Origin of the sequence: Chelativorans sp. Marseille-P2723, from assembly GCF_902809845.1 — a bacterium.
GTDB lineage: Bacteria > Pseudomonadota > Alphaproteobacteria > Rhizobiales > Rhizobiaceae > Chelativorans.
This window is the reverse complement of sequence record NZ_CADDWI010000008.1, coordinates 734,142-791,100: the sequence shown is the minus strand read 5'-3', so window position 1 is coordinate 791,100 and position 56,959 is coordinate 734,142. Positions and strand designations below refer to the sequence as shown.

49 protein-coding genes, 1 tRNA gene and 2 pseudogenes (2 of these 52 only partly in view) are annotated in these 56,959 nt (G+C 59.9%); 27 read left to right on the top strand and 25 right to left on the bottom strand.

What is annotated here, in order from left to right; translation table 11 throughout:
• The 6 genes from kynA to HUS57_RS05505 form a co-directional block, all read left to right on the top strand.
• Nucleotides 1-306 carry the end of a tryptophan 2,3-dioxygenase gene (gene kynA / locus HUS57_RS05530; protein WP_246727746.1) on the top strand. It extends 528 nt beyond the left edge of the window, so only the last 306 of its 834 coding nucleotides appear in the window; its start codon lies off the left edge, out of view; its stop codon occupies nucleotides 304-306.
• Nucleotides 307-332: 26 nt separating this feature from the next.
• Nucleotides 333-1,466, top strand: a complete 1,134-nt coding sequence (locus HUS57_RS05525) for an ABC transporter substrate-binding protein (protein WP_173931877.1) — start codon at nucleotides 333-335, stop codon at nucleotides 1,464-1,466.
• Nucleotides 1,467-1,578: 112 nt separating this feature from the next.
• Nucleotides 1,579-2,499, top strand: coding sequence for a branched-chain amino acid ABC transporter permease (locus HUS57_RS05520; protein WP_173931876.1), 921 nt, complete (start codon nucleotides 1,579-1,581; stop codon nucleotides 2,497-2,499).
• 8 nt (nucleotides 2,500-2,507) lie between these two features.
• Nucleotides 2,508-3,479: a branched-chain amino acid ABC transporter permease gene (locus tag HUS57_RS05515; protein ID WP_246727745.1), complete on the top strand. Its 972-nt coding sequence runs from the start codon at nucleotides 2,508-2,510 to the stop codon at nucleotides 3,477-3,479.
• Nucleotides 3,472-4,221 (top strand): ABC transporter ATP-binding protein, encoded by a 750-nt coding sequence (locus HUS57_RS05510; protein ID WP_173931874.1) that lies wholly within the window; start codon nucleotides 3,472-3,474, stop codon nucleotides 4,219-4,221. Before HUS57_RS05515 ends, HUS57_RS05510 begins: the two co-directional genes overlap by 8 nt.
• Nucleotides 4,218-4,904, top strand: coding sequence for an ABC transporter ATP-binding protein (locus HUS57_RS05505; RefSeq protein WP_173931873.1), 687 nt, complete (start codon nucleotides 4,218-4,220; stop codon nucleotides 4,902-4,904). The genes HUS57_RS05510 and HUS57_RS05505 overlap by 4 nt, the downstream gene beginning before the upstream one ends.
• 7 nt (nucleotides 4,905-4,911) lie before the next feature.
• On the opposite strand, the gene kynU is transcribed toward HUS57_RS05505, so the two are convergent.
• The 9 genes from kynU to HUS57_RS05460 form a co-directional block, all read right to left on the bottom strand.
• The gene (kynU, locus tag HUS57_RS05500) at nucleotides 4,912-6,159 is read right to left on the bottom strand and encodes a kynureninase (RefSeq protein WP_173931872.1); all 1,248 of its coding nucleotides are present in this window, start codon (nucleotides 6,157-6,159) and stop codon (nucleotides 4,912-4,914) included.
• Between the two features lie 16 nt (nucleotides 6,160-6,175).
• Nucleotides 6,176-6,748, bottom strand: a complete 573-nt coding sequence (locus HUS57_RS05495) for a DNA-3-methyladenine glycosylase (RefSeq protein ID WP_173931871.1) — start codon at nucleotides 6,746-6,748, stop codon at nucleotides 6,176-6,178.
• Nucleotides 6,749-6,754: 6 nt separating this feature from the next.
• A complete protein-coding gene (locus tag HUS57_RS05490; protein ID WP_173931870.1) occupies nucleotides 6,755-7,150 on the bottom strand; it encodes a RidA family protein in 396 nt (131 codons plus the stop codon).
• A 47-nt stretch (nucleotides 7,151-7,197) separates the two neighbouring features.
• On the bottom strand, nucleotides 7,198-8,355 hold the full coding sequence (locus HUS57_RS05485) for an acyl-CoA dehydrogenase family protein (protein ID WP_173931869.1): 1,158 nt from the start codon (nucleotides 8,353-8,355) through the stop codon (nucleotides 7,198-7,200).
• On the bottom strand, nucleotides 8,355-9,158 hold the full coding sequence (locus HUS57_RS05480; protein ID WP_173932303.1) for an enoyl-CoA hydratase family protein: 804 nt from the start codon (nucleotides 9,156-9,158) through the stop codon (nucleotides 8,355-8,357). The genes HUS57_RS05485 and HUS57_RS05480 overlap by 1 nt, the downstream gene beginning before the upstream one ends.
• Nucleotides 9,159-9,169: 11 nt before the next feature.
• Nucleotides 9,170-9,646, bottom strand: coding sequence for a MarR family transcriptional regulator (locus HUS57_RS05475; RefSeq protein WP_173931868.1), 477 nt, complete (start codon nucleotides 9,644-9,646; stop codon nucleotides 9,170-9,172).
• Nucleotides 9,640-10,398, bottom strand: a complete 759-nt coding sequence (locus HUS57_RS05470) for an SDR family NAD(P)-dependent oxidoreductase (protein ID WP_173932301.1) — start codon at nucleotides 10,396-10,398, stop codon at nucleotides 9,640-9,642. Before HUS57_RS05470 ends, HUS57_RS05475 begins: the two co-directional genes overlap by 7 nt.
• A gap of 53 nt (nucleotides 10,399-10,451) precedes the next feature.
• Nucleotides 10,452-12,743 carry a bifunctional salicylyl-CoA 5-hydroxylase/oxidoreductase gene (locus HUS57_RS05465; protein ID WP_173931867.1) on the bottom strand — a complete coding sequence of 764 codons (2,292 nt, stop codon included), beginning with the start codon at nucleotides 12,741-12,743 and terminating at the stop codon, nucleotides 10,452-10,454.
• Nucleotides 12,744-13,048: 305 nt separating this feature from the next.
• Nucleotides 13,049-14,176, bottom strand: coding sequence for an S-(hydroxymethyl)glutathione dehydrogenase/class III alcohol dehydrogenase (locus HUS57_RS05460; RefSeq protein WP_173931866.1), 1,128 nt, complete (start codon nucleotides 14,174-14,176; stop codon nucleotides 13,049-13,051).
• Nucleotides 14,177-14,416: 240 nt separating this feature from the next.
• Here HUS57_RS05460 and HUS57_RS05455 point away from each other — a divergent pair, with 240 nt between their 5' ends.
• Nucleotides 14,417-16,141 carry a sensor histidine kinase gene (locus HUS57_RS05455; RefSeq protein WP_173931865.1) on the top strand — a complete coding sequence of 575 codons (1,725 nt, stop codon included), beginning with the start codon at nucleotides 14,417-14,419 and terminating at the stop codon, nucleotides 16,139-16,141.
• A gap of 29 nt (nucleotides 16,142-16,170) precedes the next feature.
• Here the strand turns inward: HUS57_RS05455 and HUS57_RS05450 are convergent, their stop codons facing one another.
• Nucleotides 16,171-16,635: a DUF6644 family protein gene (locus tag HUS57_RS05450; RefSeq protein WP_348640560.1), complete on the bottom strand. Its 465-nt coding sequence runs from the start codon at nucleotides 16,633-16,635 to the stop codon at nucleotides 16,171-16,173.
• A gap of 16 nt (nucleotides 16,636-16,651) precedes the next feature.
• The gene (locus tag HUS57_RS05445; RefSeq protein ID WP_173931863.1) at nucleotides 16,652-17,029 is read right to left on the bottom strand and encodes a DUF6152 family protein; all 378 of its coding nucleotides are present in this window, start codon (nucleotides 17,027-17,029) and stop codon (nucleotides 16,652-16,654) included.
• Nucleotides 17,030-17,322: 293 nt separating this feature from the next.
• Between HUS57_RS05445 and HUS57_RS05440 the strand changes: the two genes are divergently transcribed.
• Nucleotides 17,323-17,595, top strand: coding sequence for a DUF2934 domain-containing protein (locus HUS57_RS05440; RefSeq protein WP_173931862.1), 273 nt, complete (start codon nucleotides 17,323-17,325; stop codon nucleotides 17,593-17,595).
• Between the two features lie 12 nt (nucleotides 17,596-17,607).
• On the opposite strand, the gene treY is transcribed toward HUS57_RS05440, so the two are convergent.
• The 3 genes and pseudogenes from treY to HUS57_RS05425 all read right to left on the bottom strand — a co-directional run.
• Nucleotides 17,608-20,184 (bottom strand): malto-oligosyltrehalose synthase, encoded by a 2,577-nt coding sequence (treY, locus tag HUS57_RS05435; RefSeq protein WP_173931861.1) that lies wholly within the window; start codon nucleotides 20,182-20,184, stop codon nucleotides 17,608-17,610.
• Nucleotides 20,181-20,705, bottom strand: a complete 525-nt coding sequence (locus HUS57_RS05430) for a 4-alpha-glucanotransferase (protein WP_348640559.1) — start codon at nucleotides 20,703-20,705, stop codon at nucleotides 20,181-20,183. The genes treY and HUS57_RS05430 overlap by 4 nt, the downstream gene beginning before the upstream one ends.
• Before the next feature lie 49 nt (nucleotides 20,706-20,754).
• A pseudogene (locus HUS57_RS05425) lies at nucleotides 20,755-21,030 on the bottom strand (M48 family metalloprotease); the annotation flags it as partial.
• A 39-nt stretch (nucleotides 21,031-21,069) separates the two neighbouring features.
• Between HUS57_RS05425 and HUS57_RS05420 the strand changes: the two are divergent.
• Entirely contained in the window at nucleotides 21,070-21,303 is a 234-nt protein-coding gene (locus HUS57_RS05420; RefSeq protein ID WP_173931224.1) for a hypothetical protein, read from the top strand.
• On the opposite strand, the gene HUS57_RS05415 is transcribed toward HUS57_RS05420, so the two are convergent.
• The gene (locus tag HUS57_RS05415; protein WP_173931859.1) at nucleotides 21,300-24,074 is read right to left on the bottom strand and encodes a ribonuclease E/G; all 2,775 of its coding nucleotides are present in this window, start codon (nucleotides 24,072-24,074) and stop codon (nucleotides 21,300-21,302) included. The two genes, HUS57_RS05420 and HUS57_RS05415, sit on opposite strands and share 4 nt — an antisense overlap.
• A gap of 687 nt (nucleotides 24,075-24,761) precedes the next feature.
• Here HUS57_RS05415 and HUS57_RS05410 point away from each other — a divergent pair.
• From HUS57_RS05410 to glmS, 4 genes are all read left to right on the top strand, one after another.
• Nucleotides 24,762-25,913: an N-acetylmuramoyl-L-alanine amidase gene (locus HUS57_RS05410; RefSeq protein ID WP_173931858.1), complete on the top strand. Its 1,152-nt coding sequence runs from the start codon at nucleotides 24,762-24,764 to the stop codon at nucleotides 25,911-25,913.
• A 315-nt stretch (nucleotides 25,914-26,228) separates the two neighbouring features.
• A complete protein-coding gene (locus HUS57_RS05405; protein WP_173931857.1) occupies nucleotides 26,229-28,682 on the top strand; it encodes a penicillin-binding protein 1A in 2,454 nt (817 codons plus the stop codon).
• A 349-nt stretch (nucleotides 28,683-29,031) separates the two neighbouring features.
• Nucleotides 29,032-30,163 (top strand): peptide chain release factor 2 gene (gene prfB / locus HUS57_RS05400; RefSeq protein ID WP_173931856.1). Its coding sequence is split into 2 segments (ribosomal slippage): nucleotides 29,032-29,097 and nucleotides 29,099-30,163, totalling 1,131 coding nucleotides; the frame shifts between segments, so codons are not numbered across the junction.
• Nucleotides 30,164-30,337: 174 nt separating this feature from the next.
• A complete protein-coding gene (gene glmS / locus HUS57_RS05395; protein ID WP_173931855.1) occupies nucleotides 30,338-32,161 on the top strand; it encodes a glutamine--fructose-6-phosphate transaminase (isomerizing) in 1,824 nt (607 codons plus the stop codon).
• Between the two features lie 38 nt (nucleotides 32,162-32,199).
• Here the strand turns inward: glmS and recG are convergent, their stop codons facing one another.
• A complete protein-coding gene (gene recG, locus HUS57_RS05390; protein WP_173931854.1) occupies nucleotides 32,200-34,308 on the bottom strand; it encodes an ATP-dependent DNA helicase RecG in 2,109 nt (702 codons plus the stop codon).
• A 104-nt stretch (nucleotides 34,309-34,412) separates the two neighbouring features.
• Here recG and HUS57_RS05385 point away from each other — a divergent pair, with 104 nt between their 5' ends.
• On the top strand, nucleotides 34,413-34,700 hold the full coding sequence (locus HUS57_RS05385) for a succinate dehydrogenase assembly factor 2 (protein ID WP_173931853.1): 288 nt from the start codon (nucleotides 34,413-34,415) through the stop codon (nucleotides 34,698-34,700).
• A gap of 13 nt (nucleotides 34,701-34,713) precedes the next feature.
• Nucleotides 34,714-38,223, top strand: coding sequence for a transcription-repair coupling factor (mfd, locus tag HUS57_RS05380; RefSeq protein ID WP_173931852.1), 3,510 nt, complete (start codon nucleotides 34,714-34,716; stop codon nucleotides 38,221-38,223).
• A 47-nt stretch (nucleotides 38,224-38,270) separates the two neighbouring features.
• On the opposite strand, the gene HUS57_RS05375 is transcribed toward mfd, so the two are convergent.
• Complete coding sequence (locus tag HUS57_RS05375; RefSeq protein ID WP_173931851.1) at nucleotides 38,271-38,954, bottom strand: DsbA family oxidoreductase; 684 nt, start codon at nucleotides 38,952-38,954, stop codon at nucleotides 38,271-38,273.
• A gap of 13 nt (nucleotides 38,955-38,967) precedes the next feature.
• Nucleotides 38,968-40,704: an extracellular solute-binding protein gene (locus HUS57_RS05370; protein WP_246727779.1), complete on the bottom strand. Its 1,737-nt coding sequence runs from the start codon at nucleotides 40,702-40,704 to the stop codon at nucleotides 38,968-38,970.
• A 339-nt stretch (nucleotides 40,705-41,043) separates the two neighbouring features.
• Between HUS57_RS05370 and HUS57_RS05365 the strand changes: the two genes are divergently transcribed.
• On the top strand, nucleotides 41,044-41,682 hold the full coding sequence (locus HUS57_RS05365; protein WP_173931849.1) for an invasion associated locus B family protein: 639 nt from the start codon (nucleotides 41,044-41,046) through the stop codon (nucleotides 41,680-41,682).
• Nucleotides 41,683-41,913: 231 nt separating this feature from the next.
• Here the strand turns inward: HUS57_RS05365 and hspQ are convergent, their stop codons facing one another.
• The gene (gene hspQ / locus HUS57_RS05360) at nucleotides 41,914-42,246 is read right to left on the bottom strand and encodes a heat shock protein HspQ (protein ID WP_173931848.1); all 333 of its coding nucleotides are present in this window, start codon (nucleotides 42,244-42,246) and stop codon (nucleotides 41,914-41,916) included.
• A 132-nt stretch (nucleotides 42,247-42,378) separates the two neighbouring features.
• Nucleotides 42,379-43,599, bottom strand: a complete 1,221-nt coding sequence (locus HUS57_RS05355) for a UbiH/UbiF family hydroxylase (RefSeq protein WP_173931847.1) — start codon at nucleotides 43,597-43,599, stop codon at nucleotides 42,379-42,381.
• A 305-nt stretch (nucleotides 43,600-43,904) separates the two neighbouring features.
• Between HUS57_RS05355 and pcsA the strand changes: the two genes are divergently transcribed.
• Together pcsA and HUS57_RS05345 are read left to right on the top strand one after the other, a co-directional pair.
• Entirely contained in the window at nucleotides 43,905-44,627 is a 723-nt protein-coding gene (gene pcsA / locus HUS57_RS05350; RefSeq protein WP_173931846.1) for a phosphatidylcholine synthase, read from the top strand.
• 3 nt (nucleotides 44,628-44,630) lie between these two features.
• Nucleotides 44,631-45,605: a quinone oxidoreductase gene (locus HUS57_RS05345; RefSeq protein WP_173931845.1), complete on the top strand. Its 975-nt coding sequence runs from the start codon at nucleotides 44,631-44,633 to the stop codon at nucleotides 45,603-45,605.
• Nucleotides 45,606-45,944: 339 nt separating this feature from the next.
• On the opposite strand, the gene speE is transcribed toward HUS57_RS05345, so the two are convergent.
• Together speE and speD are read right to left on the bottom strand one after the other, a co-directional pair.
• Nucleotides 45,945-46,808 (bottom strand): polyamine aminopropyltransferase, encoded by an 864-nt coding sequence (gene speE, locus HUS57_RS05340; protein ID WP_173931844.1) that lies wholly within the window; start codon nucleotides 46,806-46,808, stop codon nucleotides 45,945-45,947.
• Nucleotides 46,805-47,278, bottom strand: a complete 474-nt coding sequence (gene speD / locus HUS57_RS05335) for an adenosylmethionine decarboxylase (protein ID WP_173931843.1) — start codon at nucleotides 47,276-47,278, stop codon at nucleotides 46,805-46,807. The genes speE and speD overlap by 4 nt, the downstream gene beginning before the upstream one ends.
• 241 nt (nucleotides 47,279-47,519) lie before the next feature.
• Here speD and HUS57_RS05330 point away from each other — a divergent pair, with 241 nt between their 5' ends.
• From HUS57_RS05330 to HUS57_RS05310, 5 genes are all read left to right on the top strand, one after another.
• Nucleotides 47,520-48,107 (top strand): acyloxyacyl hydrolase, encoded by a 588-nt coding sequence (locus HUS57_RS05330; protein WP_173931842.1) that lies wholly within the window; start codon nucleotides 47,520-47,522, stop codon nucleotides 48,105-48,107.
• 125 nt (nucleotides 48,108-48,232) lie between these two features.
• The gene (locus HUS57_RS05325; RefSeq protein ID WP_173931841.1) at nucleotides 48,233-49,216 is read left to right on the top strand and encodes a YihY/virulence factor BrkB family protein; all 984 of its coding nucleotides are present in this window, start codon (nucleotides 48,233-48,235) and stop codon (nucleotides 49,214-49,216) included.
• A gap of 498 nt (nucleotides 49,217-49,714) precedes the next feature.
• Nucleotides 49,715-49,804 (top strand) — tRNA-Ser (locus HUS57_RS05320).
• A gap of 188 nt (nucleotides 49,805-49,992) precedes the next feature.
• Nucleotides 49,993-50,991 carry a tRNA dihydrouridine(20/20a) synthase DusA gene (gene dusA, locus HUS57_RS05315; protein ID WP_173931840.1) on the top strand — a complete coding sequence of 333 codons (999 nt, stop codon included), beginning with the start codon at nucleotides 49,993-49,995 and terminating at the stop codon, nucleotides 50,989-50,991.
• Between the two features lie 82 nt (nucleotides 50,992-51,073).
• Entirely contained in the window at nucleotides 51,074-51,895 is an 822-nt protein-coding gene (locus HUS57_RS05310; protein WP_173931839.1) for a sulfite exporter TauE/SafE family protein, read from the top strand.
• Nucleotides 51,896-51,897: 2 nt separating this feature from the next.
• On the opposite strand, the gene HUS57_RS05305 is transcribed toward HUS57_RS05310, so the two are convergent.
• Both HUS57_RS05305 and HUS57_RS05300 read right to left on the bottom strand, forming a co-directional pair.
• Nucleotides 51,898-52,596, bottom strand: coding sequence for a TIGR02281 family clan AA aspartic protease (locus tag HUS57_RS05305; RefSeq protein ID WP_173931838.1), 699 nt, complete (start codon nucleotides 52,594-52,596; stop codon nucleotides 51,898-51,900).
• 3 nt (nucleotides 52,597-52,599) lie between these two features.
• The gene (locus HUS57_RS05300) at nucleotides 52,600-52,836 is read right to left on the bottom strand and encodes a DUF1289 domain-containing protein (protein ID WP_173931837.1); all 237 of its coding nucleotides are present in this window, start codon (nucleotides 52,834-52,836) and stop codon (nucleotides 52,600-52,602) included.
• 82 nt (nucleotides 52,837-52,918) lie between these two features.
• Here HUS57_RS05300 and HUS57_RS05295 point away from each other — a divergent pair, with 82 nt between their 5' ends.
• Complete coding sequence (locus HUS57_RS05295; protein ID WP_173931836.1) at nucleotides 52,919-53,908, top strand: nicotinate-nucleotide--dimethylbenzimidazole phosphoribosyltransferase; 990 nt, start codon at nucleotides 52,919-52,921, stop codon at nucleotides 53,906-53,908.
• Nucleotides 53,909-53,927: 19 nt separating this feature from the next.
• Here HUS57_RS05295 and HUS57_RS05290 read toward each other — a convergent pair whose 3' ends face one another.
• Nucleotides 53,928-55,463, bottom strand: a complete 1,536-nt coding sequence (locus tag HUS57_RS05290) for a HAMP domain-containing sensor histidine kinase (protein WP_173931835.1) — start codon at nucleotides 55,461-55,463, stop codon at nucleotides 53,928-53,930.
• 39 nt (nucleotides 55,464-55,502) lie between these two features.
• On the opposite strand from HUS57_RS05290, the gene HUS57_RS05285 reads away from it, so the two are divergent.
• From HUS57_RS05285 to HUS57_RS05275, 3 genes and pseudogenes are all read left to right on the top strand, one after another.
• Nucleotides 55,503-56,165, top strand: a complete 663-nt coding sequence (locus tag HUS57_RS05285; RefSeq protein WP_173931834.1) for a thermonuclease family protein — start codon at nucleotides 55,503-55,505, stop codon at nucleotides 56,163-56,165.
• Nucleotides 56,162-56,773 (top strand): glutathione S-transferase, encoded by a 612-nt coding sequence (locus tag HUS57_RS05280; protein ID WP_173931833.1) that lies wholly within the window; start codon nucleotides 56,162-56,164, stop codon nucleotides 56,771-56,773. Before HUS57_RS05285 ends, HUS57_RS05280 begins: the two co-directional genes overlap by 4 nt.
• Before the next feature lie 21 nt (nucleotides 56,774-56,794).
• Nucleotides 56,795-56,959 (top strand): annotated as a pseudogene (locus HUS57_RS05275) (uracil-DNA glycosylase family protein) (it continues 475 nt past the right edge of the window).

Genomic DNA, 56,959 nt, shown 5'->3' with positions numbered 1-56,959 from the left:
GACGTCGGGATGGACGCCAGCCGCACGAGCTGGCGCGAGACAAGGATGCAGAGCGAGGAAGTGCTTGCAGCATGGCAGGCAGTTTACAACGATCCCCAGCGGCATTGGATGTTCTATGAACTGGCCGAGAAGCTGGTCGATTTCGAGGATTACTTCCGCCGCTGGCGCTTCAATCATGTTACGACAGTGGAGCGGATCATCGGGCTAAAGCGTGGAACAGGCGGTACTTCCGGCGTTTCGTATCTGAAGAAGATGCTGGAGGTTGAACTGTTTCCCGAACTCTGGAAAGTACGCACAAAGCTCTGACGCAACGGCAATCGCAGGAGGGGAAAATGAAACTTATCGCAGCAGGAATATTCAGCGCGGCGCTCGCTCTGTCGAGCACCGCCCTGGCGGAGCCAGTCAAGATCGGCATCATCACCACGCTTTCGGGCGGCGGTGCCGGGCTTGGCATCGATGTGCGCGACGCCTTCGTACTGGCCGTCGAGCAGTCCGGAAACGAGGAGATCGAGCTTGTCATCGAAGATGACGGGCAGAAGCCGGAACTTGCCGTTCAGATCGCTGAAAAGATGATCCAGAGCGACCAGGTTGATCTCATGACCGGCATAATATGGTCCAACCTTGCCATGGCCGTGGTGCCGAATACGGTTGCCCAGGACATCATCTATCTTTCTCCCAACGCCGGCCCGTCGGCGCTGGCAGGGGCAAACTGCCATCCCAATTACTTCAACGTCGCCTACCAGAATGACAATTTCCACGAGGCGATGGGGCAGTACGCCGCGCAGAATTACAAGAACACCTTCATTCTTGCGCCCAACTATCCGGCGGGCAAGGATTCGCTTACGGGCTTCAAGCGCTTCTATACCGGAGAGCTTGCAGGCGAGATCTATACGCAAGTCGGCCAGACCGATTATGCGGCCGAAATCGCGCAGATCCGCGCTTCGGGCGCCGATTCGGTCTTCTTCTTCCTTCCGGGGGGCATGGGCATTGCCTTCATGAAGCAATACGCCCAGTCCGGCGTTGACATTCCTGTCATGGGGCCCGGCTTTTCCTTCAGCCAGGACGTGCTGCCGGCTGTGGGAGATGCGGCGCTCGGCGTGAAGAACTCCGCAAGCTGGTCGAAGGACCTCGACAATGAAGCGAACAAGCGGTTCGTCGAGGCATTCGAGGCCGAGTTCGGACGCCTTCCCTCGGTCTATGCGGCTCAGAGCTGGGACACGGCCAATCTCATTCTCTCGGCGCTCTCCAAGGCGAGCGTGAAGGATAAGGAAGCATTCCGCGCCGCACTCAAGGAGGCCGATTTCGAATCGGTACGCGGGGAGTTCTCCTTTAACAATAACAACCATCCGGTCCAGAACATCTATGTCCGCGAGGTCATCAAGGAGGGCGACGTGCTGACCAACCGCATCATCGGCACAGCCTTCGAAGATCATTCGGACGCCTACGCCAAGGATTGCCCCATGTAAGCGGCGCAGCCCGTTCCTCTTTCCGGGACCCGGAGTAGCCGGGTCCCGGTGTTCCGCCCGCCCTTCCGGCGGATCCCTTTCGGCTTTTCAAAATCCATCCGGATGGCAATCCTTGTCCACGGCACTTCTGATCGAGCAACTTCTCAACGGCCTTCAGCTCGGAGTCATGCTGTTCCTGATGGCCGCGGGCCTGACGCTGATTTTCGGCGTGATGGGGCTCATCAATCTGGCCCATGGATCGCTTTACATGGTGGGTGCCTTCGCCTGCGCCACCGTTGCGGCGGCAACCGGCTCCTTCTGGATCGGCCTTGCAGCGAGCCTGGCGGCGGCGGCATTGGCGGGAGCCATCGTCGAAATCCTTGTCATTCGCCGGCTTTATGAGCGGGACCACCTCGACCAGGTGCTCGCGACCTTCGCCCTCATACTGATCTTTTCCGAAGGCACGCGCTGGCTGTTCGGCTCCTTTCCGCTCTATCTCGACATTCCCCCATTGCTCCAGGGCGCGGTGCCGCTGCCGGGGGGCGGGCAATATCAGCTCTATCGCCTGGCTATAATCGGCGTCGGCGTTGTGGTGGCGGTCGGCCTCTATCTTATGATCGCGCGCACGCGGCTCGGAATGCGCATCCGCGCGGGCGAGTCGGACCGCGAGATGATCGCCGCGCTGGGCATTGATATCTCCACCCTCTACACCGTCGTCTTTGCGCTGGGCGCGGGAATGGCCGGGCTTGCCGGCGCTCTGGTAGGCGCGTTGCAGTCGGTTCAGGTCGGCATGGGTGAGCCTGTTCTCATCCTCGCCTTTGTGGTTATCGTCATCGGAGGCATCGGTTCGATCAAGGGGGCACTTTTTGGCGCGATCCTCGTCGGCGTTGTGGACACGATGGGGCGCTTTCTCCTGCCGCAGGCGCTGCTTTTCATGCTGCCGCCTTCACAGGCGGCATTGGTAGGCGGCGCGCTGGCCTCCATGCTCATCTATATCGTGATGGCGCTCATTCTTGCTTTCCGCCCGCGCGGCCTTTTTGCGGCACACTCATGAGGCCAGCCTTGTCCCGCGAAGCAACCGTCAACGCTGTCCTTGCGCTTCTTCTGCTGGCAATTCCGCTTGCCGCGAGCGCGGCTGGACAGACATTCTACGTGACATTGGCAACCCGCATCGCATTGCTTGCGCTAGCTGCCGTGGGGCTGAATATCGCCCTTGGCCTTGGCGGCCTTGTCTCCTTCGGTCACGCAGCCTTCTTCGGGCTTGGAGGCTATGCCGCAGGCATCATGGCTACCCATGCATTCAACAGCGAGCCCTTGCTCTTCGGGCTTGAAGCCAGCACCTCCATGCCCGTGATATGGCTGGTGGCTGCGCTGGCCTGCGGGGTCGCTGCCCTGCCCATCGGCGCGGTGAGCCTGCGCACGACGGGCGTCTATTTTATCATGATCACGCTGGCCTTCGCGCAGATGATCTATTATTTCGCCATTTCCTGGCCGGCCTATGGCGGCGAGGACGGCTTGCCGATCTATGTGCGCAACAGCTTCCCTGGGATCAACACCGCAACGCCCCTTTCCTATTTCCTGCTGTGCTATGGGATGCTTATCCTCGGGCTGGTGCTGTTTCGCTTCCTGCGCGACTCGCGGTTCGGCGCGGCGCTACAGGCAGCGCGGCAGAATGCGACGCGACTTTCCGCCGTCGGCATCGCGCCATTTCAAATCCGCCTCGTCGCCTTCGTCATCTCGGCAATGATCACTGGCGTGGCAGGCGCGCTCCTGGCTGACCTGAACCGGTTCGTCAGCCCTTCCATGCTTTCCTGGCACATGTCCGGCGAGCTCATCGTGCTGATCATACTTGGCGGAAAGGGAAGGCTCTTCGGCCCCGTGGCTGGAGCCATGCTCTATGTTCTTTTCGAATATGCACTCGGCAGCTACACGGAACGCTGGCAACTTTTCCTCGGACTTATCCTGCTCGGCGTCGTCTTGTTTGCGCGGGGCGGGCTTCTCGGGCTCATCGCAGGACGGGAGCGACATGGCTGATCCAGTCCTTGAAATTCGCGAGTTGCGGAAGAGTTTCGGTGCCCTGAAGGCGACGGACGGAGTAAATCTCGATCTCGTGCCAGGTGAGATCCATGCGCTTATCGGTCCGAATGGTGCGGGGAAAAGCACGCTCATACACCTGATCTCCGGTTCGCTTGCGCCCGATCACGGCACGATCCGCTTTCTGGGTAAGGACATGAACGGCCTCAACATGGCGGCGCGAGCACGGCTTGGACTTGCCCGGAGTTTCCAGACCTCCTCGCTCGCACAGGAATTCTCCGCACTGCGTAACGTGATGCTTGCCATTCAGGCGAGGCAGGGGTCCAGCCTGCGCTTCTTCCGGCCGGTCATGCGCGACCGCAGCCTCATCGAGCCTTCCATGGAAATGCTGGAGAAGGTGGATCTTGCGGATCGCGCCCATGTGCCGGCCGCCGAGCTTTCCCATGGCGAGCGAAGGCAGCTCGAAATCGCCATCGCGCTCGCCCTTGGCCCTAAGGCCTTTCTGCTTGACGAGCCCATGGCCGGAATGGGGCCGGAGGGTACTCGGAGCCTTACAGAGTTCCTGGACGGCCTACGCAAGGAGGCGCCGATCCTCCTGGTCGAACACGATATGGATGCCGTTTTCGCGCTTGCCGATCGCATCTCGGTTCTCGTCTATGGCCGTGTGATCGCCAGCGGGAAAGTGGACGAAATCCGCAACCACCCCGAAGTCCGCCGTGCCTATCTTGGAGAAAGCCAGTGAGACTCCTGGAACTGGCCGATGTCGAATCCTTCTATGGTGCCTCGCAAGCACTATACGGAGTCAGCCTTACGCTGGACGAAGGCGAGATGGTCGCTCTCATGGGCCGCAATGGCATGGGCAAGACAACGACGATCAGATCTGTTTTTGGCCTGATCCGTCCCCGCAGCGGCTCGATCCGTTTCGAAGGCGCCGAAATTGCCGGCAGGCGACCGCATCGTATCGCAAGACTTGGCCTGGGGCTGGTGCCGGAGGGCAGACGCTGCTTCCCCAACCTCACCGTTTTCGAGAATTTGACGGCAGCGGCACGGGGGGGCGAATGGACGCTGGAGAAGGTGTTCGGGCTCTTTCCCCGACTTGAAGAACGCAGCGAACAATATGCCAACACGCTTTCGGGCGGCGAGCAGCAGATGCTGGCGATTGGTCGCGCCCTCATGACAAATCCGAAGCTTCTGGTGCTGGACGAGGCCACGGAAGGATTGGCGCCCGTGATCCGGCAGGACATCTGGCGCGCCCTTTCGAAGCTGAAAGCCAGCGGCCAGACCATCCTCGTCGTCGACAAGACGCTGTCAGAACTTTTGCGGGTGGCCGACCGTTGCTACATCCTGGAGAAAGGCAAAACCGTTTTCGAAGGAACCCCGGAGGCGCTCACACCTGACCTTCAGGACCGTTATCTGGGCGTCTGATGAGCGTTCATGTCACCATGGTGCGGTGAGCGAAACGTGCTTCCTTCCATAATCCGGTACGCAGCACTTCTTCCAGCACCTCGACTGCATGCCACACATCGGCGAACCCGATATATAGCGGGGAGAAGCCGAAGCGCAGCGTAGAGGGAGCGCGAAAGTCTCCAATGACGCCACAAAAAATCAACGCCTGCATAATCTCATAGGCGTTCTGATGCGCGAATGCGACCTGGCTGCCGCGCCGATGTCCTTCGCGCGGGCTTTCCAGCGTCAGACCAAAAGCGCTGCATCTTGCCTCCACCAGCCCGATGAACAGATCGGTCAAGGCAATGCTCTTTTGCCTTACCAGTTCCATATCCACTCCATCCCAGATGTCGAGCGCGGCCTTCAGCGCCCTTAGCGACAGGATGGGTTGCGTTCCGCATTGGAACTTGGCGATGCCTTCGGCGCCGGAAAAGCTCTGCTCGAAGGCGAAAGGACGTGCGTGTCCCCACCAGCCGCTGAGGGGTTGCTGCGCCTGTGCATGATGACGCTGTGCCACATAGATGAAGGCGGGTGCGCCGGGGCCGCCGTTGAGATATTTGTAGGTGCAGCCGACAGCTAAATCAGCTTCCGCCTTATCCAGCTCGACGGGCAGCGCACCCGCGGAGTGACAGAGATCCCACACGGTGAGCGCGCCCGCCTCATGCGCCCTGCGGGTGAGCGCCGTCATGTCGCGAAGCGCACCCGTCCTGTAGTTGACATGGTTAACGAGGACGGCCGCGACCTGATCGTCAATCAGCTCCTCGATCGTGGGCGCGTCTACGCCTTCAAGCCGAAGGCTCGCCCCGTTATGCGTGGATACCACCCCCTCTGCCACGTAAAGATCGGTAGGGAAGCTGTCACCTTCTGCAACGATAACAGGCCGGCCAGGCCTAAGGACCATGGCGGCATGGAGAGCTTTGTAGATGTTGATCGAGGTGGTATCGCATACGGCCGTCTGGCCAGGCGCAGCTCCCACCAGCCTACCGATACAATCCCCCAAGGTAAGGGGCAAAGTAAACCAGCCCGCGCCGTTCCAACTGCGGATCAATCCCTCGGCCCACTCCTTTCTGGCGGCGCTTTCCAGATCGGCAAGAACGGAGTGCGAGGCAGGGCCTAGAGAGTTGCCATCGAGATAGACGATCCCTTCGGGCAAGGAGAACTCGTGCCGAAGCGCCCTCAAAGGGTCGGCAGAATCCATGACATTAACAGCGGCGAGATCCGGCACTTGGAACATGGCTATCCTCCGACGCTCAGGCAAACCTGCGGCTGACATAGGGCGAGGCTCTTAGCCCGAAGCGCCATGGAGTGGTGATGCCTCGCGATATACCAATGCGCGTGCCAACCATGACGGGAAAGTGCTGTTCCGGCAGCGTCAGCTGAAAAGGCGGTGCGAAAAGGGGAGCGCCGTCCATTGAGCCATCGATACCGAGCGCTTGGGAGAGGCGGCCGGGGCCCGCGCAGAGCAGGCGCGGAGATTGCGTTCCGCGCCGCTTCTGCATGGTTTCAATTCCAGCCGAAGGCTCAAGAGCACGGATCAGGACAGCGCTACCGGGAAGGCAAACGAAGTTGAGGCACCAATGGATGCCATAGGAGCGATAGACATAGGCGTGGGCGGGCGCCCCGAACATGGAACTATTGCGTGAAGTAGGGCCCCGATAGCTGTGAGAGGCAGGATCGTCGCGATCATATGCCTCCGTTTCCACGATCACGCCACCGGTTTCTCCCACCAGCAGCTCCGCGCCGATGAGCTCCCTTGCCACCTCCGGTGCCGGCCGGGAAAAGAAAGCAGGCAGCTCGGTGTCAAGAAAGTTTGCTATCTGCATTGCTGCTCAATCCGGCACGACGGCCATTGCCTGGATTTCCACCTTGGCACGGTCCTCTATCAGTGCCGCAACCTGGACGGCGGCCATTGTGGGAAAATGACGGCCGATCACCTCGCGATATGCTGCGCCAATCCCCTTGAGATTGGCAAGATATTCGGCCTTGTCAGTGAAATACCAGGTCATCGAGGTAATGTGCTCGGGGCCGGCACCCGCCTCGGCAAGCACGGCAACGACATTCTGGAGCGTCTGCCGCACCTGATCGACGAAATCGTCGCTCTCGAACTCGTAATCACCGTTCCAGCCAACCTGGCCTCCAACGAAAACGAGTGTACCACGCGCCGCAATGCCATTCGAATAGCCGACAGGTTTTGCCCAACCCTCGGGCTGCAAAATGGTGTGCATTCAATTCTCCGCTCAAGCAACGATGGAATTATGGAGGCGATCTTTCGTCAGTCTTTTCTTGCTGCCGACAGCACCTGCCGCGCGATCACCACTTTCTGTACGTCGGACGCACCCTCATAGATGCGCAAGGCGCGTATTTCACGGTATAGGCGTTCCACGATGTGCCCGCTTCGAACGCCGTCGCCGCCATGGAGCTGGACCGCCCTATCGATCACGTCCTGAGCGCGGTCGGTCGCAAAGAGCTTTGCCATCGCCGCCTCGCGCGTAACCCGTTCGGCCCCATTGTCCTTGGTCCAAGCCGCTCGGTAAATGAGGAGCGCGGCAGCGTCGACATCGAGTGCCATATCGGCAAGATGCCCCTGGACCATCTGCAACTCAGCCATCGGCGCGCCGAAAAGTTTCCGCTCGCCGGCGCGCTTTACGCTTTCCTGAAGCGCTCGCCGCGCAAAACCCAAAGCCGCCGCGCCAACCGTAGAGCGGAATACGTCGAGCACCGACATGGCGATGCGAAAGCCCTCGCCCGGCTTGCCGATCATCGCTGAGGCTGGCAGGCGCACATCTTCAAAGGAAAGACGCGCCAAGGGATGCGGCGCGATCACCTCCAGCCGCTCGGCAATATTCAGCCCCTTTATATCCGCCGGAACGAGGAAGGCGGAAATTCCCCTGGCGCCGGGACCTTCTCCTGTCCTGGCGAAGACCACATAGAAATCAGCTATGCCGCCGTTGGAAATCCAGGTCTTCTCGCCATTGACCACATAGAAATCGCCGTCACGTTCTGCTGCCATGTCCATATTGGCCACGTCGGAGCCGGAACGTGGCTCTGAAAGCGCAAAAGCGGAGATCGCGTCGCCCGCGCGCGTCCTTTCCAGCCATTGCTTCTGCTCCGGCGTGCCGTAAAGGCTGATCGCTCCGGTGCCGAGCCCTTGCATGGCAAAGGCGAAATCGGCAAGCCCGTCATGCCGGGCCAGCGTCTCGCGCGCAAGGCACAGCGTCCGCACATCGAGCGCTGCGGGAACGGCAGGATCAACTGCCGTGGGCTTCAGCCAGCCGTCGCGCCCTAGCTTCGTGACGAGTTCACGGCAAGCGGCATCGACGTCATCATGGGCGACGGGCAGGTTTCGCGCGCACCACGTTTCCAGCCGCTCCGCAAAGTCGCGATGGCGATCCTCGAAGAAAGGCCAGCAAAGGAAAGAGCGGTCCACCATCAATTGCCCTCGAAAACGGGCTTTTCCTTCGCCACGAAGGCATTGTAGGCGCGCTCGAAGTCGCGGGTCTGCATGCAGATTGCCTGAGCCTGCGCCTCGGCTTCGATCGCCTGTTCAAGGCTCATGGACCATTCCTGGTTGAGCTGTGTCTTGGTGATGCCATGGGCAAAGGTCGGGCCCGAAACTATGCGCCCGGCAAGGGCCAGCGCCTCCGCCTCCAGTTCCTCCGCCGGAGCCAGCCGGTTGTAGAAGCCCCAGCGCTCTCCCTCTTCGGCACTCATGGTGCGGCCAGTATAAAGGAGTTCCGCTGCCCTACCCTGCCCGATGATACGCGGCAGGATCGCGCAAGCGCCCATGTCGCAACCGGCAAGCCCCACCCGAGTGAAGAGAAATGCCGTCTTTGCCGCCGGGGTCGCGATGCGAAGATCGGAAGCCATGGCAAGGATGGCACCAGCGCCGACCGCCACCCCATCGACGGCTGAGATGATCGGCTTGCCGCAATTGAGCATTGCCTTGACCAGGTCGCCCGTCATACGGGTGAACGACAGAAGCTCCTTCATGTCCATCTTGACCAGCGGACCAATGATGTCATGAACATCGCCACCGGAGCAGAAATTGCCGCCATTTGGCAGAAGAACGACTGCGTCCACGTCTTCGGCATAGGCGAGGCTGCGGAATGTATCCCGCAGTTCCGCATAGGAATCGAAGGTGAGCGGGTTTTTGCGATCAGGGCGGTTGAGCTGGATGATTGCAACCCGGCCCTCCATGCGCCAGAGAAAATGTTTCGGCTCCAGACCAGCCATTTCAACCGCTTTCAATGTTCATTCTCCCAATTGCTACGAAATGCATAAAGCAGCTTCGAAAGCTCATGCACCTCTGCCGTGTCGATCCCCGGAAGCAGTTCCGCGATCCACTGCTCGTGTGCTGCCGCCATCTTCTCGAAAAAGGCAGCGCCAGCCTCGGTCAGCCGCACCACCGAGGTGCGCTTGTCCCCTTCTCGCCGCGTGCGCGTCAAATAGCCGTCCCTGACCAACCGGTCGACAATGCCGGTAACATTGCCATTCGAAACCAGAAGGAACCGCGAAAGATCGCTCATCAGCATGCCTTCCGGCTGCCGATGCAGCGCCGACATCACATCGAATCGTGGAAGGGTCGAATCGAAGTCGCGCTTCAGCCGCTCCCGCAACTCCGCCTCGACAATGCGCGTCATACGCAAGAGCCTGATCCAAAGGCGAAGGCGTTCCTTGTTACCTGTGCCCTCCTCAACCAGAGAAAGCGGCACGCTCACCATGTCTCTCCCCCAGAGATTGACAATGCTTGCCCGGTCACCGAGGCAGAACCGTCGCTGCAAAGCCACCGCACAACAGACCCGACCTCCTCCGGCTGTATGAACCTTCCCTGGGGATTGCATGCCATCAAGCCCGCGCGCGCCTCATCAGGCGTGCGCCCCGTCTTCTCCACGATCCGCTCGACCGATCGTTCCAGCATCTCTGTTTCGACGTAGCCGGGGCAGACCGCGTTGACCGTCACGCCGGTGCGGGCAAGCTCGGCGGCAAGCGCGCGCATGAGGCCAATCACACCATGTTTGGAAGCCACATAGGGTGCAACATAACCGTACCCTTTGAGGCCCGCCGTGGACGCGATAAAGACGATCCGGCCGCTCCTGCGCGCCATCATTCCAGAAAGAGCTGGCTGAACCGTCAGGAAAGCTCCGGTCAGATTGACGTCCAACGTCCTCTTCCAGTCTTCGAGCGAGACCTTGGCTGCCGGTGCGCTGATGGCAATTCCTGCATTGGCGACGACAACGTCGATCGCTCCACGCTCCAGCTCAGCCTGTTTGTAAAGGGATGCAATAGATGCTGCGTCAGTGACATCGGCAGCAATCGGATGAAGCCGCGAATATTCTTTAGCGGCAGCCTCCAGCGCCTCCATGCCCCGTCCGCAGATCGTCACCTCCATTCCCGCATCGGCTAGCGCATGGGCAATCGCCCGGCCAACACCCGAGCCGCCACCCGTGACCAGCGCGTGTCGCAGGCCCGTCATGGCAAATCCTTCCGGATGATGCGTAACATTCGATGAAGGGTTGGGCTGCATTATCACACTCTTCCGAGCATTGCGTCACGTCGCTCGGCAAGACGGTAGGCTTGTTCGCGGCCCGGTAGATAGGGATTCGGCCATTTAACGTGACGGTCGCCGAGATCCACCGCCGCGTGCAATGTCCAATAAGGATCGGCAAGATGCGGCCGGGCAAGACACACCAGATCCGCGCGACCGGCCATCAGGATGGAGTTTACATGATCCGGTTCGTAGATATTGCCGACCGCCATCGTCGCCATTCCAGTCTCGTTACGGATGCGGTCCGAGAACGGTGTCTGGAACATCCGGCCATAGACCGGCTTCGCGCGGGTGGAAGTCTGCCCGGCAGAGACGTCGCAAACATCCACACCGGCTGCCTGCAACATGCGTGCGATATCTACCGCGTCCTCGGGCAGGATGCCCTCATCGCCCACCCAGTCATTGGCAGAAATGCGCACGGAAATGGGCTTCTGCGCCGGCCATACGGAACGCACCGCGTGGAAAACCTCCAATGGATAGCGCATGCGGTTTTCCAGGCTGCCGCCATATTCGTCGGTCCGCTTGTTGGTGAGCGGCGTAATGAAGGCGGACAGGAGATAGCCGTGCGCCATGTGCAGCTCCAGCATGTCGAATCCGCAGCGGTTCGCCATCTCCGCCGACGCGACGAAAGCATCGCGCACTTCGTCCATGTCCTTGCGCGTCATCTCGCGCGGCACCTGATTGGCCTTGCTCCAGGGCACAGGCGAGGGCGCGATGATGGGCCAGTTTCCGGAGACAAGCGGCATGTCCGCATCCTCCCAGCCGACCTGCGTCGAAGCCTTGGCGCCCGCATGGCCAATCTGAGCACAGATCTTCGCTTCCGTCTCGCGATGGACGAAATCGACTATGCGCTTCCATGCAGCTTCGTGTTCCGGCTTGTAGAAGCCGGGACAACCCGGAGTGATGCGCCCTTCCGGTGTCACGCAGGTCATTTCGATATAGACAAGCCCCGCGCCGCCTTTCGCCCGCTCGGCATAGTGGACGAAGTGCCACTCTGTCGGACAGCCGTCGACAGCCCGATACTGCGCCATCGGAGAAACAACAACGCGGTTGACAAGATGCATCTCCCGCAACCGGAAGGGCGCGAACATCGGCGCACGCGCGCCATTCACATTGCTGCCCGCCTTACGCTGGAACCAGGCTTCGGCATTACTGAGCCATTCGGGATCGCGAACCCGCAGATTCTCGTGGCTGATGCGCTGCGAACGGGTCAGCAGCGAGTAATTGAATTGAACCGGGTCGAGATGAAGATACCGCTCTACGTCCTCGAACCATTCGAGCGAGTTGCGCGCAGCGGACTGGAGCTTCAGCACTTCCGTCCGCCGGTCGTGCTCGTACTTCGCAAAGGCAGCTTCAAGAGTCGACTCGGAGTGAAGATAATCGGCCAGCGCCACCGCGCTTTCAAGGGCCAGCTTCGTGCCCGATCCGATCGAGAAATGAGCGCTCGCCGCCGCATCCCCCATCAAGGCGATATTCTCGTGCGACCAGCGCGCGCAAAGCACGCGCGGGAAATTGATCCAGGCCGAACCACGGATGTGGTTGGCATTGGACATGAGGCTGTGACCGCCCAGATACTTGGCAAAAATACGCTCGCAGGTGGCGATCGACTCTTCCTTCGTCATATCGCCGAAGCCGAACCTTTCCCAGGTTTCCGGCGCGCATTCGACGATGAAGGTGGCCGTATCCGTGTCGAACTGGTAGGCGTGCGCCCATACCCAGCCGTGCTCCGTCTCCTCGAATATGAATGTGAAGGCATCATCGAATTTCTGGTGCGTGCCAAGCCATACAAATTTGCACTTGCGCACGTCGATATCCGGCCGGAAAACATCGGCGAAAACAGCCCGTGACTTAGAGTTCAGGCCGTCCGCAGCGATCACCACGTCATGGGTTTTCATGAAGGGGCGAGGATCGTCGATCTCCGTCTGGAACCGCAGTTCGACACCCAGCTCGCGTGCCCGCTCCTGCAGGAGCAGAAGCAGCTTTTGGCGGCCGATGCCGCAAAAGCCATGGCCGCTCGATACCGTCCGTGTACCTCGATAATGCACGGAAATATCGTCCCAATAGGCAAAATTCGCCCGCACGGCAGAGGCGCTTATCGGGTCGTTCGCTTCCAGATGCGTGAGCGTCTCGTCCGAGAGCACCACACCCCAGCCGAAAGTATCGTCCGGACGGTTGCGTTCGTAAACCGTGACCTCATGAGTTGCATCCCGCAGCTTCATCGAGATCGCGAAGTAAAGTCCGGCCGGACCACCGCCAAGGATCGCTACCTTCATGGGCTTACCTTCTCTGGAATTGCCTTCGGTCGCATTGAGGCAGGATCGCACCCAGCAAGATATATTTCAAGCCTAAAATATCTTCTGCGGCTTCCTCTATCTAGTCGTTTCTCTTGGTAACGGCTTCTTCTCACGCATCAGCGAAGATGTGGCACCGCTTCCGTCATGGTGGATGAAGACCAGCCTTTGCACCAGGGTCCAAACACGCTGGAAGCGCGTCCAGGCGCACGGTAAAAGCGCCTGAAAGACTCCTTACTGGCCGGAGTTTGAAGCATCGGCTAAATGCCCGTAGACGCTAAGACGTCTTAGAAAACCACCACGCTCCTGATGCTCTCGCCCTGGCGCATCAGGTCGAAGCCCTTGTTGATTTCATCCAGCGTCAGCGTGTGAGTGATCATCGGGTCTATCTCGATCTTGCCTTCCATATACCAGTCGACGATCTTCGGCACGTCCGTGCGCCCGCGCGCGCCGCCAAAGGCAGTTCCCTTCCAAACACGTCCGGTGACAAGCTGGAACGGTCGCGTGGAAATCTCCTCGCCCGCCCCCGCAACGCCGATGATGATGGACTCGCCCCAGCCGCGATGTGCCGATTCCAGTGCCTGCCGCATCACGGTCACGTTGCCGGTACAGTCAAATGTGTAGTCGGCCCCGCCGATCGTATCAGCTCCGCGCTTGGTCAAATCGATAAGATAAGGGACCAGTTCGCCTTCGACCTCCTTCGGATTGACGAAATGCGTCATACCGAAGCGCTCGCCCCATTCCTTCTTCGCATTGTTGATGTCAACGCCGATGATCATGTCGGCTCCGGCAAGGCGAAGTCCCTGAATAACATTGAGCCCGATCCCGCCCAGGCCGAAGACGATGGCTGTGGAGCCGATTTCCACCTTCGCCGTGTTGATGACGGCGCCAATGCCGGTCGTCACGCCGCAACCGATATAGCAGATCTTGTCGAACGGTGCGTCCGGATGAACCTTGGCCACCGCAATCTCAGGCAGCACGGTGAAATTCGAGAATGTCGAGCAGCCCATGTAGTGAAAAAGCCGTTCGCCCCCGACGGAGAAGCGCGAGGTTCCATCCGGCATGAGCCCCTGCCCCTGGGTAGCGCGAATGGCGGTGCAAAGGTTGGTTTTGCGCGACAGGCAGGAGGGGCACTGGCGGCACTCTGGCGTGTAAAGCGGGATAACGTGATCGCCCTTGCGGACGCTCGTCACACCAGGGCCGACATCGACCACCACACCTGCGCCCTCATGGCCGAGGATAGCAGGAAAAATTCCCTCCGGATCGGCCCCAGAGAGCGTGAAGTCATCGGTGTGGCAGATGCCCGTGGCCTTGATCTCGACAAGGACCTCGCCTTCGCGGGGGCCTTCAAGGTTTACCTCCATGATCTCCAGTGGCTTTCCGGCGGCGACGGCGACGGCGGCGCGGGTCTTCATCGGCTGCTACTCCTGCAGGACAAAATCACACGGCGGTACAGACACTGAGCCATACCAGGGTCGAGCCTTCATCGACTCGGCGGCGTCGTCAAGTATCTTGCTTTCGTTCGACAGGATCCGGGAGGTAAGAAGTTTTCCTTCGACGAGCATCATTCTGCCTCAGCCGTGCTGTTTCACCTTGGTTACACCACGGCAAGAGGCTGCTTGCCCGAAATACCGCAACATTGCATAGTCTGAAAAATGGGCGGAAACGAAATATCCTGGCATCCACGCAATCTGACGATCACCCAGCGTCTTATTGCCCTGACTGCGCTCGCAATGCTGCCAGCCGTGGCAGTGGTGATCTTCTACATCGCTTCGCTTCACCAGCAGAAGGAGCGGGAGGTGCATACGCTTGCTCTGCAGCAGGCCCAGATGGTGAGCCTGGAAATGGAGCGAATCATTTCCGGTGCGGAAGGCCTCCTGCTTTCGCTGAAGCTTTCATCGACCATCCAGGAGTTCGAGTCACAGGATTGTGAACGCTACCTCGCTGCCGTTCAGGCAGAGCTGGCCCGCTTCCTTGGCTTTGCAGTGGCAGATAGCGAGGGCACCGTGCGATGCGCCTCCACCACGGTAATGGAGCCTCTGCAAATCCGCGACCGGCCCTATTTCCAGGAAGCGGTTGAAACAGGCGGCTTCGTCGTCGGCGAATTCTCACGCTCCAAATTCGGTGAACTATCTTCCCTCCCCCTCGCGCTGGCGATGAAAGATGGCGCGGGCAACGTAATCGGCGTCATCATGACCGAGATCAACCCGGACTGGCTCCGCGGCCGTCTGGAAGAGCGAAATCTTACCGAGGGCAGTTCCATTACCGTCACCGACCGGAGCGGCGTCATTATTGCCCGTGAGCCGTTTCCCGAGCGGTTCGTCGGGACCAGCGTCCCGGAGCATTTCCTGAAGCTGGTAGGCGCGTTTCGTCCCGGCAGCCTCCTGCTCGACGACCAAGACGGCACACGCAGCGTCCTTGGCTACTATCCCCCGGCATTCGCCGGTACCGGGCTTTTCATCAGTGTCGCGCTGTCAACGGAAAGCGCGTTCCGGGAAATCAACGCTTCCACCTACAAGAGCATCGCCATTGCAGTCATCGGGGCCGCCGCAGTCTTTGTCATTGCATGGATGGTTGGCGAACAGCTTTTCCGTAGGCCGATCAGAAAACTCCTTGATACGATATCCGCCTGGCGGAGGGGGAATGACACGGCCCGGACCGGCATCGTGGACGACGGCAGCGAGATTGCTTCGCTGGCGGCCGCCATCGACGAGTATATGGACAAGCTTTCGGCAGACCGGGTGGCGCGGCGGCGCGCCGAAGAGCACAGAAATCTGCTCGTCAGGGAACTCGACCATCGCGTGAAGAACATTCTGGCGACGGTACAGGCGATTGCAACCCAGTCCTTCCGGAATGAACGCTCGCAGGCATTCGAGGTATTCACCGGCCGACTTGCCGCCATGGCCAGTACGCACGACATGCTCATGAAGGACAATTGGGCCACCGCAGAGATTTGCAAGATCATCGAGACGGCGATCAAGCCGTTCAACGAAGAGGGCCGGCCGCGCTTTTCGCTAAGCGGTCCCCCGATGATGATTCGTGCCCGGGCCGCACTCGCTCTCTCACTGGCGGTCCACGAGCTTTGCACCAATGCGGTAAAGTACGGGGCGCTTCGGACCGATGCCGGCCATGTCGCGGTAAAATGGATGGTGGAACCCGGTAAGGACGGTTTTATCTTTACATGGACCGAACGAGGCGGCCTACCGGTTTCGCCCCCGGAAAGACCCGGCTTTGGGACTCGGATGATAGAACGAGCTTTGGCAGCGGAGTTATCGGCCAGCACCGACCTCAGCTTCCCGGCCGAAGGCTTCACTTGCAGGGTGAAATGCGCACTATCCTCCATCGTTGGAGACGATAGCTCGACAGAGAAAGCTGCATAACCGAAACTATCCAAGCGGTGCGGCCTAGGTTAAACAAACCCTATCCAGCGTCCCGCAATGACAGCAGCGATCCAGATGACAAGAGACAGGCCAGCCATGGGCCTGACCAATGGAGATGCGCTGTCGTCAGTTGATGTGTGGCGCCAGGGAGCAATGGTCCGGAATAGCAATGCATTTGTGATGCCGAGGCCAAGAAGCACCATCTTAGTAATAAATGCCGGGTTCCCAGCATACTCTTTGGCCCGCACGGTGAAGAGCACCACGCCGAATGCAATTGCCAGGAGGCTACCAATCATCGCAGCGCGCGAGAGGAAGGGGCCTATGACATCGAGAGGAACGTGCCGGAAAAATCCAAGCAGACGCAAGTCGAGCGGAATGATCGCGCCGATCAGAATCCCAATTGATATGATGTGCGCCGCATTGACGAACATGTAGAGCGTTGGCGATGCTATCAGTGCCTGAGCAAGCGTGCTGCCTGACAGCCAGTCGAACAAGTTCAGCACATCATCGTCAATTCGTGATCCGGTCAGGATACAGATCGTAGTTCTTGCCGCTTATCGTGATGCGGACTGCCTTGATCAGGTTCTTGCTTTTATCAAGCGAACGATTGCCCAGAACGGTGACCTCATCCCCAACCTCAGCCGATCCCGGTACAAAACCGGAGCGCTTGGTCTGGGCAGGATTGGCCAGGTCGACCTGCCAGATCTGGCCATCGACATCAACCACAAGGGAAGGATGAGGCGGCGCAAACGAAATCTCCTGGATCGTTCCGTTCAGCTCGCTCAGTTCACCTTCGGCCCAGCTCCAGCCGTGGTGGGCCAATGCTGCTGTCGCAAATAGGGCTGAAGCGTAGAAGGCAGCAATAATGGTTTGCGGGTTCAGTGCCATGGCAAACTTCCTCAATGTTGACGCCGCAATCCCCGCCGTTCAGAGTGGACGCTTGCAAGTAAAGCGTCCACTCACAATAGGCTGAAGGATAGCAGAGCGAAGGCTCTATGAGGAGGGAGTTTGGCTGTCCTGCAGCCAGCTTGCCTGGTGACTGGCACATCCGGAAAAGCTTTGTTGTGCGACCGCCGGCCGCGGTACCATCATCCTTGTCACCGGGGCGAAGCTTCGTTCCTCCTCTTTGTTGCGGAACCTTGCCGCAGGCCAGGAAGTTTCTGGAGAAAGGAGGGACGCTCATGTCCGAACGGGATGAAAAGATAAGACAGCGCGCTTACGAGATATGGGAAGCAGAGGGCCGCCCAGAAGGCCGGGAGGCAGAACATTGGGCACGCGCTTCCCAGGAGATCGAGGCCGAAAGTGCCCCCAATTCCGCGGAAACCGATAACGGTCGGGATGCAGTTAACATCCACGCCTCAAGCCAGAACCCGGGACGCCGGAAATCCGCAAAGGCAATGCCCGGCAGCACGGGCGAGCAAGAGGAAGAAGCAGCCAGAAACACAAGAAAATAGGCGGCGAGAGAACTACCGTGCCTCCAGCACCGCCACAGGCATGTCGTTCCAGAGTCCGGAAAGCGGAACCTCAGGACCTTCCACTGGAATACCGGTCAGGCTGCGGTATCCGCCTGAGCTGGCCGGAAGACGCAGGACCGTCCGAGCGAAGGCACTGGATATCCAGGATTGCCGCCAAGGTTCGCAGTGCCGCAGGACGATTCTCGGCACGGCAACTACGATCCTCGCCCGGCCCAGCGAACGCGTGAAGGCAACAACATGGTATGCTTCGTTGCCAATGACTGAAACCTCATCGTAATCCCCATGGCTGAAAAGCCGCGCTTGCGCAGCGCGCAGGTGCAGAAGCCGATGCAGCAGCCACATCTTCGGCACGCCCTCCTGCCACCGTCCCATGGCTTCCGCTGCCGACATACGCCGAACTTCATCTAGAAGGCGATGCCGCAATGCAAAATCCACCGGGCGGCGGTTGTCGGGATCGACCAGACTGTAGTCCAGAAGCTCGCAACCCTGGTAAATGTCGGGAACGCCGGGAAGCGTGAGCTTCAAGGCCAGTTGGGCAAGGCTGTTGACAATGCCGGCGGGTTCGAGTGCTGCCACCAGCGCCCGCACCTCTCGCAGGAAGCTTCTCCGACGCGGAGTAAAGACAGCACTGATATACTCTTCCACCGCCTTCTCATAGGGCACGTTCTGGTCGGTCCAGCTCGTATGCCTTTTCGCCTCGCGCAGTGCCTTTGTCATGAAGGCGGCAAGCCGCCGGGCGAGCTCTTGCAATCCTTCCTCGTCTTGCAGGGAAAGGTCAGCCGGCCAGGCTCCCGTCAGCGCCTGATAGAACAGCCACTCCGTACTGGGGGACGGTGCAGCACCCCGAGGCAGCGCAGTGCGCATCTCCGCCGCTGCTTCGTGCCAGCGGGAAACCGCTGCAGCCCACTCCTGCGGCATCTCACTCAACACGGCCAGCCGGGCGCGGGCATCCTCGCCGCGTTTCGTGTCGTGCGTAGCGGTGGCCGATAGGGCGTGTGGCCACCTTTCCGCGCGCTTCTTCATAGCAATATGGAAGGTGCCAGGATCGAGCCCGAATTCATCGGGTTCCGCGCCGACCTCGTTAAGTGCAATCAAGCGATTGTAGCGATAGAAGACGGTGTCTTCGACCGCCTTGGCCATCAAGGGCCCAGTCGTCTGTTGGAACCGGGCGATGAAGGTAGTGCGCGCGGATGAACCCTGCGCCGGCTCCAGTAACAAGGATGCGATGAAATCCAAAACCCGATCGTCTTCCACCTCGCGGCCCCGCTCGACGCGCCCGACCGCGCTGCCGATCAGTTCCCGGTCTTCTTGGGAAGCCCCTCCGCTGTCGATGTAGGTCCGGTAGACCGGAAGCACCGCCGCCAGTTCCACAATCGCCAACCGCAGCGCATCAAAGCCGAAATCGCGGGTTGCGATATCTTCTACAGCGACTGCGCGTGCAAGCCGCACGAGCGCATCGAGTTCCCCGGCAAGGTTTACGGTAAGGATACGCCGCTTGGCGTGTAGCACCTGACGATGAAAATTTGGATCATCGCCCGTGAAGCGGCACCATTCATACGTCATGGCAGCGCGGTTTGACGGCTCAACCTGCACAGCAGTAATCAGCCGCGATACCTCATAGCCCGTCGTCCCAGCGCACAGCCAGTCGCCGCGCAGGTCCTCTCCAGCACCAAGAATCTTTTCCACCACCACATAATGTGGCCCGGACGATTCGCGTAGCGCAGCCAGATAAGCCTTGGGATCTGCCAGCCCGTCCACATGGTCGATGCGCAAGCCCTCGACAACCCCTTCACGGACAAGCCGAAGTGAAAGCTGATGGACGTCCGCGAAAACAGCGGCATCCTCGACCCGGACACCGACTAGATCGGAAATCTCGAAAAAGCGCCTATAGGTCAGCGCTTCTCGCGCCAGCCGCCAATAACCGAGCTGCCATACTTGCGCTTCATGCACCCGGTGGAGGAGCTTCTTGTCCGCATTGACCTTCGCAAGCAGTTGCTGCCGCGCGGCGGGATCAAGCGCCGCGGGATCAACGCCCTTCCCGAAAATCCGCGCGATAGAGGACGGAGTGAGGGGAAGCGACAGTTCATGATATCCCAATACCGGTTCGCCGGTATCATCCTCGATCCTTATTTGGAACAACCCCTGTGAAAGAGCCTCACCATACGGCTCGCCCAGCAGCGGCAGAAGCAGTTTCGGGGCTTGCCAGTCTATATCGAAATGCCGCGAGAACCGGCTTTCGCGCCCGTGTTTCAACACGTCCCTCCACCACGGATTGGCCGTGGAAACGGCCATGTGGTTGGGAACGATATCGAGTATCAAGCCAAGCCCATGTTCCTTAAGTGCCTTGGCAAGGGTGACAAAGCCTATCTCGCCGCCAAGCTCCGGGTCGAGCGCCTGAGGATCGGCAACGTCGTATCCGTGGCTTGAGCCGGGCGCCGCGATGAATATCGGCGAAGCGTAGAAATGGCTGATTCCAAGCTTGGCAAGATAGGGGACGATCTCGGCCGCTTTCTCGAAGGTCATACCCTCTCGAAACTGAAGGCGGTAAGTGGCACGCGGAACAATCATGAAAGGCGCGGCCTTTCCTGCACTATGGCCTCGATAACGGCGCCGAACATCTGCGAGGCTTCCAGTTCCTCGATAGGCACGGGCAGTTTTCGTTGCCAATTCGGATGCTGATCGACCGTGCCGGGAATATTGGCCTGCCCGGCGACGCCCAGCAGATCCTCCATTTGGGCAGCGGCAAGCCTTGAGGGTGTCTTTGCCACAAGCCGGTGGATGGCGGCACAGGTTGTCTCGTTGAACTCCTTGCTCACACCCGTCATACTCATCGAGTCGAGCAAGTTTATCGCCTGCTGTTTCTGGCGGGCGCGCAGCTTGCGCTGCCCGTCCGCACCTTCCGTATCATAAAGCCCAATTCGCTCGCGAAGGTCGATGTCGCTGCCGGTCCACCATCCGGCAAGGGTGCTCGTGTCGTGGCTGCCAACACAGGCAAGGGCTGAACGAGGCCAACGATCGGGAGGAATGAAGCCCTGCTCGCTCCTCTCGAAATAGAAGATGCGGTAACCAAGCAGGTTGGCGCGGTCCATCTCTTCCCGAAAGCCATCCGGCACAACACCGAGATCCTCGCCGATGATGATGGCCGCCGGCGATATGTCCTGCCTCGTGTGCGATAACGCCAATGATCTCGTTGGGCGTTTCAGATGTGAGCAGCGCGCCGGTATGGATGAAGATGCGCCGGCCAGCCACAAAGGCGTTGAAACGATGATCGTTGACGAGAATAATCTCGATTCCTGAGCGCGAAAGTCCGGCCGCCTGCAAGATCGGGCGTGCATATTCGCTAACGAGAGCTTCGATCTCCGCATCCCGTACGACCGGCACGCGCCCTTGTGCCTGAACCGCAGCTAACGTCATCACCAAGGCACTGGCCAGGACAAGGGCCACTGCGGCGATATGGGCAATGGCGGTAAGAAAACGCTCAGGAAAGTTCATCATGGCACGGAATGGTTAGCCGAGCATCATGGCGATGAAAAGACGCAAAAGCGGCTTCAAGTTCTTTTGATGCAAGGCGAAACGCTCTCCTCGCCCGAATCAATGCGGCTGCTGTCGCGAGCTTGCCCGGTTCCTGTGCTGTCCGGCCGGAGCGCATTGAAGATTACGGCCGGCCGGAATGCCCTGGAAGTCTAAAAGAAGCTCTTGCGCTGCCACCAGCCGGTTCTGCGCTGTAGCGGCTCTTCGCCTTCCTGCAGGGAAGAAACGACAGGTTCCTGAGTGGAGGAGGCGACGGGCTCCTTCTCTTCAACTTTTTCCTCGCGCGGCCGGCGCCTGCCGGGTTTTGCTGCTGGCTGTTCGGCGTCCTCCGCGGAAACAGAAGCCTGAACCTGCTCCGATGAAGAGACCTGGCCGGCGTCGGCTTCCGAAGGGGCCTCGCCCGCCTTATCTTCCTGGCTGACTTCCTGCACTTCCTTGCGGGCGCGCGTTCTCCGCCGCGGCTTCGGCGCTGGTTCCGCCTTCTCCAACTCGCTTGTTTCGCCGGCAGCAGGTTCAGAGGAAACCACGGCCGCAGGTCCAGAGTCGGCGGCAGCCGCAGCAGGTTCGGGGAGATCGGTCGCCGCAGGCTCGGAGGCATCTGTAGCAGCAGGCTCGGAAATATCCTGCGCCACGCTCTCAGCGATCGCTGGAGACGCCTCTGATTCGGCGGGCGATTCGCTTAGCTGTGATGCACGAGCATCCTCATCAGGGCGCTCTGATGAAACGGACGTGACCTCAGCCGCGCTTTCCTCTTCCGCACCGGCCCCCTCACGCCGGTTGCGCTTCCCGCCGCGTTTGCCCCGATGGCGCTTCTTTCGTGGTTCGGCTTCATCTCGCGGGGCGGCTGCGGCTTCCTCGGTGGGGGAAGGCTCTTCCGCCTCGTCAGCCATCAGATCATCGCTGGCTGCATCGGCACCCAGTTCGCCGTTCTTGTCACGTCCGCCGCGCCTGCGACGCTTGCGCCTGCGCTTGCGGCCCGCACCGCCGTTCTCCTCCTCGGAAGCAGCAGCTTCGTGATCGCCGTCCAACTCATCTTCCGAAGATGTGTCTTCCGTTTCTGCCGTCTCGGGAGTTTTCTCGGGCAAACTGGCCGATTTTGCAGCGGAGATATGGGTGGAGGGTAAACCCTTCACGATTGAATAGTGCTGCCCGCTCAGATGCTCATCGGCCTCGATGGTGACGGCAACTCCGAAACGATTTTCCAGGTCCATCAACGTCGAGCGTTTCTGGTTAAGCAGGTAGAGCGCGGCGGATGACGAAGTGCGCACGGTGATGTCGTAGCGCGACTCCTTAAGAAGATGTTCCTCTATGGCGCGCACCACCATCAGCGCTACCGAGGAATCGGACCGCTGGTAGCCGGTCCCGCCGCAATGCGCGCAGGGCTGCATCGTGCTTTCCAGAACGCTGGAGCGGATGCGCTGACGCGACATCTCCAGGAGCCCGAAATGGGAGATGCGGCCCACTTGAATGCGCGCACGGTCATTCTTCAGACATTCCTTGAGGCGCTTCTCCACTGCACGGTTGTTGCGGCTCTCCTCCATATCGATGAAGTCGATGACGATCAGGCCCGCAAGATCGCGCAGCCTGAGTTGCCGGGCCACTTCCTCCGCCGCCTCCAGATTGGTCTGGAGCGCAGTGTCCTCAATGGAGTGTTCCTTGGTCGACCGCCCGGAGTTGACGTCGATAGCGACCAACGCCTCGGTTTGGTTGATGATGATGTAGCCACCTGACTTTAGCGTCACCTGAGGCTGCAGCATCTTGTCGAGTTGTGCCTCGATGCCGTTGCGGGCGAAGATGGGAACCGAGTCGCGATAGGGTTGCACGACCTTCGCGTGGCTCGGCATCAGCATCCGCATGAAATCCTTGGCCTCGCGGTATCCTTCCTCGCCGGCCACCAGGATCTGGTTGATTTCCCTGTTATAAAGGTCGCGCACGGAGCGCTTGATAAGGCTGCCTTCTTCGTAGACGAGCGATGGAGCGATGGATTCGAGGGTTACGCTACGTACCCGTTCCCACAGGCGCATCAGATAGTCGTAGTCGCGCTTGATTTCCGCCTTGGTGCGGTTGGCGCCGGCGGTGCGCAATATGACGCCCATCCCTTCCGGGACATTGAGGCTCTTGACGATTTCCTTGAGCCGTTTGCGGTCGGCAGGATTGGTGATCTTGCGCGATATGCCCCCACCCCGCGCCGTGTTGGGCATCAGCACAGAATAGCGCCCGGCAAGCGAAAGATAGGTTGTAAGGGCAGCGCCCTTGCTGCCGCGCTCCTCCTTTACGACCTGTACGAGCAGGATCTGGCGCCGCTTGATGACTTCCTGGATCTTGTAGTCGCGCCGGACAGGCCGGCGGCGCACCTGCGCCTCGTCAAGAGCATCGCCTGCGCCGACGATGTCGATCTCGCCGTTCTCGTCGTCATCGAGCCCGTTTCCATTAGCCCCGTTTCCATTCGCCGGAGGAGCCTTCTCGGAGATGACATTGTCATGCACCTCTTCGGCCACGGCAGGCTGGTGGCCATTCTCCGAAAACTCCTCCGCCGGCGTGGCTGCATCTTCCTTGGCTGTGCTGCGCTTTCCGTTACGGCGGCGGCGCTTGCTGCGGCCCGAATCGTGTTCATCGGCCTCTTCGTCGGCGGCCTTTGCCTCCTCAGCTTCCGCTTTCAGAAGCGCCTGCCTGTCAGCAACGGGGATCTGATAGTAATCAGGATGGATTTCACTGAAGGCCAGGAAGCCGTGCCGGTTACCGCCATATTCGACGAAAGCCGCTTGGAGTGAGGGTTCAACGCGCGTCACCCGCGCCAGATATATGTTACCTCTGAGTTGCTTCTTGTCCTGGGATTCGAAATCGAACTCTTCGATTCGGTTACCGCGTACGACGACTACGCGTGTTTCCTCCGGGTGGGAGGCGTCTATCAGCATCTTGTTGGGCATTAAATCTAGTCTCCCCGGCGCGATTCTTCGTCCGGGCATACGCATCTCTTTGTGCGGAAGCCGTACTTACGAATCTTGTGCCGGATAATTTGAGGTGTGCCGATCGGGCGCCAAAGAGCGCAGAATACCTGCCTGCCGCGGATGGTCTGCGGAGAATGTGGGAGGAACTCTTAACTGCGTTCAAGGCCATTGCACCGCCTGGCACGACCGTTTCAACAAGGGTCCATGATCGGGACCCGGTACATTGCTCATCACGAGCCGAGCCATTTGCCCGGCCGTTTTCCTCTGGTTGAGGGTTCCGGCTCCGCCGCAAACACCTCGAAGAAATTCGTCTGATCCACCGTCCTCGCCCCGCGCATCGGATTAGAAAGGACCGCGCCCTGGACCCGCGTTGCGGATTTTGCAACGGCATCCGCATAAGGGCACTTCGATGGTTCAGTTGCTGCTTTTATGATTTGATACATCACATGGCAACCCTGAATTCATCTTTCCAATTATGCTCCTTGGGTCTTGATGCGGCTGAAAGCATTGTTTAGCTGCGGTCAGCATCGAATGCATGCAGAAGAATAGGAAGCCGTGGGGAAGCAGCATAGAACGGGAGCCGCACGGAGGCGCAACGCTGGTCGGGCAGGCAGGAACGCTTGTTCTGGACTCTTACGCTTTCTCCTTCTTGCCTTGTCCTTTTTCATGCTCCTTCCCGGTATGGCGGCATCCGAGGCAGAAGAAGCGCTCGTTGCTTATGAGTACCGCATGGCCGGCGATGCAAACCGCACGCGCATGATCGTGTATTTCGACCAGGAACCAGAGGCGGATTGGTTCTTTCTGCGCGGTCCCCACCGGCTCGTCATCGACCTACCGGAAACCAAATTCGCTTTTGAAGCGGGGGCTGCCGAGGCAAGCGGCATGGTCGCCAAGGTGCGGTATGGCCGCATGGGCCCGGAGCATTCCCGCATGATCTTCACCATGCGCAGCCCTTTCACGCTTGATGACCTTTCCATCCTTCAGAACGAGACGTCGCGCGGCTATCGCCTCGTAATCGATATTGCCTCTGCCTCCGAGGAAGCTTTCGAGGCCGCCATGCGTGAGCGCATCGATTCGATTCCAGATGCCGGTACGGGTCACCCGACTTCGGACAGCGGCAGGATGACAAGCGAGCGGTTCACAGTAGCTCTTGACGCGGGACATGGGGGCATCGATGGGGGGGCGCAAGGGGCAAACGGAATTTTCGAGAAAACGATCACGCTAGCCTTTGCGCTCGAATTGAGAAAGAAGCTGGAAGACACCGGCAAGTATAATGTCGTCCTCACGCGTGACAGCGATGTTTTCCTGCGCCTTGACGAGCGCGTGCGCATCGCCCGTGAGAGCAGCGCAGACCTTTTTATTTCCATCCATGCCGACGCAATCCGCATGCGTGATTTTCGGGGCGCGACCGTCTATACGCTCTCAGATCAAGCCTCGGATGCGCAGGCTGCCGCCACCGCGGCGCGCGAAAACCTTTCCGACGAGATTGCCGGAATGGTCATTGAAGAAAGCGAGGATGAGGTTGCTGACATATTGATAGACCTCATACGCCGGGAGACGCACGCCTTTTCCATTCAGTTCGCCCGCACATTGATCGGGAAGCTGAGCGATACCGTTCAGCTTGTGGGAACGCCGCTGCGCTCGGCCGGTTTTCTCGTCCTGAAGGCGCCGGATGTGCCTTCGGTTCTTCTGGAACTCGGTTACCTGTCCAATCCTGAGGATGAAGCCTTGATGCGCGATCCGGAGTGGCGCGGGAAGGCCGCGGATCGAATCGTTGAGGCTATTGCCGCCTTCGCGGCTGCGAAGACAGGCGGCTAACCGCCTCCATGCATTAGGCAAGGTGATTCGTTCGTCTGTTCTTGTCTTGCTAAGTGGGAATTATCCGTTCTTGTCTTGCAATGCCGGGATTATCGGTGCATCCGGCTCGCGGGCATGGGCACGAGGATGCGGTAACCGTTGCAATCTGACAACGCTGGCCAGCTTAATCGTAAGGTATCTCGCAGCTCCGAGGCTCCGCCCCATTTTCCTCACAAGAAAGCGCCAAGGTTTTTCCATCGCGTTTGTAATGATGTTATTGTTGCGCGGTGCTGGCGCGCAAGATGCCACCGGATCGGCGGTCATAGTGGAGCAGGCATGGTACGTCTCTTAGGGTATTTCTTTGGCATCGGGATTATTTTCGCGTTGCTGGCCGCGGCCGGGGTGGCCATTTATGTGGGCGATCTCACTAGGGACCTCCCGGACTATGAGGTTCTCGCCCGCTACGAGCCGCCCGTGACGACGCGCGTGCATGCCTCTGACGGTGCGCTGATGGCCGAGTTTGCGCGCGAGCGGCGCCTTTACCTGCCCATTCAGGCGATTCCCGATCGCGTAAAGGCCGCCTTCCTTTCTGCCGAGGACAAGAATTTCTACACCCACCCCGGTATCGACCTTCTCAGCCTGGTTCGCGCCGTAGTTACCAATGTTCAGAATTTAGGATCGGGCCGCAGGCCAGTCGGCGCTTCGACCATCACCCAGCAGGTTGCAAAAAATTTCCTGCTTACCTCCGACCAGACGATACAGCGCAAGATCAAGGAGATGATGCTGGCCTTCCGAATCGAGCAGGCCTACTCCAAGGACCGGATATTCGAACTCTATCTCAATGAGATCTTCTTTGGCCTCGGCTCCTATGGCGTGGCAGGTGCCGCGCTTGCTTATTACGATAAGACGGTGGAGGACCTGACGATCGCGGAAGCGGCCTACCTTGCCGCGCTGCCCAAGGGACCTTCCAACTATCATCCGTTCCGGCATACCGAGCGCGCAATTGAACGCCGCAACTGGGTAATCGATCAGATGCTGGCGAACGGTTACATTACGGTCGAGGAGGCGGAAAAGGCGAAGGCAACGGATCTGAACGTCAGCCCGCGCCCGCGGGGCAGCTATCTCTTTGCCGCCGATTACTTTACCGAAGAGGTCCGGCGCGAGATCATCGCCCGTTACGGTGAGGATGCGCTTTATGAGGGCGGGCTCTATGTCCGCACCACGCTGGACCCCAAATTGCAGCTTCATGCCCGCAGCGCGTTGCAGAAAGGCCTGATCCGTTACGACACGTTGCGCGGCTTTCGCGGGCCGGTGAGCCGGATCGATGCGTCGGAAGACTGGGGTGAGGGTCTCGGCGAGATCCAGGGCCTGAGCGACGTGCCCGAATGGCGTCTTGCCGTCGTTCTGGAAGCTTCCGGCAGCGAGGTCAAAATCGGCTTGAGACCGGGACGTGAGGTCTCTGGCGCATTGTCGACCGAACGCGAAACCGGCACCATTCACGTAGACGATATGAAATGGGCGCTGCGCCACATTGTGGACGGACGTAGTGTAAGGGCCAGTTCCCCTGCCGAAGTGCTGAAACCGGGCGACGTCGTCTATGTCGAGCCCAAGAAAGAGGACGGTAGCAACTACCTGCTGCGCCAGGTGCCGGAAATCGGCGGAGCGCTGGTTGCCATGGACCCACATACCGGCCGCGTCCTCGCCATGGCGGGGGGCTTCTCCTATGCTGCGTCCGAGTTCAACCGCGCCACACAGGCCTATCGTCAGCCCGGCTCTTCCTTCAAGCCGATTGTCTATGCGGCTGCACTTGACAATGGCTATACGCCCGCGTCCGTTGTGATGGACGCCCCAGTCACGATCCATATCGGTAACCAGGTTTGGGAACCGAAGAATTATGGTGGCGATTTCGCCGGCCCCTCCACGCTGCGCATGGGCATCGAGCGGTCGCGCAACCTCATGACGGTGCGCCTGGCCCAGGACATGGGCATGGATCTTGTCGCCGAGTATGCCGAGCGCTTCGGCATTTACGATAGGATGCCGCCCCATCTGGCCATGTCCCTCGGCTCGGGAGAGACAACGGTGATGCGCATGGTCTCCGCCTACGCGGTCATGGCGAATGGCGGCAAATATATCCAGCCTTCGCTGATCGATCGCATCCAGGATCGTTATGGCAAGACGGTTTACAAGCACGACAACCGCGAATGCGTGGGTTGCACGGCACAGGATTGGAATGGCCAGCCGGAAGCCGAACTCATCGACAATCGCGAGCAGGTGCTCGACCCGATGACCGCCTACCAGATCACCTCCATGATGGAAGGAGTGGTCAAGAGAGGAACAGCCGTATCCATATCCGAACTCGGCCGTCCCATTGCCGGCAAGACGGGGACGACCAATGACGAGAAGGATGCCTGGTTTATTGGCTACACGCCGGATCTCGTCGTGGGCGTCTTCATGGGCTACGATCAGCCACGCTCGATGGGCAAGGGCTCTACTGGCGGCGGACTGGCAGCGCCGATATTCAAGGACTTCATGGCAGAAGCATTGAAGGACATGCGTCCCGTGGACTTCCAGGTTCCCGAAGGCATGAAGCTAGTCGCAATCGACCGCCACACGGGAATGCAGGCTGCACCGGGACAGCCCGGCGTTATCATGGAAGCCTTCAAACCCGGCACCGGCCCTGCTGATGCCTATTGGGTGATAGGCATGGACGAGCTTGGAACCGAGCGCGCAAGGAACATCTCGCCTCAGGCCAATAGAGCCATTACCAGCGGCGCCGGCGGGCTGTTCTGACCAGGGCAGATGCCTGCTCAAAAGGAACAGGACGCTTCCAGGTTGATCGGCTGATGGCGGCGGGCGGTCTCCTGTTGGCGGGAACCATCAGCGAGGGCGCTGATGACCTTGACCTATGCCGGCACCTTGAAACCATCGTGGTGAGACTGTACTTATAAACGTGCCGGTTCCTAACTGAACCATCCTTGGGCAATCGGAGCCCTATGGATCGTAGATGGGAGCCGGTTTCTCGTTTGTTCACACTCCGCAGAAATCCATCCTTCATCCAGCTTTACAGGCGGGGTCCCGCTCCATAAGTTCCGTCCAACAGCAAAACACCGCATTCAGGAACGAGTCAGGAAAGAAGTGCATGCGTACGGAAACCGCGTCTTTGGTCGATGAAATCAGGCAGGCCATAAGCCTGCTGAGGAGGTATCTTTGACTGGGATGAGGCAGTAAAACGTCTCGACTATCTGAACGCGCGTGCAGAGGATGCGGACCTGTGGGAAAACCCGCAGGAGGCGCAGAAGCTGATGCGGGAACGCCAAACGCTGGAAGACAGCATCAACGCGGTAAACGGTTTCGTCCAGACCCTTGAGGACAACATCGAACTCATCGCGCTTGGCGAAGAAGAAGGTGAAGAGCAGATCGTCAAAGAAGCCGAGAGCGCGATCCGCAACCTTCGTGGCGAGATTGCGTCGCGGCAGGTGGAGATGTTGCTTTCGGGCGAGGCGGACGCGAACGATAGCTATCTGGAAATCCACGCCGGCGCTGGCGGTACCGAGAGCCAGGACTGGGCCTCGATGCTGCTGCGCATGTATACGCGCTGGGCCGAGCGGCGGGGGATGAAGGTCGAAGTGCTGGAGATGCATGACGGTGAGGAAGCAGGTATCAAATCGGCGACCATCCTCATCAAGGGGCAGAATGCCTATGGCTGGCTGAAGACGGAATCGGGCGTGCACCGGCTGGTGCGCATCTCTCCTTTCGATAGCAACGCAAGAAGGCACACCTCCTTCGCAAGCGTCTGGGTTTATCCGGTGATCGATGACTCGATCGAGATAGACATTCCCGAGTCCGATGTTCGCATAGATACTTACCGGTCTTCCGGAGCAGGCGGCCAGCACGTCAACACCACCGACTCCGCAGTGCGCATCACCCACTTGCCAACAGGCATCGCGGTTGCGTGCCAACAGGAACGCTCTCAGCACAAGAACAGGGCAAAGGCATGGGAGATGTTGCGCGCCAGGCTTTACGAACTTGAGTTGCAGAGGCGTGAGGAAGCGGCAAATGCCAATGAAGCTACCAAGGGGGACATTGGCTGGGGACACCAGATCCGCTCCTACGTGCTGCAACCCTACCAGTTGGTGAAGGACTTGCGCACGGCGGTGGAGAACCCAAGCCCCCAGGACGTTCTGGACGGCGATCTGGACGAGTTCATGAAGGCATCGCTTTCCCAGCGCGTGGAGGGCAGCGCGGGGGTCGAGGTGGCTGATATCGACTAGAGCAACGGTCTGCCGGGCCGCAGCGACCTGCCGTCGCGCGGCCACTTCCGCATTTGTGAAGTGCCTGCGCGCCGATTAGGCGGTATAGATGATGCTGGCCCGCGCGGACCAGCAGGTTCTTGCCCCCGCATCGGACCGGTTTTGTTTTAAGAAGTCTCAACCGGAGAGGGTGTTATGTGCGGAATCGTCGGCATTGTAGGGCATAACCCAGTTGCACCTTTGATCGTCGATGCCTTGAAGCGGCTTGAATATCGCGGTTATGACTCAGCGGGTGTCGCCACCATCGAGGACGGTAGGCTGGCGCGCAGGCGCGCCGAGGGCAAGCTCATCAATCTGGAAAGGAAGCTGGCCGAGGAGCCGCTGGGCGGCCTGATCGGTATTGGTCATACCCGTTGGGCCACGCACGGCGTGCCCAACGAGGTGAATGCGCATCCGCACTTCTCGGAAAATGTGGCGATCGTCCATAACGGCATCATTGAGAACTTTTCCGAATTGCGCGCCGAGCTGGTGGCCGATGGCTTCGTCTTTGCCTCTCAGACCGATACGGAGGTCGTCGCGCATCTGATAGCGCGCGAATTGATGCGGGGAGCCGCGCCAAAGGATGCCGCCTTTGCTGCGCTGAAGCGGCTACAAGGGGCTTTTGCCCTCGCCCTGCTGTTTCGCGGTGACGAGGATCTTATCGTAGGAGCCCGAAACGGCCCGCCGCTTGCGATCGGCCATGGTGAAGGCGAGATGTATCTTGGCTCCGACGCCATCGCGCTAGCTCCCTTCACAGAGGCCATTACCTATCTGGAAGACGGAGATTGGACGGTGGTGCGGCGCTCCGGTGCAGAGATCTTCGACATGGAGGGACGGACGGTCCAGCGGCAGCAGCAGCAATCGGTGGGGACGAGCTTCCTTGTTGACAAGGGAAATCACCGGCACTTCATGGAAAAGGAAATTCATGAGCAGCCGGAGGTTATCGCGCATACACTGGCACACTATCTCGATTTTACGAATGGCAGCGTGAAGCCCTTTGAGACACCCTTCAACTTTGCAGAGATAGACCGGCTCGCAATCTCTGCCTGCGGCACGGCATACCTTGCTGGCCTCATCGGCAAGTACTGGCTGGAGCGCTATGCGCGCATCCCCGTGGACATCGACATAGCTTCGGAGTTCCGGTACCGCGAGATGCCCTTATCAAACGCTTCGGCCGCGCTCTTTGTCTCCCAGTCGGGCGAGACAGCCGACACGCTTGCTTCACTTCGCTATTGCCGTGCTGAAGGCGTGCCCATCGCTTCCATCGTGAATGTGCGCGATTCTACGATAGCGCGCGAGAGCGACGGCATCTTCCCGACGCTTGCCGGGCCGGAAATCGGGGTCGCGTCCACAAAGGCTTTCACATGCCAGCTTTCGATTTTTGCCTCGCTTGCTGTGCGCGCAGGTCTTGAGCGCGGAACGCTTACGCAGGATGAGGCGCGCGCGATGGTTCGCTCGCTTTCGGAAGCGCCGCGCTATGCAAGCCAGGCTCTGCGGCTGGAAGAGCGGATCGAGAAAATTGCGCGGGAGCTTTCCCAGGTGCGTCATGTGCTCTATCTGGGCCGTGACACCAGTTATCCATTGGCGCTGGAAGGAGCGCTCAAGCTCAAGGAAATCTCCTATATCCATGCTGAAGGTTATGCCGCGGGCGAGTTGAAGCACGGCCCGATCGCGCTCATCGACGAAACCATGCCGGTGATTGTTATCGCCCCGCATGATCGTATCTTCGAGAAAACTGTCTCCAACATGCAGGAGGTCGCGGCGCGGGGAGGGCGCATCATTCTCATTACCGATGAGGAAGGCGCGGCCGGCGCTGCCCTAGATGGCGCCGAGACCATTGTGATGCCAACGATGCCGGAGTTCATTGCGCCGATCGTCTATGCGCTTCCGATTCAGATGTTAGCCTATCACACGGCTGTCGTGATGGGGACGGACGTCGATCAACCCCGCAACCTGGCAAAATCCGTGACGGTGGAGTAGCGATCTGGCGGCTAGCTGCGAAGCTGCATGCAGGAACGTCATCCGGCGCGTAGAAGGCGCACCGCCTCGTCCCTGCCGAAAAGATAAAGCAGGAGCCGCAGCGCCTCGCCGCGTGGGGAAGCAAGCTCCGGATCGCGGGCGAGGATGAGCCGCGCGTCGTCTCGCGCGGTCGCTAGAAGATCGGCGTGGAACTCCAACCTTGCCACTTGGAAGCCTGGCGTGCCGGATTGGCGCGTGCCGAGAAGGTCTCCTTCGCCGCGCAGCCTCAAATCTTCCTCAGCGATCAGGAATCCGTCTTCCGTCTCACGCAGCACCGCAAGCCTGCGCTTTGCCATATCATTCAGGGGCGGCTTGTAGAGAAGGACGCAGGAAGAGGGCCTATCCCCGCGCCCCACACGGCCCCTGAGTTGGTGAAGCTGTGCAAGCCCGAAGCGCTCGGCGTGCTCGATGACGATGATGGTGGCATCGGGCACGTCGACTCCCACCTCCACTACGGTGGTGCCGACGAGAAGACGGGTCTCTCCTGAACGGAAGGCGCTCATGGCCTCATCCTTCTCGCGCGCTGCCATGCGCCCGTGAACAAGCCCGACCTTTCCGCCCAGGACCTGTTTCAACGCAGCGGCCCGATCTTCCGCGGAGGTAACGTCCAGTTCTTCCGATTCCTCCACGAGCGGGCAAATCCAGTAAACCTTCTGGCCCTCCGCAATCGCGCCCTTCAGCCTTTCGATCAGTTCCCCCTGGCGCTCCGCCGGCATGGTGACTGTGCGGATTGGCTTGCGGCCGGCCGGCTTCTCTGTAAGGCGGGAGACATCCATGTCGCCGAAGGCGGACAGCACCAGAGTGCGCGGGATCGGCGTTGCCGTCATCACCAGCATGTCCGGGGCAGCTCCCTTGGCGCTGAGGGCAAGGCGCTGGTGCACGCCGAAACGGTGCTGCTCGTCTATGACCGTAAGCACCAGGTCGCGGAAGCGCACCTGTTCCTGGAAAAGCGCATGGGTTCCAACAACGAAAGCGATCTCGCTTGAGGCGATACCTTCGAGAACGGCCTGGCGCTCGCGGCTCTTTTCGCGACCGGTCAGAAGGGCGGCCTTGAGGCCTGCTGCCTCAGCCAAGGGGGCGATGGTTGCCAGGTGCTGGCGGGCAAGAAGTTCCGTCGGTGCCATGAGGGCAGATTGCCCCCCAGCTTCGGCCGCGCGGGCCATGGCCATGAGCGCCACCACTGTCTTGCCTGCGCCGACATCGCCTTGCAGCATGCGCAGCATGCGTTCTTCCCGGCCAAGATCGGCAAAGATGTCGGCCACCGCCTGCTCCTGCGAGGGCGTGAGTCTGTAAGGCAGTGCAGCCCTGATGCGGGCGGCAAGGGTTCCGTCACCCAGAAGCGGCCTTCCGGCAAGCCGGCGGGTGCGCGCCCGCACAAGGGCGAGCGAAAGCTGACTTGCCAGAAACTCGTCATAGGCAACGCGCCGCCACCACTTTCCTTCGGGAGAAACATCCTGGGCGCATTGCGGATCGTGAAGGCGCTGGAGCGCGTTTTTGAAGGAGGGCATATCGAGTTTGGCTCGCAAGCTTTCGTCCTGCCATTCAGGCAGCTCTGGAAGGCGTGCCACTGCATGGCTGATAGCCCTTCGCAGAACCTTTGGCGAAAGCCCTGCGGTTAGCGGATAAACCGGCTCGAAGGAGGGAAGCGAGGCAGCATCCGAGGCAGGAACTATATGATCGGGATGTACCATGGAGGGCCGGCCGTTGAACCAGTCCATTCGGCCGGAAACCAGTACCTTCGCCCCGATCGGCAGCACCTTCTCCAAGTAAGCAGCCTGCGCGTGGAAGAAGGTAAGCGCGATCTCCCCCGTCTCATCAAAAGCGAATACGCGGTATGGAACATTCTTGCGGCCGCGCGGTGCGGGTTGATGACCGGCGACGGTGAGCGAGAGAGTGACGATTGCGCCTTGCGGAGCACGCGCAACGCCGGGCCGGTTGCTCCGGTCGATCAGCGCGTGAGGAAGCACAAACAGAAGATCGCGCACGCGAAGCGGGCGGCCAGTGAGGTCTGCGGGAACGACATTGGAGATCAAGCCGGCGAGCCGAGTACCGATGCCTTCCAGCGTAGTTGCAGGTGCAAAAAGGGGATCAAGGACTGAAGGACGCATGACGGCAACTTAGATGGATGAAGCGGCGGAGGAAATCCTCCGCACAGGCTGACATTCTGGTTACGAGACGCTATATGCGCTTTCTCATCGTGAAAGGCACCAAAATGACCGGAACCACACGCTCCAGCGCCGATCTCGCTCCGCGCAGGCGCCGCTCGCTCATCAGAGCCTGGCGCCGCGGCATGCGCGAGATGGATCTTGTCTTGGGCGGCTTTGCAGATACTTACCTCGACTCGCTTACGGAAGAAGAGCTTGCTGCCTTCGAGGCATTGCTGGAAGTGCCGGATGTGACGCTTCTTTCATGGATAACAGGTGAGGCAACTGTGAAGCCGCCGCACGATACGCCCCTTTTTGAACGCATTCGGGCGACTTGCAGGACAAGTGCTGTCTGACACAACGACTGTCATGAATAAACTGATCAAGACTACCGGCCTTGCTGGTAACCGGAAGCGGTCGGTGATTGTCGACGGCGTTGCCGATGGCTACGAAGCTTTTGCCCTGGCGCAGCTTTCTTCCGAAATCGCGCCTGATGGGCCCATGATTTTCGTGGTGCGCGATGGCCAGCGTCTTCCGCTGATTGGAGACGTTCTGCGCTTTGCTGCGCCCGGCCTTCCGCTTCTGGAACTGCCCGCCTGGGACTGCCTGCCCTATGACCGTGTCTCGCCCGGAGCGGACGCGGCGGCTCGACGTCTGGATGCGCTTGCCGCCATGGCTGCGCTCCAGAAAAACCCGCACAGGGCCCTTGTGCTGGTCAGTGCCAATGCGCTCATCCAGCGCATGCCGCCTGCATCCAGTATTGCCGCGCAGGGCTTCCGTGCACGGCCTGGCAACCAGGTGGATATGGAAGAACTTACGGCGCGGTTGGAAAAGAGCGGCTTCGAGCGCGTCCCCACTGTGCGCGACATCGGGCAATATGCTGTGCGCGGTGGCATTCTCGATCTCTTCGCTCCCGGCTGGGAGGAGGCCGTGCGTCTTGATTTCTTTGGCGATACGCTGGAATCGATTCGCGCCTTCGACGTGGCGACGCAGCGTACGACCGGACAACAGAACGAGATTTCGCTTCAAGCGATGAGCGAGGTGTCGCTAACGCCTGAAACGATCAGCCGCTTCCGCCGCAATTATATCGAGGCTTTCGGAGCGCCGTCTCGTGACGACGCTCTTTATGCGGCGGTTTCCGAAGGACGGCGTTTTGCGGGCATGGAGCACTGGCTGCCGCTGTTTTATGACCGGCTGGAGACGGTGTTCGACTATCTGCCCGATGCGCCTCTGGTGCTCGATCATCTGGCTCATGAAGCTATCCGTGAGAGATTCGCGCTGATCACCGATCATTACGAAGCGCGCATGCGGCAGGCTTCCGAAGGAGCGGGTATCGGCGAGGCGGTACCCTACAAGCCCGTCGAGCCGCAGCGGCTTTACCTAAGCCCTGAAGAGGTCTCGGAGGCTGCGGAAGGTCGGCACTTCTTTCGCTTCACGCCCTTCGCCACCCCGGGGGAGAGCGCCAAAGAGGTCGCCCATGCTGGCGCGCAGGGAGGACGCAGCTTTGCCGAGGAAAGAGCAGATCCGAAGGCGAATGTCTTCGAGCATGTGGCAAGGCATATCGGCACGCTGAGGGCGGAGGGTAAGAAGGTGCTGGTTGCCGGCTGGAGCCAGGGATCGACCGAGCGGCTCGGCCAGATCCTGGCCGAGCATGGGCTTGAGGGCTTTCAACGGGTGGAAAGCCTTGCCGATCTTGAGAGGCTGCCTAAAGGTAAGGCCGGGCTCGGCGTTCTGCCGCTCGAAGCTGGTTTCGAGACGGCTTCATTCACCGTCGTCGCTGAGCAGGACATTCTGGGCGACCGCCTGATCCGGCGCACGAAGAGAAGGCGCAAAGCCTCTGATTTTATTTCGGAAGTAAATGCACTTTCTGCCGGGGATATCGTCGTCCATGCTGATCATGGCATTGGCCGCTTCGTGGGGCTCAAGTCCATTGAGGCCGTAGGAGCGCCGCACGAGTGTCTGGAGATCCGCTACGCAGGCGACGACCGGCTGTTCCTGCCGGTTGAGAATATCGAGCTTCTTTCCCGCTACGGCTCCGATGCCGCGGAAGCGGTGCTCGACAAGCTCGGAGGCGTTGCCTGGCAGTCGCGCAAGGCGAAGCTTAAGAAGCGGCTGCTTGAGATGGCGGGCGACCTGATCAAGCTTGCGGCCGAAAGACAGATGCGTCCTGCGGCCAAGCTTGCACCGCCCGAAGGCCTTTATGGCGAGTTTGCGGCCCGTTTTCCTTATGACGAGACGGATGACCAGCAAAACGCTATTGAGGCAGTGATCGAAGATCTCACCTCCGGCCGTCCCATGGACCGTCTCGTCTGTGGTGACGTCGGGTTTGGGAAGACCGAGGTTGCCTTAAGGGCTGCCTTTATCGCCGCCATGGAGGGTGTTCAGGTTGCCGTGGTGGTGCCCACGACGCTGCTCGCACGCCAGCACTTCAAGACCTTCCGCGAGCGTTTCATGGGCCTGCCTATATCGGTGCGCCAAGCCTCGCGCCTCGTCGGCTCCAAGGAACTCGCGCAGACAAAGAGGGGGATAGCTGAGGGTACGGTGGATATCGTCATTGGCACCCATGCGCTTCTGGGCAACTCCGTTACGTTCAAGAATTTGGGACTGCTGATCATCGACGAGGAGCAGCATTTCGGCGTAAAGCACAAGGAGCGGCTGAAGGAACTGAAGTCGGACGTGCATGTGCTCACGCTCTCGGCAACGCCCATTCCCCGCACATTGCAACTGGCGCTAACGGGCGTGCGCGAATTGTCATTGATTGCTACGCCGCCGGTCGACAGGCTCGCGGTACGGACGTTCATCTCACCGTTCGACCCGCTGGTGATCCGCGAGACGCTGCTGCGCGAACGCTATCGCGGCGGCCAAAGCTTTTACGTCGTACCGCGTGTTTCCGACCTGGAAGAGGTGAAGGAGTTCCTGGCCCAGGAAGTCCCGGAGCTGAAGGTGGCTACGGCCCACGGGCAGCTTCCGGCGGGCGAGCTCGACGACATCATGAATGCCTTCTATGAGGGCAAGTATGATGTACTGCTTTCCACCACGATTGTGGAATCGGGCCTGGATATACCAACGGCCAACACGCTGATCGTGCATCGGGCAGACATGTTCGGGCTTGCGCAGCTTTACCAGCTTCGCGGGCGTGTAGGCCGCTCCAAGGTGCGGGCCTATGCGCTCTTCACATTGCCGGCCAACAAGACGCTGACGCCAACGGCGGAAAGGCGTCTTAAAGTGCTGCAATCGCTGGATACGCTGGGCGCGGGGTTCCAGCTGGCAAGTCATGATCTCGACATTCGCGGTGCGGGAAATCTTCTTGGAGAGGAGCAGTCTGGGCATATCAGGGAAGTGGGTTACGAGCTCTACCAGCAGATGCTGGAAGAAGCGGTCGCAGAACTGCGCGGCGGAGGCGAGGCGCTAGACACCGGCTGGTCGCCGCAGATCACCGTCGGCACCGCCGTCATGATCCCGGAAAGCTACGTACCTGATCTCCAGCTTCGCCTGGGCCTTTACCGGCGTCTTGGCGAGTTGACGACAACGGAAGAGATCGACGCTTTTGGGGCGGAGCTGATCGACCGCTTCGGCCCTCTGCCGGTGGAGGTGGAGCACCTCCTGAAAGTGGTGTTCATCAAGGCGCTTTGCCGCCGGGCGAATGTGGAGAAGCTGGATGCTGGTCCGAAGGGCGTGGTGCTCCACTTCCGCAACCAGGCTTTTCCCGAGCCAGCCGGCCTTGTGCGCTTCATTGGCGAGCAGGGGCAGCTTGCCAAGATCAGGCCGGATCAGAGCGTGGTGTTCATCCGCGACTGGCCAACGCCGGAGAAGCGCCTTTCCGGAGCAGCGGTGATCATGACGCAACTGGTACGGCTTGCGGAAAGACAGGCAGCATAAAGGGACGGCGGTGCCGTCATGCTGCCAAGCCAGGTGCCTTCGCAGGATCAAGCCTCGTTCTGGTCGAGCAGGCCCTTCGCCTTGGCCTCTGCCACCTTCGAAACCGCATCGGCGAGCGTCTCGGGCGGCTGGGCGCCTGTCAGCACATAGCGGCCTTCAAGGAGAAAGCAGGGTACCCCCGTGATGCCCATGCGGTTCGACGCTGCAATCTCCGCCTCAACCTCCGTCCGGCCGGCATTGGTGGCGAGGAGCTTCATAACAGAGTCGGCGTCCATGCCTGCATGACGCGCAGCATCAGACAGTACGGCGTGGTCGCCTATATTCGCCCCTTCCTCAAAATAGAGGCCGAAAAGCCGGGAGACGAGCCGTGATTGCACATCCTCGCTGAGGGTCCCGGCCCAGCGGATCACCCGGTGCGAGTCAAGCGTGTTGGGCGCAATCCTGATCGCAGAAAAATCGAAGGGGATGCCTGCCGCCGCCCCAAGCTCGCGCAAACGCTCATGGGCAGCATCGATCCGCTCACGATTGCCAAATTTTGCGAGCATGTAGCTCTCCCGTTCCAGCCCTTCCCGCGGGATCGAAGGATCGAGCTGGAAAGGCCGCCAGCGCACAGATCTGGACAGCTCTGGCAGGCTTTCAAGTGCGCGTTCCAGATAACGCTTGCCAAGGTAGCACCAAGGGCAGACGACGTCCGATACGACGTCGATGACGATTGCGGGTTCTTTTTCCACATCTCTCCCTTTCTTACTGGGGCTTGCGCCACCAGGCAGACAGGTCAAACCCGTCCAGTGGGTTTACGTCCGGATGATCGAGATAGTTCCAGTAGGCGATCCACTGCAGCGTATTGTGCTGGGTTGGGACCATATAGGCCCCGGAGATTAGAAGCCGGTCGAGTGCGCGCACTGCGGCAACATAAGTCTCCTGGTCGCGCGCATTGAGCATTGCCTCGATCATGGCGTCGACTGCGGGATCGGCAACGCCGGCCAGATTGAAGGAACCTTCGGCATTGGCGGACTCGGAGCCCCAGCGGCCGACCTGCTCGATGCCGGGGGAAAGCGAGCCGGAAAAGCCTACGCCTGCAATCAGCATGTCGAACTGGAAAGCTTGCTTTCGCTGCTGCATCTGGGAATCATCGAGCACCCGCAGGGAAACCTGAACGCCGATCCGGGCAAGCGCACGCTGATAGACGCTCGCAATACGCTCCTGCTCTCCGGGAACGATGAGGATCTCGAAGGCCAGGCCCCTCCCGGATGCATCCTGTAGAACGCCGTTCTTCAGGCTGTATCCGGCCGTTCTTAACAAGGCGAGCGCCTCGCGCATCATCTCCCGGTCAAGACCGTCTTTGCCATCCACGCCGTAGGTGCCGTCCATAACTGAGGGCAGGACTTTGTCCACGTATGGTGCAAGAAGCTTCCGTTCAATCTCGTTCGCCGGCCTGCCGAGCGCTGAAAGCTCCGAGTTCTGCCAGTAGCTCAGCGTCCGGCGGTATTTCCCGTCATAAACGTTTCTGTTCACCCATTCGAAATCGTAGAGCATCGAGAGCGCGCGGCGCACTCTGGGATCGGAGAACTTTTCCTGACGTGTGTTGAAGACGAAGCCGACGACCACCGGGGGAATTTTCGACTCAAAGGATTCGACGACTACATCGCCTCTCTGCGCGGCGGGAAAGTTGAAATCGCGCGCCACGTGGTTCGGATCGAGCCCGGTATAGACCGGCCCGCCATAGGCTGAGCAAAGCCCTTTCTTGAAGGCCTCGAACTGGGAGTTGCTGTTCAGGAAATAGTCGACGCGGATGCGGTCATAGTTGTGAAATCCGCGCATGGAGGGTTTATCCGCCGCCCAATATTCGGGATTGCGCCGGTAGACGATGCGGCGGCCGGGATCAACCGCTTCTATGGTGTAAGGGCCACTGCCGATCAAAGGCTTGAGCGTGGATTGGTCGAACGCCTCGCGCTCGAAAGCGTGTGCTGGTATGATAGGTGTAAGCGCCACGATAAGCGGAAATTCGCGATCCGATTTTTCGTTGAAGGTGAACCGTACGATGTGCTCGCCGATCTTCTCTAGCTTTGCGATCCGGTCCATGCGGGTGCTGTAGGGCGGGCGGCCCTTCTCGGCGAAGGTTTCATAGGTAAAGATGACGTCCTCGGGCGTGACTGGCTTGCCGTCCGACCATCGGGCGTCGGGATCGAGGTGAAATTCCGCATAGGTGCGGCCTTCGTCCATCACAACCGATTTGGCCAGCAGACCGTAGAGGGAAAACGGCTCTGCCCGGCTCCGGCGCATCAGCGGCTCGAAGACCAGATTACCGAAGATCGCGTCGGTTACCCCGCGGGCCGTTGTGCGCATGCTTTTCAGAATGAAGGGATTCAGGTTGTCGAAGGTGCCTACGACGCAATAGGTGATTTCGCCCCCCTTCGGAGCTTCAGGATTGGCATAGGGAAAATGCGTGTACCCGGCAGGCATGCCTGGTTTGCCATTCATGGCAATTCCATGTGCGGGGATGTCCTGCGCCTGTACCGGTGCTGCGCAGGCAAGCCCCAGGGCAAGCGCCAGAATCAGGAAGGTACGAATCATCAAAGACCTCATCTCAAACTTCGAGTGTCTCACGCTTCAAACAGTTCACAATAAGGCGGGTGTCTTGCCCGATCCTGCAGTTCGCGCCAATCGCATGCGAAAACACTGGAGCCTTGGGGATGAACACTGGATTCGCGGCCATATGCAGTGTAACACGCGCGCAAGCCTTGCTGTCGCCGCATTCGATGGCAAGGGAATGCGTCGTAATGGCGTAGCTGCCGGTGGGATTTCAAGAGGAAGGTATCAATGATAGGCCAAAATGCGAAAGCATACCGTTTGCCGGCCGCCTTGTTCGGCGCGCTGTGCATGGTTGGCATCGGGGGCAGCGGTCAGGCGCTGGCGCAGCAGGCACAGCAGGAGCCGCCGCAGGGCTGGTTCAAGGCGTGCACGAAGCAGGAAGACGTGGACGTCTGCAACGTTCAGTTTCTTCGTCGCGCTGAAACAGGTCAGCTTCTGACCAGCGTGAATTTGATAGAAGTGAAAGGCAAGGTGAATCGCAGCGTGCTGCAGATCGCGGTGCCGTCGGGACGTCTCATACCACCGGGAATTGGGCTTCAGGTCGACGGCGGCACGACACAGAAGATTGAATATGCCATCTGCGTTCCGGATCGCTGCGTAGCTGAAGCACCCCTTACAGACCAGGTGGTCTCAGCCTTCAAACGCGGCTCTGAACTGACGCTCACCTCCGTCAATTTCCAGAACCAGCCGAATCCGATCAAGGTCACGCTTCAGGGCTTCACCAACGCCTTTGACGGCGAGCCGTTGCAGCAGAGCGACCTCGACGAGCGCCAGAAGAGGCTCGAAGAGTTCGTAAGCAAGAACAACCAGGAATTTGTCGATAAGCTGAAGCAGGCTCAGGAGCAGGCAAAGCAGCAGTCGCAATAAGCTGCTCGAAACGGTTCCGTGGGTCGACAGTTACTCGGTCGAGTCATGGCGATCCTGCCATGGCTTTCCGATACGAGCATCTGCTTCAGGCGGCGGCTCAGAATCGACCAGCGATTGGGCTAGCGTGAACGAGTAAGCCATCGCAGCATCCATCGAAACGCTGCAATGGCTTAAGCTCTTGTTTTTCAGAGTTCCGGGAGGTAACCAGTATCCAGTTTTCCTCAGGTTCCTCTAGTGCGTGTGCTTTTGGTGCGGCATGTATTTGCCATTTGCCATGCGCACAAAAAATTCCGATAGCTGGGGATGGCTCACCGGCTCGCCTGACTCATCTTCCAGAAGATTTTGCTCGGAAACATACGCGACGTACTGGGTTTCTTCGTTTTCCGCCAGCAGATGATAGAAGGGCTGATCCTTGGATGGTCGAATCTCTGCCGGTATGGCCTGGTACCACTCCTCGGTGTTGTTGAATTCGGGATCGACATCGAAGACTACGCCCCGAAAGGGAAAGAGCCGGTGGCGGACCACCTGGCCGATCGCGAATTTTGCTTTTCTGATCTTTTGCATCGCTTCCTGCCTTCGCTCTTATGTGACGTTGTTTTCGTCACAGTTCAACCCGTCCCTTCGTGAAGGTGACGCCGGATGATAGAAATGGTTCAATGACAGGATTCGTTGCCGCCATCTTGGCCACGGGAGACTCTAGGGAAGCAGTTCCCGGGAGGGACGTAGAAAATCCGGCAGAAGGGCCGCGAAGCCGCTGCCCGGGTACATGCCCTCCCGCATGAAGAAGCCTCGCAGGTGCGGAAGGCTTCCCAGAAGCCCCAGGCCGGCGCTCCTTGCAAGCTGAGCCGGCAAGAGGTCGGAAAGAAGCGACGCGTTGACCAGATTGACGGCGCTGCTTCGCGCCAGCACATCCGGACGGCGGCGCGCATCATAGTGCCGGAGTGGTTCGGTCGCACCTGGGTCGGAAGCGTAAGCGCTGGCCACCTGGGCAAGATCCATGACATCCCGTAGGCTTAGATTGAGCCCCTGCGCGGTTATTGGCGGAAAGACATGGGCGGCCTCACCGACAAGCGCCACCCTGCGGCTGGCAAAACGGGCAGGCATAGCAGTCGAAAGGGGAAAAACCTGCCGGTTGGGCTCGACCGTAGCTTTTCCCAGAAAGGATTGCTGTCGCTCCTCAATACGCCGGGAGAGAGTATCGTCGTCGAGCGCGGCAAGCTCATTGGCGTGATTTGGCCGGGTCACCCAGACGAGGCTGGACCGGAAGCCGCCTGGCAGGGGAACCTGCGTGCAGGGTCCATACTCCGTGTGAAACTCCGTCGAGGAGAAGCCGTGATGGCGCGCATGCGCAAAGTTTAAAACCAACGCGCTTTGCGGAAGCTTGCGCGTAGTCACCGTGATTCCCGCAGCCGCCCGTGCGGGAGAATTGCGGCCATCGGCGGCAACGGCCAACGAGGCTCTAAGGACGGTGCCGTCCGCAAGCTGCGCCTCTGCGTGATCGGCGGTCAGGTCCCAATGTGCCACGAGGCTGTCGTGCCATGTGATTTCGGGACATTGGCGCACAATCCCGGCCAAGGTGGCATTGAGCTCTGCATTTGGAATATTGAGGCCGAACGCCTCCTGGCCGATCTCGGCGGCGTGGAACGTGACCACGGGGCTGCGGATGAGACGCTGGGTGGCATCGATGATTCGCATTGTCCTCAGGGGAGCGGCGACACGATCGATCTGCTCCGCAAGGCCCAGCCGGCCAAGAAAATCCAGCGCCGGGCGCATTAATGCGGTTGTACGTTTGTCTTGGATATTCGGGCCAGGGCCAACAAGAAAGACCTTGCGACCCATCTTAGCGAGCGCCAGAGCCGCAGCCATTCCGGCTGGCCCTGTGCCTGCGACGAGGATTTTCTGCTTCACTTCATTCATTGGGCCGGACAACCGCCTCCTTGCGCGGCGCACGGCCGGATGAAGTATAGCAGCGATCCGCCCTAATCAAGGCGGCATTCGGTCCGAAAGCGGTCAGAAGGGCGAATTGGCTTTTCCACATGCGACAGGGCTGTAGTACTGAGCAGTTTCGCCGGAGCGTGATAAAGACGTGTGCCGACGTTATGGTGAAAAGGAAAGACAATGCTTGCAGGAAGAGGAGCGGTGCGGGACGAACCAGGCTGGAGCGCCTATCCGGGAAAGCGCGAGAATGGGCGCACTGCAAGCGTACGGGACCAGCAGTTTCGATGACGAGGAAAAAAGTCACTGCGCCTCAGGCAAAGGCCTTCTCTGTTCATCTGCTTACTGCGTCCGGCTCGTTCCTTGCCTTTCTTTCCTTGGTGGCGGCGAGCGAGGAACGCTGGACGGCGATGTTCTGGTGGCTGGGGCTTGCCCTTCTGGTTGACGGAATCGACGGCCCGATTGCACGCAGGCTGCAGGTAAAGGACGTGCTGCCCACCTGGTCCGGCGACATGCTGGACAACATCATCGATTATGTCACCTACGTGCTCATCCCTGCCTTCGCCCTCTACCAGAGCGGCTTCATGGGGGAGGGGCTTTCCTTCCTTTCCGCTGCCGTCATAGTGGTGTCGAGCGCAATCTATTATGCCGACACGGGCATGAAGACGAAGGAGAACTTCTTCAAGGGTTTCCCCGTCGTCTGGAACATGGTGGTATTCACGCTCTTTGTCATTGAGCCGGGGGAATATTTCTCGTTCGCCGTGGTGATGATCTCGGCGGTCTTCACCTTCTTGCCTGTTCATTTTCTGCATCCTGTCCGCGTCAAGCGGTTGCGGGTGCTCAATTTTAGCGTCTTCCTTGCCTGGTGCGCGCTGGGGGGCATGGCGCTCCTGCAGGACATGCAGGTCCACGCGCTCGTGAAAGCGGGGATCGGCGTGTCGGGCTTATATCTTTATGGCATCGGCGCTGTGATGCAGGCGTTTCCCCAACTGGGACGGAAGAGGATGTGAAGCATGGCAAAGGCGATACGCGTGCACCAGACGGGCGGACCTGAGGTTCTCCGCCTGGAAGATATAAAGCCAGGCAGCGCTGGCGCCGGGCAGGCACTCATAAGACAGCGGGCGATCGGCGTTAATTTTATCGATATCTATCAACGCACCGGCCTTTATCCGATGCCCATTCCCTTTACGCCCGGCGGGGAGGCCGCCGGCCTCGTTCTGGAGGTAGGGGAAGGGATCGAGACGCTGAAGCCGGGCGACCGCGTCGCCTATTGTATCGCCGGCGGCGGGGCTTACTGCGAGGAGCGCCTAATCCCCGCCGACCAATTGGTCAAGCTGCCTGAGGACGTGTCCGACGAACAGGCTGCAAGCATCATGCTGAAGGGCATGACGGCCTGGTATCTGCTGCACCGTACCTTTCCAGTAAAGCCGGGTGATACGATCCTCTGCCACGCGGCAGCAGGTGGGGTCGGGCTCATCATCGGGCAATGGGCAAAGCATCTTGGCGCAACTGTGATCGGAACGGCAGGGGGACCGGAGAAAGTGAAACGCGCCCTCGCGCATGGTTTTGACCATGTGATCGACTACAGGAAAGACGATTTCGTAACCGCGGTGCGGGAAATCACCGAAGGGCGGATGTGCGACGTTGTCTATGATTCCGTTGGCAAGGACACGTTTCCGGGATCGCTTGACTGCCTGCGGGCGCTTGGCATGTTCGTAAGCTTCGGCCAGTCATCCGGTATCGTACCAACGTTCAATCTAGGTCTACTGGCCCAGAAAGGCTCGCTTTTTGCCACACGGCCGATGCTCTTCACCTATATTGCGGAAAGAAAGGACCTTGAGGCGGCGGCTGCGGCGCTGTTCTCGGCAATCCGTTCCGGGGTGGTGAAGAGCACGATCAACCAACGCTACCGGCTTGCGGAAGCGGCGCGGGCACATCAGGATCTTGAAGAGCGCCGTACGACTGGAGCCACCGTTCTGATTCCCTAAAGGGGGGCGATTACCAATCTGATTCCCTGAGGGGGCGATTACCAACACCATGTGATGGTGAGGATCCGGCTAGACCGGGTCACTGCCTCCTGACTGGAAGCTGTCAGAAGGCCCGCGCCCGCGATCGTTTTACCCTGGCTATGTGATCTTGGGGAGCGGCATCCATTTCACGATGAATGTGGCAAAGCTTCTGCCGGTGGCAGTCTTCACGACTATATCGCCCCACGACGGATGGTTCCGCCTGCCGGCGCAGCGCCGGGCGCTATATGGAACTTGCAGCCAAGATACCCGCCCTCCGCAGTTTCTTAGCAAAGAGCCAGGCAAGCGCATAGTCAGGCTTCATCGAGCCTTTGCCTCATCCAGAAGCTCCTGGATGTAGCGCGGCAGCACGAACGCTGCCCGATGATGGGCCGGCGTATAATAGTGCGTGGAAATATCCTTCGTTCTTTTGGCCAACACCGCCTCATCGACATTGGCCGGATCGACATCCTCACTTGCCCATCCGAGCGTCATGTGCCCACCGAAATAGGTAGGCACGGTGACCAGGTAGCTTTGGACGTGCCGGAACACCGTAGCCAATGCACCAAATGCCGCCAAGTATTCGTCCCGCTGAAGAAAAGGAACGCCGTTCTGCGTAACCGCAATGCCGCCGGGTTTGAGAATGCGCTTCAAATTAGCATAGAAAGAAGGAGCGAAAAGCGCTGCGCCGGGGCCGGTGGGATCGGTGGAGTCCACAATTGCCACGTCGAATCGATCCTCCGTTTGCGCCGCAAATGCCGCACCATCGGCGATCCGTACTTCAAAGCGGGGATCTTCAAAGACGGGCGCGTTGAACTCGGAGAAATGCCGGCGCGAAAAGTCGAGCACGGATTGATCGATTTCCACCTGTGTCAGCGACTTGACCCGGTTGTGCTTCAGCACCTCCTCCGCCAATCCGCAATCCCCGCCACCGATGATAAGCACATCTGCAGGGTCGGGGTGGGACGCAAGAGGCACATGCGCCATCATCTCGTGATACATGAACTCGTCGGCGCTGGTGACCTGTACCGCGCCGTCGAGCAAGAGGACCTTGCCGAACACCGCGTTGCGGATCAGCTCAAGCCGGTGATGCTCCGTCGCCTCTTCATGCAGGACCTCGTCCGCGGTAAAGGAGAGCAGCACATCCCCATGAAGGGTCTCGGAAAAGGTCGTCCGGCCGCTCATACGCTTTCTCCCCGCAGCAGCTCCTTAACCTCCATGCGGCCGGGATGGAAAGCGTTCTTGAGAACGTCGATGCAGCGGTCGGGCTCGGCATCCCCGCACATGAAGATGTCGAGCGCGGCGTAGCCCCGCTCCGGCCAGGAATGAATTGAGATATGGCTTTCCGCCAGCACGGCGACACCGCTCACCCCGCCATTAGGCTCGAAGGGATGAAGGTGGATGTGCAGCAGCGTGGCGCCGGCCGCCTCCACGCAATCGATGAGCGTGCGACGGATATAGGGCAAATCGTCAAGGCGCTTTGCCTCGTATAGATCTACGATCAAATGCGCACCCGCGCATACCACCCCATCCTTTTCGATGAAATGGTCCGGTCGGTCCCTTTCCTGTAGGACCGTTTTATCCTCTTGTTCCGTTTGGGCGGTGTTCAGGCGCGCTGAATCCATCCCCAATTGGAAAAGGGCGTCTTTCAGCATGGCGTCCTCTCCAACCAGCAGATGTGGCAATCTTTTAAAAGCAGGGTCTATATAGGTGGACGAAAGCGGGGGTACAACCGGTTAGGGCAAGCAGCCACAGGGTTTCAGAGATGGGTGGAAAGGAGAAAATCTGCAGAAGAGTACGCGCGCGGCGGAAATACTTATCTGATATACTATGGCGAATCGCTGAACCGCCGGGTACCTGACGGCAAGGCTAAGCACCATCTGTGACGGGGCGGGAATGTCGCGGCGTGTCCTTTTCCTTGCGTTCCTTTTGTCCCTCTACCAAGGAGCGCCGGCTCTTGCGCAAACGGAAACCGGCGCGGGGGAAAGGCGCTTTTTGCAGCCGGGTGTCCATGCACATTGGCAGGAGGTGCGGTTCGGTGTGCTCGCCTACGACAGAGGCTTTTTCTCTACGGACGACTTCAGCGGTGTAGTGATCAACGGTGAGTACGTTTTCCGCTCGCCGGAATTTCTCCGCCCCGTCGGTTCGCCCAGGCCTTATATCGGGTTTGACGTTGCTATAGCGGATGATCCCATTCACTTCGTATACGGCGGCCTTAACTGGGATTTCCGGATCAGTGACCGGATCTATCTCGGACTCAGCTTGGGAGGCGCCGTGACAACAGCCGAAGATCTGAAGAACCCAAGCAATTACAAGGCCCTCGGCTGCCGCGCCTTGTTTCACCTGGGTGCGGCCGTCGGCTATGATTTCAGCGAGCGCTGGACCGTTCAGGCTTACACCGACCACTTCTCCCATGGCGGCCTTTGCAGCAGCGTGAATAACGGGGCGGAGGCGACGGGCATCCGCATCGGTTACCGGTTCTAAGAGCATCGACATCCGGCCCCTTCGGAACAAGCGGCATTGAAGCCTTGTTGGTTGTGCGAAAGGGCCATGGGTCGAAGCAATGGGAGAGCACACTGCGACAAGAGTCCCGCGCTGCGAACGAGCAGATGGGTGCGCGTGAGCGGTTAAAGGAGAATGGAAGGGGGAGGCAGGCGCGCAGAGTTCGCGATATTCCCTGGCGCGGCTGGGTGGATATTTTGCGCCGCGTCTTCGCCCGGCTCGGGAAAGATCGCCTGACGCTGGTCGCAGGCGGCATCACGTTTTACCTGGTCCTTGCGCTCTTCCCTGCACTGGCTGCCTTCGTTTCCCTTTACGGGCTATTTGCCGACGCTGGACAAGTGGCCGAGTATCTCAACATGATGCAAGGCGTGCTGCCGCAGGCCGCTCTCGATCTTATTGGTGGCCAGCTCATGGAGCTTGCCTCCCAAAATAATCAGGCATTGGGCATAGGCTTCCTCATCTCCTTTGCTTTCTCCTTCTGGAGCGCCAATAACGGGATCAAGGCCCTCTTCGAAGGCATGAACATCGCTTACAATGAACGTGAAAAGCGCGGCTTCATCAGGCTTACCGCGATTTCCTTCGCCTGCACCATTGGCGCCATGATCGCAGCGGTGTTGCTGTCCATTCTGATCGGGGGCGTACCGGTGGTCCTTGCCTTTGCCGAACTGGGACCGGTGGGGGACATTCTCGTGCGGGCGGGGCGCTGGGTGATTTTCCTTGCGTTTGCCTTCTTTGCCGTGAGCGTCCTCTACAGGGTGGGCCCCAGCCGGGAGGATGCACGCTGGCAATGGGTAAGTGCGGGCAGCTTGCTCGCGGTCATCGTCTGGGTCGCCGCTTCTGTCGGTTTTTCTTTCTATCTTCAGAACTTTGCCGATTACAACGCCACCTATGGCACGCTCGGGGCGGCGATCGGCTTCATGATGTGGATCTGGATATCGGTGATGATCCTCCTCGTCGGGGCGGAACTCAATGCGGAGATGGAGCACCAGACCGCGAAGGATACAACGACCGGCGAGGGAAAGCCCATGGGGCAGCGCGGAGCGTATATGGCCGATCATCTGGCGGCAGATAGCAAGGAGGAGGAGGGGTAGTTTCCTGAGCCAGGGACATTGCGAGCCTCGAATGCTGAGGGTCATGACCCATGCCAGGCGCTACGCTCCTGCCGCTTCTTTCAGGAAGTTCGTGCGCGCTTTCGGTTAGTTAATCGTTATTGCCTGTCCAGATGCGACCAACGAGCAGCGACATACCAATAGACAGCTGCGGCACCGGTTAGGCAGCCGAGCAATGCCCCCAATCCCAAACCGAGAAAGAACCACGACATGCAAGCCTCCAGATGGGGATGGTTCCTTTCCCGCCGGCGCAATACTATCTGAACAGATGTAAAGGTACCACGGAAACATTATCTGAGCAGATGCACCACGGAAACCCCGCCAGAGGGCCACGCCGGGGCACCACCTTAGGGCGTCAGTTGGCTATTCACCGTCATTGACGTGGCAGAATGGTTGACGCCGTTAATAGCGGCGCGGTAAAGCCGAGGATGAGCACCGTTGACCTTGTCCTGCGCAAGAAACGGTATTCATGTGCTTTATGGAAGCGTGGCCGAGTGGTTGAAGGCACTGGTCTTGAAAACCAGCAACGGGGCAACTCGTTCGTGGGTTCGAATCCCACCGCTTCCGCCACCTCCGCTCTACAGAACGCGGTTTCGCGTTCAGCCTTGCACTTCCAGACAACGCGCGCCATGTGAAGGCTTGTCTATGGAGACCTAAACGGCAACGCGCAACATCTACCGAATCATTCCAGCATCGCTTGTGAACAGCCCCGGAAGTTTTGATATAGCGGAGCTTGCGATTATACGCGGGTGACAGATATGGGTTCTAGCTCTTACGGGCACAGGCTTGCCATCGCGCCGATGATGGACTGGACGGACCGGCATTGCCGCTTCTTCCACCGGCAATTTTCGCAAAGCACGCTGCTTTATACGGAAATGGTGGTGGCGGATGCCGTGATCCATGGGGACCGCGAGCGCCTCCTCGGCTTCGGCTCGGTGGAGCATCCGGTGGCGCTTCAGCTTGGCGGTAGCGAACCGGAGAAACTAGCGAAGGCGGCACGCATTGGCGCAAATTTCGGGTATGACGAGATCAATCTGAATGTCGGTTGCCCCTCGGACCGGGTGCAATCTGGCACCTTCGGTGCTTGCCTGATGAAGACCCCGCAACTTGTGGCCGATTGCGTTTCGGCAATGAAGCAGGCCGTAGCGGTTCCGGTGACAGTGAAATGCCGCATCGGCGTTGACGATCAAGACCCGGAGGAGGCGCTCGCAGTAATTGCAGACGCGGTCTTTGCTGCAGGAACTGACGCATTATGGGTGCATGCGCGCAAGGCTTGGCTGCAGGGTCTTAGCCCGCGTGAAAACCGGGATATTCCGCCGCTCGACTACGATCGGGTCTATCGCCTGAAGAGGGCGTATCCTGAAAGGTTCGTGGGAATCAATGGCGGCATCCGCAGCGTTGAGGAGGTCGAGGCGCATCTTGCCAATGTCGACGGCGTGATGATCGGGCGGGCGGCTTATCATGAGCCGGTCATCCTGGCTGCAGTGGATTCGCGCATATATGGCAAGGCGGATGAGCCGGCGGACCTTGAATCGGTTGTGCATGCGATGGCGGATTACGCGGCGCAGCATATTGCCAGCGGCGGGCGGCTTTCCCAAATCACTCGTCACATGACAGGACTTTTCCACGGATTGCCCGGTGCCCGGCGCTACCGCCAGATCCTTGCCACTGAGGCAACGCGCCCAGGTGCGGGCCCTGAGGTTCTGCTCCGGGCCATCTCCGCAATCGACCTTTCCGCCCGCGACAAGGCTGCCTGAGCTGCGCAGTCGGCCAAGCGATTTACTTTCTCCCGGCCCCACTATAGCCACTGGTCCGCACAGCAAGTGGAAAGGGGGCCCGATGGACATTCCTTTGAGCGAGATCGCGACATTCGTGGCGGCGATTTCCGGCGCGGCGGTGGTCGCAGGAATTCTTGCCGGGCTTTTCGGTATTGGTGGGGGCGCGGTACTGGTGCCCGTCTTCTATCAGATCTTCGGGCTTCTGGATGTCGATGAAGCGGTGCGGATGCATCTTTCCGTTGGAACGTCGCTTGCCATCATCGTGCCCACCTCGCTGCGTTCATGGCGGGCGCATTATACGCGGGGGGCCGTTGACATGAGCCTCTTGCGCAGCTTTGTCATCTCGGTGCCCATCGGGGTCGTCATTGCCTCGATAACGGCGGCGCACCTATCCAGCGCTGGATTAAGAGTGATCTTCGCCGCTGTTCTTGGGCTTCTCGGTCTCAAGCTGATGTTCAATCATCGCCAATGGCACATCAAAGGCGATATCCCGGGAAATCCGATCCGAGGGATGGTCGGCTTTCTTATCGGCTATCTTTCCACCCTGCTCGGCATCGGGGGTGGTATTCTGAACAACAGCTTCATGACGCTCTTCGGGCGTCCCATTCACCAGGCGGTGGCGACTTCCTCGGGGGTTGGCGTGCTGATCTCCATTCCGGGGTTCCTGGGCTACATCTGGGCCGGCTGGGGAGCACCGGGCCTGCCCATCGGATCGACCGGATTCGTGAACTGGATTGCGGTCGCGCTGGTCATTCCCATAACGCTGCTCGTGACGCCGCTCGGCGTGCGCATGGCGCATGCGCTTCAGCGGCGGCATCTGGAGATTGGCTTCGGCGCCTTTGCGCTTTTCGTGTCCGCGCGTTTCGCCTGGAGCCTCTTGTGATCTCAGTCGGTGAGAAACAGGCGGTCGCCGCGTATCTCGAACCCGGAAAGGCTTGCAAGGAACTGCATGCCGAGCAGGCTTTGTTCAAGCCGTCCTTCCTGCGCGACGAGTACCGGAACGCCTGACCGCTCGATTGGCCCGATTTTCAGAGTCTCCACCTTTGCCCGTGCAGCGAGCGCCCGGCCATTGGCAGTCATGACCGGAACGGCGAACGCAAGGTCTTCCACCGCAAGGCCCGCGCGAGCAGCATCCGCCGCTGACAGCACCGTCGTGGAGGCGCCCGTGTCCACCAAGGCCAGCACCCTGGCGCCATTCACCATCATCCAAACCTCGAAATGACCGTTGGCGGATTTTTCCAGCATCACTGCAGCGCGCGAGGAGCCGGAGATCGTGATGGGGCTTCCGGGCACGAGCCCTGCTGTCAGTCGGCTCGCCACGTCCTGCAATTCATAGCGGTACTGGTAGCCGGTCATCAGAACGAGCAGGATGAGCAGCCAGTAGGCCAGATCCCGGGCCATGTCCCGGAAGCGGGTGCGAGCGCCGAAGATGGCGACGATGAGAACGGCGGCCCATAGGCCGAGATAAAGGACCGAGGCGAAAACGCTGCTTTCGAGCCCGAAAACGGAGCCGCGGTCATGGGTGGCCACAAGCAAGCCAAGGCCGCCGGCAAGAACAGCCATTACGATCCAGAAAAGCCGCATCGCTTAACCCTTTTGCTCGCCGCGCTCGCGGGCAAGCCGGGCGCGGCGAGTTTCGCGGCGGGGGCGGCGCTCGACGGATTGGAGGCGCGAAGGAAGCACTTCCATCACCTCCCGGCGCTCGGCCTGAGACATTAAGAGCCACGCGGCGATCTCGCCCCTCGTGCGGCCACAGCCGAAGCAGTAGCCGGTTCTTTCGTCGATGGAGCAAACGAGAATGCAGGGGGATTCGATAGTTGTCATCAGCGCCTTCCTTGCTTCCACATGAAACCGTTCGGGCACGAAAGCAAGCCCGCGGGCATTGCCTCGGGTCGTGGCTGCCGTTATGCGGGGGCATCCTCTCACTGAAAGGGCGATGATGACGATGGGCCAGCCATTCGATGATATCCGCGATCTTGCCAGCCGCCTTCCGTGGGGGCACGGTCCTGCGGCGGGGCAGGTTCGGGCAGGGCTGTCCGCATCAGGATCGCACGAGGAGCTCGGTCGCCTTGGGGAACTTGCTGTGTGGTTCGCTGAAGCCACCGGGCATGCGCATGTGGCTAGGCCCAGGATCGCCCTTTTCGCGGCAACCCATGCGCTCACGGCGCGCTTGACCGGGACAGATCCCGTTCCGGGAGCGCGGGCCGCCATGGAAGCAATCGCTTCGGGCGCCGCACCGGTCAGCCATCTCTGCGCGGCGGCTGGCCTTGGCCTCAATGTGTTCGATCTTGCCCTGGATATGCCGGTGGAGGACATCACGCGCCGACCTGCACTTGACGAAAAGGCGGCTGCTGCGACAATGGCGTTCGGCATGGAAGTTTTAGCGAGCGGTGCCGATCTCATCGGCCTTGGCACCGTCGATGCAGCCTCCGACATCTCGGCCATGGCCCTCATCAGCGCTATCATGGAGACGGATGGCGCTGAGTGGGAAAAGCGCGGAGAGGTCATCAAGGAAGCACTGGCCAGCCATACCGGCCACCTGGGCGATCCACTGGAAGCGATGAGCAGGCTGGGCGGGCGCGAGATTGCTGCTTTGGCTGGCGCTATCCTCGCAGCGCGCATGCAGGATGTGGCTGTGGTGCTGGATGGGCTGGCGGCCACCGCCGCCGCGAAGGTTCTTCATAAGCTCAATCCGGAGGCGCTGACCCATTGCTGCCTTGCTTCCGCCGTGAGTGATACGCACCGAAAGGCGGCGGCGCGGATCGGTCTTGAACCATTGCTTGATCTCAAGTCTTCCGGGTCGGGCGGCGTTGGGGCGGCCCTTACGGCGGGGCTTATCAAATCCGCCGGAGATGTTTCCACCGGCCTTTCCGAAGTCCGCCGCAGGAAGGGCTGATCCGGTTTGCGGTAAAGCCTTAGACGCTGGCACGGCCGGCGTCGTTCGCCCCGAGTGCCGGGGAACTCGTGATCACCCGGCTGCGTGGAAAGGCGACGATCGCTTCGGTGCCCTCGCGGAGCCTGGATTTTAGCTCGAATACACCTTCGTGAAGGCGTGCAAGGCCCTGCACGATGGGCAGGCCAAGTCCCGTCCCCTGTTCGGCGCTCTTGATCGCGATGGTGCCTTGGCCGAAGGCGGCAAGCACCACGGGAATTTCATCCTCCGGGATCCCTGGTCCATTATCCTTGACGGAGATGTATTCTCCACCACCGGCAGTCCATCCCACCCGCACGCGGATCTCGCCCGAAGCGGGGGTGAATTTCACCGCATTTGAGAGAAGGTTTAGCGTGATCTGGCGCATGGCCCGCTCATCCCCCAGCAGTTGGGGCAAGGAAGGCTCGAATTGCAGGACAAGGCGGATTTCCTTTGCCTTTATCTTCAGTTCCATCATGCGGCAACACTCCTGCACGATATCGCTGAGTAAAAGCGGCTCCTCGTTGAGCTGGTAACGGCCCTCCTCGATGCGCGACAGATCGAGAATCTCGTTGATGAGCTGAAGCAGGTGCTGTCCCGAATCGTGCACGTCGCGGGCATATTCGCGGTAGGTGTCGTTCTCGATCGGGCCCAGGACCTCCTTTGCCATGACCTCCGAGAAGCCTAGGATCGCATTGAGCGGGGTACGCAGTTCATGGCTGATGGAAGCAAGAAAGCGGGACTTCGCCAGATTGGCTTCCTCCGCGCGCCTGCGCGCTTCGTCGGAAAGAGCCTTAGCAGTCTCCAGTTCCGCGATGAGCCCGTCCTTTTGGCTGCGAAAGGAAAGCAGGCTGATGGCGGCTCGGTTGCGGTGGTGAGCGACATAGGTGAAGAAGGGGAGGGATAGAACCAGAAGACCGGCCATGATCGTCTCCACGTTCACCGGCAACCGGGTATAGAGAAATGCGTAGGCAGCCACCGGCAGGAAGAAGGTGGCCGTGATGGCTCCCCCTAGAGAAGACGTTACAAGCGCAGTGAAGGCGATCATCATCAGAAGGATGATGGCAATGAGAACCGGGGCATGACCGAAACCGCAGTCAGCGCAGTCGAGGAAGGCGAGATATGCCCATCCGATACCGCTCAGAAAATGCAGAAACAGATATTGACGTTCGAGTCCGTGCTGGTTGATTTCGGTAAGGTCCAGACGTTTCACGCGACGTGAAAGAAGATAGAGCGCTGCGTAGCCGGCTGTCGCCAGCAGAATCCAGAATAAGGTATCCCGCAACATGCCGGAGGCAAGGCCCACGGCCGCAAGGGTAAGCACGATGGCCAGCTCCCAGGGGGAAGCGCTGATGATCGTGTGTGCATGGATCTTGAGCATTTCGCGGTCAAACGCCGGGGCCTCGGCAGCGGCCTCGGACAGCGCCTCGGACAGCCGGTCGCGCGTGCGGCGGACCGTGCGCGCCACGTCACCATTGCGGCGGGGCCTTCTGCGGTCCACTATAAATTTGTCCGCCGAAATACTTTCCCTCAGCGCCATCACTGTACAACCCGCGTTTGTGCATGAATCTATTTTACAATGATTAAAAGACCCTTCCGCGGCTCGGGCTACCGCACCCTGCGGTTGCGCCGCCATCAGGCAGCGCGGAGGAGACCGCTTGCAGATATCATGCTCGCGGGCGCGATCCTCCTGCTGCTCATGCTTCTGGCCGCAAGATTCGATCAGCTTGCGGTGCGGCAGCTTACCGGGCCGTTTTCGGTCGGAGACGGGGATAGCTTGACTCTTGCCGGAGAACGCATTCGCCTGCGAGGAATAGATGCGCCGGAACTCGGCCAGCAATGCGTTGCCGGCGGACAGACTTACGCCTGCGGCAACGAGGCCCGGCGTGCGCTGGCGAAGCTGGTGCGACACGGCGAACTCATCTGCGAAGGTCGGGAGCGCGACCGCTACGGCCGGCTGCTAGCCCGCTGCCGTGCAGGGGGCCTTGATCTCAACCATGCAATGGTGGAAGCAGGATGGGCGATTGCTTATGGTGACTACCATGAGGCAGAGGCGGATGCTCGTTCCAAGCGCGGGGGGCTTTGGGCAGGCACCTTCGAGCGCCCCAAAGACTGGCGTGCGCGAAAAGGTCAGGCCAGGGAGGAGCCTCATACCGGGATCGGTCGCCTGATAAGCATGCTTAGACAATTATTCTGGAAAGCGGGTGAGGGGCTGCCAGGCAGCATGGGAGAAAGTGAATGAAGCTTTATGACGGTGGCCGCGCACCAAATCCCCGACGCGTACGCATCTTCCTTGCCGAAAAGGAATTGGAAATACCGCTCGTTCCGGTGGACATGGCAGCCATGGAACATCGTGGCGAAAAGCTTTCACGGCTCAATCCCCTGCAGCGCCTGCCGGTGCTGGAGCTCGACGATGGGACGGTGATCACCGAATCTGTTGCCATATGCAGGTATTTCGAAGAGCTGCACCCGGAGCCGCCGCTTTTCGGCGTTGGAGTGCGCGAACATGCATTAGTGGAGATGTGGCAGAGGCGAATCGAATTCGGCCTTTACGCGCCGGTCGCCGCTGCTTTTCGACATCTGCACCCGGCAATGAAGGAGTGGGAAGTGCCGCAGGTGCCGGAGTGGGGCGAGGCAAACAAGCCCAAGGCGCTGGAGTTCATGCGCTTTCTTGATGAAGAGCTCACCCGCAGGCCTTTCATTGCAGGCGAGAGGTTCACCATCGCGGACATTACAGGACTGGTTTCCGTTCAGTTCATGAAGCTCGCTCACATCGAGGTGCCGGCCGAGCTTGTTCACCTGCGGCGATGGTATGAGAACGTGGCCGCACGTCCCAGCGCCTCAGCCTGATTGGCGGCAGCACAAGGCTCCATGACGGAAAGTAGCGACTCGGTGGAAGCTCTGCTTCGTGAAATATCGGCCTGCCGAGTTTGCAGGGACAGCCCGCTCGGGCCGACGCTGCCCCATGAGCCGCGGCCGGTCGCTGTCGCTTCGCGTCGCTGTCGCTTCGCGTAGCGCGCGCATCTTGATCGCCGG

Coding starts and splice junctions, on each gene's coding strand:
- HUS57_RS05305 (WP_173931838.1), bottom strand. CDS start 52,596: ATGCGGCTTTTCTGGATCGTAATGGCTGTTCTTGCCGGCGGCCTTGGC.
- kynU (WP_173931872.1), bottom strand. CDS start 6,159: ATGTTCCAAGTGCCGGATCTCGCCGCTGTTAATGTCATGGATTCTGCC.
- treY (WP_173931861.1), bottom strand. CDS start 20,184: ATGATTGTTCCGCGTGCCACTTACCGCCTTCAGTTTCGAGAGGGTATG.
- pcsA (WP_173931846.1), top strand. CDS start 43,905: ATGACGAGGAAAAAAGTCACTGCGCCTCAGGCAAAGGCCTTCTCTGTT.
- HUS57_RS05385 (WP_173931853.1), top strand. CDS start 34,413: ATGACCGGAACCACACGCTCCAGCGCCGATCTCGCTCCGCGCAGGCGC.
- HUS57_RS05460 (WP_173931866.1), bottom strand. CDS start 14,176: ATGAAGACCCGCGCCGCCGTCGCCGTCGCCGCCGGAAAGCCACTGGAG.
- HUS57_RS05290 (WP_173931835.1), bottom strand. CDS start 55,463: ATGGCGCTGAGGGAAAGTATTTCGGCGGACAAATTTATAGTGGACCGC.
- dusA (WP_173931840.1), top strand. CDS start 49,993: ATGGGTTCTAGCTCTTACGGGCACAGGCTTGCCATCGCGCCGATGATG.
- hspQ (WP_173931848.1), bottom strand. CDS start 42,246: ATGCAAAAGATCAGAAAAGCAAAATTCGCGATCGGCCAGGTGGTCCGC.
- HUS57_RS05370 (WP_246727779.1), bottom strand. CDS start 40,704: ATGAATGGCAAACCAGGCATGCCTGCCGGGTACACGCATTTTCCCTAT.
- HUS57_RS05440 (WP_173931862.1), top strand. CDS start 17,323: ATGTCCGAACGGGATGAAAAGATAAGACAGCGCGCTTACGAGATATGG.
- HUS57_RS05485 (WP_173931869.1), bottom strand. CDS start 8,355: ATGGTGGACCGCTCTTTCCTTTGCTGGCCTTTCTTCGAGGATCGCCAT.
- HUS57_RS05470 (WP_173932301.1), bottom strand. CDS start 10,398: ATGACGGGCCTGCGACACGCGCTGGTCACGGGTGGCGGCTCGGGTGTT.
- HUS57_RS05410 (WP_173931858.1), top strand. CDS start 24,762: ATGCTCCTTCCCGGTATGGCGGCATCCGAGGCAGAAGAAGCGCTCGTT.
- HUS57_RS05295 (WP_173931836.1), top strand. CDS start 52,919: ATGCGGGGGCATCCTCTCACTGAAAGGGCGATGATGACGATGGGCCAG.
- speD (WP_173931843.1), bottom strand. CDS start 47,278: ATGCTGAAAGACGCCCTTTTCCAATTGGGGATGGATTCAGCGCGCCTG.
- HUS57_RS05415 (WP_173931859.1), bottom strand. CDS start 24,074: ATGCCCAACAAGATGCTGATAGACGCCTCCCACCCGGAGGAAACACGC.
- HUS57_RS05365 (WP_173931849.1), top strand. CDS start 41,044: ATGATAGGCCAAAATGCGAAAGCATACCGTTTGCCGGCCGCCTTGTTC.
- HUS57_RS05490 (WP_173931870.1), bottom strand. CDS start 7,150: ATGCACACCATTTTGCAGCCCGAGGGTTGGGCAAAACCTGTCGGCTAT.
- HUS57_RS05420 (WP_173931224.1), top strand. CDS start 21,070: ATGGGCAATGGCGGTAAGAAAACGCTCAGGAAAGTTCATCATGGCACG.
- HUS57_RS05445 (WP_173931863.1), bottom strand. CDS start 17,029: ATGGCACTGAACCCGCAAACCATTATTGCTGCCTTCTACGCTTCAGCC.
- HUS57_RS05280 (WP_173931833.1), top strand. CDS start 56,162: ATGAAGCTTTATGACGGTGGCCGCGCACCAAATCCCCGACGCGTACGC.
- HUS57_RS05465 (WP_173931867.1), bottom strand. CDS start 12,743: ATGAAGGTAGCGATCCTTGGCGGTGGTCCGGCCGGACTTTACTTCGCG.
- HUS57_RS05330 (WP_173931842.1), top strand. CDS start 47,520: ATGTCGCGGCGTGTCCTTTTCCTTGCGTTCCTTTTGTCCCTCTACCAA.
- glmS (WP_173931855.1), top strand. CDS start 30,338: ATGTGCGGAATCGTCGGCATTGTAGGGCATAACCCAGTTGCACCTTTG.
- mfd (WP_173931852.1), top strand. CDS start 34,714: ATGAATAAACTGATCAAGACTACCGGCCTTGCTGGTAACCGGAAGCGG.
- HUS57_RS05345 (WP_173931845.1), top strand. CDS start 44,631: ATGGCAAAGGCGATACGCGTGCACCAGACGGGCGGACCTGAGGTTCTC.
- recG (WP_173931854.1), bottom strand. CDS start 34,308: ATGCGTCCTTCAGTCCTTGATCCCCTTTTTGCACCTGCAACTACGCTG.
- HUS57_RS05455 (WP_173931865.1), top strand. CDS start 14,417: ATGGGCGGAAACGAAATATCCTGGCATCCACGCAATCTGACGATCACC.
- HUS57_RS05300 (WP_173931837.1), bottom strand. CDS start 52,836: ATGACAACTATCGAATCCCCCTGCATTCTCGTTTGCTCCATCGACGAA.
- HUS57_RS05495 (WP_173931871.1), bottom strand. CDS start 6,748: ATGCAGATAGCAAACTTTCTTGACACCGAGCTGCCTGCTTTCTTTTCC.
- HUS57_RS05475 (WP_173931868.1), bottom strand. CDS start 9,646: ATGGTGAGCGTGCCGCTTTCTCTGGTTGAGGAGGGCACAGGTAACAAG.
- HUS57_RS05325 (WP_173931841.1), top strand. CDS start 48,233: ATGGGTGCGCGTGAGCGGTTAAAGGAGAATGGAAGGGGGAGGCAGGCG.
- HUS57_RS05310 (WP_173931839.1), top strand. CDS start 51,074: ATGGACATTCCTTTGAGCGAGATCGCGACATTCGTGGCGGCGATTTCC.
- HUS57_RS05480 (WP_173932303.1), bottom strand. CDS start 9,158: ATGGCTGGTCTGGAGCCGAAACATTTTCTCTGGCGCATGGAGGGCCGG.
- HUS57_RS05355 (WP_173931847.1), bottom strand. CDS start 43,599: ATGAATGAAGTGAAGCAGAAAATCCTCGTCGCAGGCACAGGGCCAGCC.
- HUS57_RS05285 (WP_173931834.1), top strand. CDS start 55,503: ATGATTAAAAGACCCTTCCGCGGCTCGGGCTACCGCACCCTGCGGTTG.
- HUS57_RS05405 (WP_173931857.1), top strand. CDS start 26,229: ATGGTACGTCTCTTAGGGTATTTCTTTGGCATCGGGATTATTTTCGCG.
- speE (WP_173931844.1), bottom strand. CDS start 46,808: ATGAGCGGCCGGACGACCTTTTCCGAGACCCTTCATGGGGATGTGCTG.
- HUS57_RS05510 (WP_173931874.1), top strand. CDS start 3,472: ATGGCTGATCCAGTCCTTGAAATTCGCGAGTTGCGGAAGAGTTTCGGT.
- HUS57_RS05430 (WP_348640559.1), bottom strand. CDS start 20,705: ATGGACCGCGCCAACCTGCTTGGTTACCGCATCTTCTATTTCGAGAGG.
- HUS57_RS05525 (WP_173931877.1), top strand. CDS start 333: ATGAAACTTATCGCAGCAGGAATATTCAGCGCGGCGCTCGCTCTGTCG.